The organism is Kitasatospora sp. NPDC001539 (assembly GCF_040298565.1).
Lineage (GTDB): Bacteria > Actinomycetota > Actinomycetes > Streptomycetales > Streptomycetaceae > Kitasatospora.
Genome location: NZ_JBEPAK010000019.1, coordinates 1 through 44,482, shown reverse-complemented (window position 1 = coordinate 44,482; position 44,482 = coordinate 1). Strand labels below are relative to the sequence as shown.

Annotated in this window: 45 protein-coding genes; 7 read left to right on the top strand and 38 right to left on the bottom strand. The window is 73.3% G+C overall.

Translation table 11 applies throughout. The annotated features are described in order from the left end of the window. Positions 1 to 116: 116 nt before the first annotated feature. The 5 genes from ABT247_RS06125 to ABT247_RS06105 are packed head-to-tail and all read right to left on the bottom strand — an operon-like array spanning position 117 to position 5,845. Positions 117 to 1,097, bottom strand: a complete 981-nt coding sequence (locus ABT247_RS06125) for an ABC transporter ATP-binding protein (protein ID WP_350738674.1) — start codon at positions 1,095 to 1,097, stop codon at positions 117 to 119. Next, on the bottom strand, positions 1,094 to 2,095 hold the full coding sequence (locus tag ABT247_RS06120) for an ABC transporter ATP-binding protein (RefSeq protein WP_350738671.1): 1,002 nt from the start codon (positions 2,093 to 2,095) through the stop codon (positions 1,094 to 1,096). The genes ABT247_RS06125 and ABT247_RS06120 overlap by 4 nt, the downstream gene beginning before the upstream one ends. After that, positions 2,095 to 3,081, bottom strand: coding sequence for an ABC transporter permease (locus ABT247_RS06115; protein WP_350738668.1), 987 nt, complete (start codon positions 3,079 to 3,081; stop codon positions 2,095 to 2,097). Before ABT247_RS06115 ends, ABT247_RS06120 begins: the two co-directional genes overlap by 1 nt. Beyond that, positions 3,078 to 4,082 carry an ABC transporter permease gene (locus tag ABT247_RS06110; RefSeq protein WP_502892390.1) on the bottom strand — a complete coding sequence of 335 codons (1,005 nt, stop codon included), beginning with the start codon at positions 4,080 to 4,082 and terminating at the stop codon, positions 3,078 to 3,080. Before ABT247_RS06110 ends, ABT247_RS06115 begins: the two co-directional genes overlap by 4 nt. A gap of 11 nt (positions 4,083 to 4,093) precedes the next feature. Next, positions 4,094 to 5,845, bottom strand: a complete 1,752-nt coding sequence (locus ABT247_RS06105; RefSeq protein WP_350738666.1) for an ABC transporter substrate-binding protein — start codon at positions 5,843 to 5,845, stop codon at positions 4,094 to 4,096. A 154-nt stretch (positions 5,846 to 5,999) separates the two neighbouring features. Here ABT247_RS06105 and ABT247_RS06100 point away from each other — a divergent pair, with 154 nt between their 5' ends. Further along, positions 6,000 to 7,451: an aminopeptidase P family protein gene (locus ABT247_RS06100; RefSeq protein WP_350738663.1), complete on the top strand. Its 1,452-nt coding sequence runs from the start codon at positions 6,000 to 6,002 to the stop codon at positions 7,449 to 7,451. 22 nt (positions 7,452 to 7,473) lie between these two features. Here the strand turns inward: ABT247_RS06100 and ABT247_RS06095 are convergent, their stop codons facing one another. The 5 genes from ABT247_RS06095 to ABT247_RS06075 all read right to left on the bottom strand — a co-directional run bounded on the left by ABT247_RS06095 (position 7,474) and on the right by ABT247_RS06075 (position 11,198). After that, positions 7,474 to 7,803, bottom strand: a complete 330-nt coding sequence (locus tag ABT247_RS06095) for an XRE family transcriptional regulator (RefSeq protein ID WP_350738660.1) — start codon at positions 7,801 to 7,803, stop codon at positions 7,474 to 7,476. Next, positions 7,800 to 8,171 (bottom strand): type II toxin-antitoxin system RelE/ParE family toxin, encoded by a 372-nt coding sequence (locus ABT247_RS06090; RefSeq protein WP_350738658.1) that lies wholly within the window; start codon positions 8,169 to 8,171, stop codon positions 7,800 to 7,802. Before ABT247_RS06090 ends, ABT247_RS06095 begins: the two co-directional genes overlap by 4 nt. Before the next feature lie 100 nt (positions 8,172 to 8,271). Next, on the bottom strand, positions 8,272 to 9,294 hold the full coding sequence (locus ABT247_RS06085) for a nitronate monooxygenase (RefSeq protein WP_350738656.1): 1,023 nt from the start codon (positions 9,292 to 9,294) through the stop codon (positions 8,272 to 8,274). Positions 9,295 to 9,363: 69 nt separating this feature from the next. After that, positions 9,364 to 9,990: a response regulator transcription factor gene (locus ABT247_RS06080; RefSeq protein WP_350738654.1), complete on the bottom strand. Its 627-nt coding sequence runs from the start codon at positions 9,988 to 9,990 to the stop codon at positions 9,364 to 9,366. Continuing rightward, positions 9,987 to 11,198, bottom strand: a complete 1,212-nt coding sequence (locus ABT247_RS06075; RefSeq protein ID WP_350738652.1) for a sensor histidine kinase — start codon at positions 11,196 to 11,198, stop codon at positions 9,987 to 9,989. Before ABT247_RS06075 ends, ABT247_RS06080 begins: the two co-directional genes overlap by 4 nt. Positions 11,199 to 11,363: 165 nt before the next feature. Here ABT247_RS06075 and ABT247_RS06070 point away from each other — a divergent pair, with 165 nt between their 5' ends. Together ABT247_RS06070 and ABT247_RS06065 are read left to right on the top strand one after the other, a co-directional pair. Continuing rightward, entirely contained in the window at positions 11,364 to 12,440 is a 1,077-nt protein-coding gene (locus tag ABT247_RS06070; RefSeq protein ID WP_350738649.1) for an ABC transporter permease, read from the top strand. Next, positions 12,437 to 13,129 (top strand): ABC transporter ATP-binding protein, encoded by a 693-nt coding sequence (locus ABT247_RS06065; RefSeq protein WP_350738646.1) that lies wholly within the window; start codon positions 12,437 to 12,439, stop codon positions 13,127 to 13,129. Before ABT247_RS06070 ends, ABT247_RS06065 begins: the two co-directional genes overlap by 4 nt. A 91-nt stretch (positions 13,130 to 13,220) precedes the next feature. Here the strand turns inward: ABT247_RS06065 and ABT247_RS06060 are convergent, their stop codons facing one another. Together ABT247_RS06060 and ABT247_RS06055 are read right to left on the bottom strand one after the other, a co-directional pair. Beyond that, the gene (locus tag ABT247_RS06060) at positions 13,221 to 13,931 is read right to left on the bottom strand and encodes a GntR family transcriptional regulator (protein WP_350738642.1); all 711 of its coding nucleotides are present in this window, start codon (positions 13,929 to 13,931) and stop codon (positions 13,221 to 13,223) included. 166 nt (positions 13,932 to 14,097) lie between these two features. Then, positions 14,098 to 14,991: an NAD(P)-dependent oxidoreductase gene (locus ABT247_RS06055; protein ID WP_350738639.1), complete on the bottom strand. Its 894-nt coding sequence runs from the start codon at positions 14,989 to 14,991 to the stop codon at positions 14,098 to 14,100. A gap of 106 nt (positions 14,992 to 15,097) precedes the next feature. On the opposite strand from ABT247_RS06055, the gene ABT247_RS06050 reads away from it, so the two are divergent. Next, positions 15,098 to 15,709 (top strand): TetR/AcrR family transcriptional regulator, encoded by a 612-nt coding sequence (locus tag ABT247_RS06050; RefSeq protein ID WP_350738636.1) that lies wholly within the window; start codon positions 15,098 to 15,100, stop codon positions 15,707 to 15,709. Positions 15,710 to 15,793: 84 nt separating this feature from the next. Here the strand turns inward: ABT247_RS06050 and ABT247_RS06045 are convergent, their stop codons facing one another. The 23 genes from ABT247_RS06045 to arc all read right to left on the bottom strand — a co-directional run bounded on the left by ABT247_RS06045 (position 15,794) and on the right by arc (position 39,025). Continuing rightward, positions 15,794 to 16,771: an ornithine cyclodeaminase family protein gene (locus tag ABT247_RS06045; protein WP_502892389.1), complete on the bottom strand. Its 978-nt coding sequence runs from the start codon at positions 16,769 to 16,771 to the stop codon at positions 15,794 to 15,796. Next, on the bottom strand, positions 16,768 to 17,796 hold the full coding sequence (locus tag ABT247_RS06040) for a proline racemase family protein (protein WP_350738633.1): 1,029 nt from the start codon (positions 17,794 to 17,796) through the stop codon (positions 16,768 to 16,770). The genes ABT247_RS06045 and ABT247_RS06040 overlap by 4 nt, the downstream gene beginning before the upstream one ends. After that, the gene (locus ABT247_RS06035; RefSeq protein WP_350738630.1) at positions 17,796 to 19,151 is read right to left on the bottom strand and encodes an aldehyde dehydrogenase family protein; all 1,356 of its coding nucleotides are present in this window, start codon (positions 19,149 to 19,151) and stop codon (positions 17,796 to 17,798) included. The genes ABT247_RS06040 and ABT247_RS06035 overlap by 1 nt, the downstream gene beginning before the upstream one ends. A gap of 40 nt (positions 19,152 to 19,191) precedes the next feature. After that, the gene (locus ABT247_RS06030; RefSeq protein WP_350738628.1) at positions 19,192 to 20,196 is read right to left on the bottom strand and encodes a proline racemase family protein; all 1,005 of its coding nucleotides are present in this window, start codon (positions 20,194 to 20,196) and stop codon (positions 19,192 to 19,194) included. A gap of 76 nt (positions 20,197 to 20,272) precedes the next feature. Continuing rightward, positions 20,273 to 21,136, bottom strand: a complete 864-nt coding sequence (locus ABT247_RS06025) for a dihydrodipicolinate synthase family protein (protein WP_502892391.1) — start codon at positions 21,134 to 21,136, stop codon at positions 20,273 to 20,275. Between the two features lie 176 nt (positions 21,137 to 21,312). Then, on the bottom strand, positions 21,313 to 22,737 hold the full coding sequence (locus ABT247_RS06020) for an FAD-dependent oxidoreductase (protein ID WP_350738623.1): 1,425 nt from the start codon (positions 22,735 to 22,737) through the stop codon (positions 21,313 to 21,315). Then, positions 22,718 to 23,035, bottom strand: coding sequence for a (2Fe-2S)-binding protein (locus tag ABT247_RS06015; RefSeq protein ID WP_350738620.1), 318 nt, complete (start codon positions 23,033 to 23,035; stop codon positions 22,718 to 22,720). The genes ABT247_RS06020 and ABT247_RS06015 overlap by 20 nt, the downstream gene beginning before the upstream one ends. Continuing rightward, complete coding sequence (locus ABT247_RS06010; protein WP_502892388.1) at positions 23,035 to 24,216, bottom strand: NAD(P)/FAD-dependent oxidoreductase; 1,182 nt, start codon at positions 24,214 to 24,216, stop codon at positions 23,035 to 23,037. The genes ABT247_RS06015 and ABT247_RS06010 overlap by 1 nt, the downstream gene beginning before the upstream one ends. Before the next feature lie 184 nt (positions 24,217 to 24,400). Then, entirely contained in the window at positions 24,401 to 25,294 is an 894-nt protein-coding gene (tatC, locus tag ABT247_RS06005; RefSeq protein ID WP_392899323.1) for a twin-arginine translocase subunit TatC, read from the bottom strand. A 211-nt stretch (positions 25,295 to 25,505) separates the two neighbouring features. Further along, positions 25,506 to 25,781 (bottom strand): Sec-independent protein translocase subunit TatA, encoded by a 276-nt coding sequence (gene tatA / locus ABT247_RS06000; protein ID WP_350738677.1) that lies wholly within the window; start codon positions 25,779 to 25,781, stop codon positions 25,506 to 25,508. Between the two features lie 215 nt (positions 25,782 to 25,996). Continuing rightward, positions 25,997 to 26,173: a hypothetical protein gene (locus ABT247_RS05995; protein ID WP_350738614.1), complete on the bottom strand. Its 177-nt coding sequence runs from the start codon at positions 26,171 to 26,173 to the stop codon at positions 25,997 to 25,999. Between the two features lie 27 nt (positions 26,174 to 26,200). Next, positions 26,201 to 26,431, bottom strand: a complete 231-nt coding sequence (locus tag ABT247_RS05990) for a hypothetical protein (RefSeq protein ID WP_350738612.1) — start codon at positions 26,429 to 26,431, stop codon at positions 26,201 to 26,203. 3 nt (positions 26,432 to 26,434) lie between these two features. Then, positions 26,435 to 27,391, bottom strand: a complete 957-nt coding sequence (locus tag ABT247_RS05985; protein WP_350738609.1) for a helix-turn-helix transcriptional regulator — start codon at positions 27,389 to 27,391, stop codon at positions 26,435 to 26,437. After that, positions 27,388 to 28,368: a helix-turn-helix transcriptional regulator gene (locus ABT247_RS05980; protein ID WP_350738606.1), complete on the bottom strand. Its 981-nt coding sequence runs from the start codon at positions 28,366 to 28,368 to the stop codon at positions 27,388 to 27,390. Before ABT247_RS05980 ends, ABT247_RS05985 begins: the two co-directional genes overlap by 4 nt. Before the next feature lie 199 nt (positions 28,369 to 28,567). Then, positions 28,568 to 28,951 carry an FKBP-type peptidyl-prolyl cis-trans isomerase gene (locus tag ABT247_RS05975; RefSeq protein WP_350738603.1) on the bottom strand — a complete coding sequence of 128 codons (384 nt, stop codon included), beginning with the start codon at positions 28,949 to 28,951 and terminating at the stop codon, positions 28,568 to 28,570. Between the two features lie 162 nt (positions 28,952 to 29,113). Next, complete coding sequence (locus ABT247_RS05970; RefSeq protein WP_350738600.1) at positions 29,114 to 30,430, bottom strand: FKBP-type peptidyl-prolyl cis-trans isomerase; 1,317 nt, start codon at positions 30,428 to 30,430, stop codon at positions 29,114 to 29,116. A 296-nt stretch (positions 30,431 to 30,726) separates the two neighbouring features. After that, positions 30,727 to 31,713 carry an FKBP-type peptidyl-prolyl cis-trans isomerase gene (locus ABT247_RS05965; RefSeq protein ID WP_350738598.1) on the bottom strand — a complete coding sequence of 329 codons (987 nt, stop codon included), beginning with the start codon at positions 31,711 to 31,713 and terminating at the stop codon, positions 30,727 to 30,729. A gap of 130 nt (positions 31,714 to 31,843) precedes the next feature. Beyond that, positions 31,844 to 33,205, bottom strand: a complete 1,362-nt coding sequence (gene pafA / locus ABT247_RS05960) for a Pup--protein ligase (RefSeq protein WP_350738595.1) — start codon at positions 33,203 to 33,205, stop codon at positions 31,844 to 31,846. A 120-nt stretch (positions 33,206 to 33,325) separates the two neighbouring features. Further along, on the bottom strand, positions 33,326 to 34,081 hold the full coding sequence (prcA, locus tag ABT247_RS05955; RefSeq protein WP_350738592.1) for a proteasome subunit alpha: 756 nt from the start codon (positions 34,079 to 34,081) through the stop codon (positions 33,326 to 33,328). 31 nt (positions 34,082 to 34,112) lie between these two features. Next, a complete protein-coding gene (gene prcB, locus ABT247_RS05950; RefSeq protein WP_350738589.1) occupies positions 34,113 to 34,955 on the bottom strand; it encodes a proteasome subunit beta in 843 nt (280 codons plus the stop codon). Positions 34,956 to 35,117: 162 nt separating this feature from the next. Beyond that, on the bottom strand, positions 35,118 to 35,336 hold the full coding sequence (locus ABT247_RS05945; protein ID WP_350738587.1) for a ubiquitin-like protein Pup: 219 nt from the start codon (positions 35,334 to 35,336) through the stop codon (positions 35,118 to 35,120). 183 nt (positions 35,337 to 35,519) lie between these two features. Continuing rightward, positions 35,520 to 37,031 (bottom strand): depupylase/deamidase Dop, encoded by a 1,512-nt coding sequence (gene dop / locus ABT247_RS05940; RefSeq protein ID WP_350738584.1) that lies wholly within the window; start codon positions 37,029 to 37,031, stop codon positions 35,520 to 35,522. Positions 37,032 to 37,258: 227 nt separating this feature from the next. Next, a complete protein-coding gene (gene arc / locus ABT247_RS05935) occupies positions 37,259 to 39,025 on the bottom strand; it encodes a proteasome ATPase (RefSeq protein WP_350738581.1) in 1,767 nt (588 codons plus the stop codon). A 285-nt stretch (positions 39,026 to 39,310) separates the two neighbouring features. On the opposite strand from arc, the gene ABT247_RS05930 reads away from it, so the two are divergent. After that, a complete protein-coding gene (locus ABT247_RS05930) occupies positions 39,311 to 39,616 on the top strand; it encodes a ferredoxin (RefSeq protein WP_350738578.1) in 306 nt (101 codons plus the stop codon). Positions 39,617 to 39,641: 25 nt separating this feature from the next. On the opposite strand, the gene ABT247_RS05925 is transcribed toward ABT247_RS05930, so the two are convergent. From ABT247_RS05925 to ABT247_RS05915, 3 genes are all read right to left on the bottom strand, one after another. Continuing rightward, positions 39,642 to 40,304, bottom strand: coding sequence for a hypothetical protein (locus tag ABT247_RS05925; protein WP_350738576.1), 663 nt, complete (start codon positions 40,302 to 40,304; stop codon positions 39,642 to 39,644). Between the two features lie 116 nt (positions 40,305 to 40,420). Further along, a complete protein-coding gene (locus ABT247_RS05920; protein WP_350738573.1) occupies positions 40,421 to 41,380 on the bottom strand; it encodes a tRNA (adenine-N1)-methyltransferase in 960 nt (319 codons plus the stop codon). A gap of 72 nt (positions 41,381 to 41,452) precedes the next feature. Then, the gene (locus tag ABT247_RS05915; protein ID WP_350738570.1) at positions 41,453 to 42,661 is read right to left on the bottom strand and encodes a site-2 protease family protein; all 1,209 of its coding nucleotides are present in this window, start codon (positions 42,659 to 42,661) and stop codon (positions 41,453 to 41,455) included. A 190-nt stretch (positions 42,662 to 42,851) separates the two neighbouring features. Between ABT247_RS05915 and ABT247_RS05910 the strand changes: the two genes are divergently transcribed. Then, positions 42,852 to 43,760 carry a RecB family exonuclease gene (locus tag ABT247_RS05910; RefSeq protein ID WP_350738567.1) on the top strand — a complete coding sequence of 303 codons (909 nt, stop codon included), beginning with the start codon at positions 42,852 to 42,854 and terminating at the stop codon, positions 43,758 to 43,760. Further along, entirely contained in the window at positions 43,760 to 44,431 is a 672-nt protein-coding gene (locus tag ABT247_RS05905; protein WP_238739925.1) for a response regulator, read from the top strand. Before ABT247_RS05910 ends, ABT247_RS05905 begins: the two co-directional genes overlap by 1 nt. Positions 44,432 to 44,482: the final 51 nt, after the last annotated feature.

Below are 44,482 nucleotides of genomic sequence, written 5' to 3'. Positions count from 1 at the left end.
TCCCCGCCGCTGTTCCTTTCGGCGGGGGCGGCGGGCGGGCGCGCGCGGTGGGCACCGGGGTGGCCGGCGCCCCTCGTGAGGTTCCCCGCCGCGTCCGACCGGGGGTCTGTGGCCCCTCAGGCCTCCGGGAAGTGGCAGGCCGCCTCGCGCCCGCCGGTTCCGACCGCCTTCAGCAGCGGCCGTTCCGTCCGGCACAGCTCCTGCGCCTTCGGGCAGCGCGGGTGGAAGCCGCAGCCGGCCGGCGGGTCGGCCGGGCTCGGCGGGTCGCCGAGCAGCACGATCCGTTCCCTGGCCCGCTCCGCCGCCGGGTCGGGCAGCGGTACGGCGGACAGCAGCGCCCTGGTGTACGGGTGCGCCGGGTTGCCGTACACCTCGGCCTTGTCGCCGATCTCGACGATCCGGCCCAGGTACATCACCGCGACCCGGTCGCAGACCCGCTTGACCACCGAGAGGTCGTGCGCGATGAACACGTACGCCAGGCCGAGTTCGCGCTGCAACCGCTCCATCAGGTTGACCACCTGGGCCTGGATGGAGACGTCCAGCGCGGACACCGGTTCGTCGGCGATCACCAGTTTCGGCGAGGTGGCCAGCGAGCGGGCGATGCCGATCCGCTGGGCCTGTCCGCCGGAGAACTCGTGCGGGTAGCGGTCCAGGTGTTCGGGGATCAGCCCGACCAGTTCCATCAGCTCGGCGGCCCGCCTGCGGGCCTCGACGGCGCCCGTGCCCTGGACCAGCAGCGGTTCGGAGATGATCCGGGCCACCGTCTGGCGGGGGTTGAGCGAGGAGTACGGGTCCTGGAAGACCATCTGCACGTGCCGCCGGTGCGGCCGCAGTCGGGCCTGGGAGAGCTCGCCGATCGGGACGCCGTCGAGGGTGACGGTGCCCGAGGTCGGGTCGAGCAGCCGGACGATCATCCGCCCGGTGGTGGACTTGCCGCAGCCGGACTCGCCGACCAGGCCGAGGGTCTCGCCCGCGGCGAGGTCGAAGCTGACCCCGTCGACGGCCCGGACCGGTGCTCCGGCCCGCCCGGTGCGGCTCCGCCGCCCCGGAAAGGTCTTGACCAAGTCCCGTACCGACAGCAGTGGTTGTGCGGTCACAGCACTCCCTCCGGGACCAGCGGCAGGTGGCAGGCGGCCTGGTGGCCGGGGGCGAGCGGGCCGAGCGTCGGGCGCTCGGACAGGCAGCGGGCGTGCTCCTCGGCGGGCGCGGCGGTGGTGCGGGCGCAACGCGGGGCGAAGGAGCAGCCGGGGGCGGGGGAGATCAGCGACGGCGGGCTGCCGGGGATGGCCCGCAGCGGGGCGTCGTCGGTGTCGTCCAGGCGTGGCAGCGAGTCCAGCAGCCCTCGGGTGTAGGGATGCGCGGGGCGCGCGAACAGCGTTTCCACGGGCGCCTGTTCGGCCGCCCGGCCGCCGTACATGACGAGCACCTCGTGGGCGACCCGGGCGACCACGCCGAGGTCGTGGGTGATCATCACCACGCCGAGCCCGCGGTCCTGCTGGATCCGGGCGATCAGGTCGAGGATCTGGGCCTGGACGGTGACGTCGAGGGCCGTGGTCGGCTCGTCGGCGATCAGCAGCTCGGGCTCGCAGGCGAGCGCCATGGCGATCATGACGCGCTGCCGCATGCCGCCGGAGAACTGGTGCGGGTACTCGTCGACCCGGCGGGCCGGCTCCGGGATGCCGACCTCCGCCAGCATCTCGACGGCCCGGGCCCGCCCCGCCTTGCGGCCGGCCTTGAAGTGCAGCCGGTAGTGCTCGGCGATCTGCTCGCCGACGGTGTAGAAGGGGTGCAGGCTGGACAGCGGGTCCTGGAAGATCATCGCGATCCGCCGGCCCCGGACGGTCCCCCACTCCCGCTCCCCCAGGCCGTTCAACTCCCGCCCGTCGAGCCGGATCGAGCCGGTGACGGCGGCGCCGCGGTGCAGGCCCATGACGGCGAGCGAGGTGACGGACTTGCCGCTGCCGGACTCGCCGACCAGGCCGAGGGTGCGCCCGGCCGCGACGGTGAAGGAGATGCCGTCGACGGCCCGCACGGTGCCGCGCGGGGTGGCGAAGGACACCCCGAGGTCCTCGACCTCCAGCAGACCAGGGGACATCAGTACCTCACTCTCGGGTCGACGTACGCGTAGAGCAGGTCGACCAGCAGGTTCGCGGCGACGATGAAGGCGGCCGCGAGCAGGGTGACACCGAGGATGACGGGCTGGTCGGAGCGGACCAGCGCGTCGTAGAAGAGCCGCCCGACCCCGGGCAGTCCGAAGATCGACTCGGTGATGACGGCGCCGGCCAGCAGCCCGCCGAGGTCCATCCCGAAGATGGTCAGGATCGGCGTCATCCCGGAGCGCAGCCCGTGCTTGACCGCGACGGTCCTGGCCGGCAGGCCCTTGGCCCGGGCGGTGCGGATGTACGGCTCGGCCATCGCCTCGATCATCGAGTTGCGGCTCTGCCGGGCGTACATGGCCGCGTAGAGCAGGGCCAGGGCGGTCCACGGCAGCAGCAGGTTGGAGGCCCAGGCGACGGGGTTCTCGGTGAACGCGTGGTACGACGGGTAGGGCAGCAGCCCGGCCGACCTGACGACGCCCCAGATCAGCATGATCGAGGTGAAGTAGACGGGCAGCGACGCGGCCCCGACCGAGAGCACCATCAGCGCCCTGTCGACGGGCCGCCCCTTGCGCAGCGCCGAGGTGACGCCCGCGCCCAGGCCGAGGACCAGCCAGAGCAGGGCCGAGCCGACGGCCAGCGAGACGGAGACCGGCAGCCGGTCGGTGAGCAGGTTCCAGACCGGCAGCGAGTACTCGTAGGAGTAGCCGAGGCAGGGGAAGCCGCAGTGGGTGGCGCTGGGCCCGCTGCCGTAGTCGCGGCCGGCGAAGATGCCGGTCACGTAGGTGGCGAACTGCTCCCAGACCGGTTTGTCGAGTCCCATCGCCGTCTTGACCTCGGCGATCCGCTCCGGGCTGCAGGTCTTGCCGCAGGCGGCCACCGCCGGGTCGGAGGGCAGCAGGTAGAAGATGGTGAAGGTGATCGCGCAGATCGCCAGCAGGATGCCGAGGGCGCCGAGCACCCGGCGGCCGAGGTAGAGGATCACGACCGGCCTCCCCGCGGGTCGAGGATGTCGCGCAGGGCGTCGCCGAGCAGCGTGAAGGCGAGCACGGCCAGGAACAGGAAGGCCGTGGGGATGAGGAAGTACGCCGGGTCGGTCTCGTAGAAGCTGATGCTCTCGGCGATCATCTGGCCCCAGGAGGGCGTCGGCGGGCGCACCCCCACGCCGAGGTAGCTGAGCGCGGCCTCGGTGGCGATCATGCCGGGGACCAGCAGGGTGGTGTAGGCGATGATCGGGCCGGAGACGTTGGGCAGGATCTCGCGGGTGAGGATGCGCCAGGAGCGGGCGCCGCCGACCTTGGCGGCCTCGACGTACTCGCTGTGCTTGAGCGAGAGGGTCTGGCCGCGGACGACCCGGGCGATGCCGGGCCAGGTGAACAGCCCGATCACCAGGGTGATCAGCAGGACCCGGTTGACGTCCTTGGCCACCGACATCATCGAGATCATGAAGATCAGCGAGGGGAAGGACATGGTGAGGTCCATCAGCCGGGACAGCACGGCGTCCGTCCGCCCGCCGAAGTAGCCGGCCGCGATGCCGACCAGGGTGCCGGTCACCACGACCAGCGCGGTGGCGGTGAAGGCGATCAGCAGCGAGACCTGCCCGCCGTGCAGCACCCGGGCGAAGAGGTCGCGCCCGGTGGCGGGTTCGACGCCCAGCCAGTGCCGGGTGCCGATCCCGCCGAAGGCGCCGATCGGCTGTCCGCCCAGGTAGGGGTCGACGGCGCGCTTGTCGAACTCCTCCGGGGTCCAGCCGCCGAGCGCGCTCAGCGGCCCGGCGAGTGCGGCGAGCAGGACCAGCACGGCGACGGTCACCAGGCCGAACCGGGCCGAGGCCCTGGCCCACAGCTGCGCCCGGACCAGCTGCCAGGGGCCGTTGCCGGAACGTTTCTCCAGGCCCGCTCTCATTGCGCCGTCCGCCTTGCCCGTTCCGCCCGGCCCGCCTGTTCCGCCCGCCCCGGCCGGGACGGGCTCCGTGGTGGTACTCATCGGACCGGCCCTCAACCCTGGCCCTTGGCGGGGTCCTTGAGGCCGATCGTGGCGAAGTCCCACTGACCGGTCCACACCGGGTGGCCGAAGGCCCCGGCCACGTTCGTCCCCGCCAGCAGCGGGCGGCGCTGCCACAGCATCGGCACCGTGGGCGCCTTCTTCATCAGGTCCTCGTTGAGCTGCAGCCACGCCTTGTCGGCCTCGGTGACGTCGGTCATCGCGTTGATCTGGTCGATCCGGTCCGAGGTGGCCTGGTCGCGGAACTGCTCGACGTTGCCCTGGTTGCCCTTCTCCTTGATGGTGCGGCCGTCGAAGACCAGCGGCAGGAAGGTGGCGCCGGAGGGGTAGTCCGGACACCAGCCGAGGATGGCCAGGTCGGGCGCGTTCTTGGTGTCACCGATGGTGTCGTAGTAGACAGACGGGTCGGCCGTGGTGATGGTGACCTGGATGCCCACCTTGGCGAGCGACTGCTGCAACGCCTCCGCCCGGGTCTTGTCCCCGGAGGAGACGGTCAGCGACACCTTGAGGTCGGACTTGCCGGCCTCCTTGAGCAGTTGCTTGGCCTTCTCCGGGTCGCCGGTGGCCGGGATCCTCAGCGGGTCCTGCTTCGTCCCGCCGGACAGCGCGGGCGGCAGGTAGGAGGTGGCGACGTCCGCCATGGCCGGCCCGCCGTTCGCGGTGACCTGGGCGTCCCGGTCCACCGCGTACATCAGGGCCTCGCGGACCTTGGGGTCGTCGAACGGCGCCTTGGAGGTGTTGGGGTAGAGCATGTCGGTGCAGCCCTGCTGCTCGGCGATCAGCCGGGACTTCACGTCCGGCTTGGGCAGCACCTTGGCGACGGACTCGGGCCGCAGGTTCATCCACTCGATCGCGGACGCGTCCGCGCCCTCGCTCGCGATGATCCGGTCGTCGACCTGACCGCCCTTCAGGCCCTCGGTGACCACGATCCGGTCCGGGTAGGCCTTGCGGACCGGGTCGGTGGACGGGTCCCAGTTGCCGTTGCGGACCAGGACGAGCTGCTTGCCGCGGTCGTAGGTCTCGATCTTGTACGGGCCGGAGGAGAACGGCCGCAGGTCGTACTGGGTGCCCTTGTCCTGGGACTGCGGCACCGGGGCGAAGGTCGGCAGGGTCGCGGTGTACGAGAACTCGGCGACGGGGCGCTTGAGGTGGAAGACGATCGTCCGGTCGTCGGGGGTCTCGATGCTCGGCAGGTGCTCGCCGTTCAGCGGGCCCCGGTAGTTCTCGCCGCCGGCCAGGTACTGCTGGGCGTAGTCGGGGCCGCCGGTGAGGTCCGGCGCGAAGGAGCGCTCGACGTTGTACTTGACGTCGGCGGACCTGATCGGCGTGCCGTCCTCGTACTTGAGGCCCTCCTTGAGGGTGAACGTCCAGGTCCTGCCGCCGTCCGTGGGCCGGCCGAGGTCGGTGGCGAGGTCGGGGACGATCTCGCTGCCGGCGGCGCCGGGCTCGGCCTTGAAGGTGACCAGGGTGCGGTAGAGCAGCCGGATGCCGAAGTCCATGTTCGGCATGGTCCAGTTGCGGGCCGGGTCGAGGTGGGCGAAGTCCTGGTTGGACAGCACCGTCAGGGTGCCGCCCTTGACCGGGGTGCCCCCGACGATCGTGCCGGACGCGGCGCCGGGCGCCTTGGTGCTGCCGGCCGTGGCGCCGTCGCCGCTGTCGCTCTTGTCGTTCTTGCAGGCCCCGAGGCCGAGGGTGAGGGTCGCCGCGAGGGCCGCCGCGAGGAGGGCATGGGTGCGCCTGGTCATGTGCAACTCCGCTGTGGGGGGCCGTGCTCTGGCCGCGCCGCCGTGTGACCCGTAACATAGTAATGTGAAATTGCACTGCACAAGAGGTGACGCCCTCCGTTACCCAGCTGTGTCCGTGCACCCCCACCTCCCCAGCCGCGCCTAGGAGTTACCGGTGACCCACGCCCGGACCGGCCTCAACACCGGGAGCCACGACCTCCCGGTCTCCCCCGCCCTGGACGCCTTCATGGGCACCCACTGGGCCGCCACCCCGCTCCCCGCCGACCAGCGCGTCCCCGGCCACGACCGCTTCCCCGGACGACGGGCCCGGCTCTCCGCCGCCTTCCCCGGCGACCGGCTGATCGTCCCGGCCGGACGGCTCAAGGTCCGCTGCAACGACCTGGACCACCGCTTCCGTCCGCACAGCGCCTACGCCTGGCTCACCGGGCTCACCGGCGAGGACCAGGCCGACCACGTCCTCGTCCTCGAACCCACCGGGCCCGAAGGCCACGAGCCGGTGCTCTACCTGCGCCCGCGCTCACCGCGCAGCGGCGGCGAGTTCTACCGCGACCGCCGCTACGGCGAGTTCTGGGTCGGCCGCCGCCCCGACCTCGCCGAGGCCGCGGCCCTCACCGGACTGCGCACCGAACACCTCGACGACCTCGGCAAGGTGCTCACCGGACCGCAGCCGCCCACCCGGGTCCTGGCCGGCACCGACGCCCTGGTCGACGCGGCCACCGGGCGGCCCCGCGCCGACCGGCGCGACGGCGAACTCGCCGCCGTCCTCGCCGAGTTGCGGCTGGTCAAGGACGAGTGGGAGATCGGACAGCTGCAGCTCGCCGTGGACCACACCGTCACCGGGTTCCAGGACGTCGTCCGCGCCCTGCCCACCGCACTGCGCCACCCCCGCGGCGAACGCTGGATCGAGGGCGTCTTCGACCTGCGCGCCCGTGCCGAGGGCAACGGCACCAGCTACACCACCATCGCCGCCTCCGGCGCCCACGCCTGCGTGCTGCACTGGATCCGCAACGACGGCGCCCTCGACCCGGGTTCACTCCTCCTGCTGGACGCCGGCGTCGAGACCGACACCCTCTACGCCGCCGACATCACCCGCACCCTGCCGCTCAGCGGCACCTTCAGCCGCGTCCAGCGCCAGGCCTACGACCTCGTCCTCGCCGCCCAGACGGCCGGCATCGCCGCCCTGCGCCCCGGCGCCCGCTTCCGCGACTTCCACCACGCCGCGATGCGCGTCATCGCCGAAGGCCTCGCCGACTGGGGCGTCCTGCGCATCCCCGCCGAGCAGGCCCTCGCCGAGGACAGCGGCCTCCACCGCCGCTACACCCTCTGCGGCAGCGGCCACATGCTCGGCCTCGACTACCACGACTGCGCCCAGGCCCGCGCCGACCGCTACCTCGACGCCACCCTCGAGGAGGGCATGGTCCTCACCGTCGAACCCGGCCTCTACCTCCAGCCCGACGACGAGACCCTCCCCCTCGAACTCCGCGGCATCGGCATCCGCATCGAGGACGACCTCGTGATCACCTCGGAGGGCGCCCACCTGCTCTCCGGCGCCCTGCCGAGGACGGCCGAAGCCGTCGAGTCCTGGATGGCGGACCTGCTGAGCTGAACGAAGCTGCGGCGGCGGACGGTCAGGCCACCTTGACCGTCCACTCCCCCTGCCGGACGGTCACCTCGACCTCCCCACCGATCGCGGCGGCGTACGCCCGCAGGTTGTCCAGGCTGTCCACCTGCCCGTGCTCGATCTGCGACACCCGCGCCTGGCTCACTGCCATCAGCCGGGCCACCTCCTTCTGGGTCAGCCCGGCCGCCTTCCTCAGCTCGGCGAGCTCGTGACCGCGAATCCGAGCCAGCGTCTCCTGCCGGATCCGGGCCCGGTCCGTCTCCGCTTCCGGCGAGGCCAACCACGGGTTGGTCCGCTGCGCCTCGGCCCACACCTCGGTCCAACTGCGACCCTTCATGCGCGCGCTCCCTTGTCCTTGTCACTGATGTACTGCTGGTACCGGGCCTCGGCCAGGGGGATGTTGTTCTCGTACCACCGGGACCAGTCCCCGTTCTTGTCCCCCGCGACCAGGAAGATGGCCTCTCGCTCGACGTCGAAGACGAAGAGCATCCGAATCTCCGAGCGCCCGGCTGAGCCCGGTCGAAGCTCCTTGAGGTTGTGCAGTCCGCTGCCGTGGATCCGGTCCACCATCGGGCGCCCGAGCAGCGGCCCCCTCCTTTCCAGCAACATGATCGCGTCGGCGATCTGGTTAGCGGTATCCGGATCCTTTACACAGATGTCCAGGAACCAGTCGTTCACCGGACCAACAAGGGTGATTTCCCACATGGGCAGAATTTAAGTCAGGCCTAATACGCTACCCCGCAGTCTGCCGCCCAATCCACCCGTGCGAGCGACAACACGCCGCGCCCAGCGCGCGCTGGGCGCACTACCCCCGCGCGCTCCCCCACAGCTCCGCGATGATGCGCTCCGCCGCGCCCGGGCGGGCCAGGCGGTGGGCGGTGCCGGCCCAGAGGTGCATGGCGTCGGTGTCGCCCCGGCGGGCGGCGGCGGCGCGCAAGGGAGCGGTGAGGTGGTGGACCTCGGGGTAGGCGGGCGGGGCGTACGGGCCGTGGCGGTCGATGAAGGCGTTGCGCAGGCCGCGGGCCGGGCGGCCGGTGAAGGCGCGGGTGACGACCGTCTCCGGTCGTTCGGTGAGCGCGGCCCGGTGGGCCGCCGAGGTGCCGGACTCGTCGGCGCGCAGCAGGGCCGTGCCCAGCTGCACGGCCGCGGCCCCGGCCCGCAGCGCCGCCGCGATGGCCGGGCCGTCGCCCAGCCCGCCCGCCGCGATCAGCGGCAGTGCCGTCACCGCCCGGACGGCGGGGAGCAGGTGCAGCAGTGGCAGCTCGCCGGGGGTGTCCGAGATGCGGTGGGTGCCGCGGTGCCCGCCGGCCTCCGGGCCCTGCACGCACAGGGCGTCCATCCCGGCGGCCTCCGCCGCCAGCGCCTCCTCGGGCGTGGTCACGGTGCCGACCTGCAGCGTCCCCGCCGCCCGCAGCGCGGCCGCCTCCGCCGCCGTCGGCAGCCCGAAGGTGTAGGAGACCACCGGCACCGGGTCCGCGAGCAGCGCGGCGAGCTTGGCCTCCCAGTCGTCCCGGTCCGGCCCGATCTCCTCGGGCAGGGCCACGCCCCACCGCTCGGCCTCCGGCCGCAGCCGCTCCCGGTAGCCGGCGACGGCCGCCCGGTCCCCGGGCGGCCCCGGTACGAAGAGGTTGACCCCGTACGGCCGGTCGGTCGACTTCCTCAGCTCGGCGATCTGGTCGGCCATCGCGTCGGCGCTCCGGTAGCCCGCCGCCAGGAACCCCAGTCCTCCGGCCCGGTTCACCGCCGCCGCCAGTGCGGGCGTCGAGGGGCCGCCCGCCATCGGGGCGCCGATCACCGGGACGGCGAGCTCATCGAGTCGGAAGGGCATCACACGCTCCTCTTGCCACGGGCACGGACCGCTCCCACGCTACGCCCGGCGGATCGGCCTCACCCGCCTTCAGCGGATCAGCCCCCGACCGCGCGCCTCGCGCACCGCCGCCGTACGCGAGTCGACCCCCAACTTGGTGTAGATGTGCACCAGATGGGACTTCACGGTGGCCTGGCTCAGGTGCAGCCGCTGGCTGATCCGCTGGTTGGTCAGCCCGTCCGCGACCAGCCCGAGCACCTCGGTCTCCCGTGCGCTGAGCGCCGCAGCGGGCGAGCGCATCCGCTCCAGCAGCCGGTCCGCCACGCTCGGCGCCAGCGCGCTGCGTCCGGCCGCGGCGGCCCGGACCGCCTGGGCGAGCTCCTCGGGGGGCGCGTCCTTCAGCAGGTATCCGGTCGCTCCGGCCTCCAGCGCGGGCAGGGTGTCCGCGTCGCTGTCGTAGGTGGTGACCACCAGCACGCGCGGCGCGCCCGGCCGGGCGGTGATCTCGGCGGTGGCCCGGGCGCCGTTCATCGCCGAGCCCGGTCCGAACTGCAGGTCCATCAGCACCACGTCCACGCCCGGCTCGGCCGCCAGCTCGACGGCCCGCTCCGCGGTGGCGGCCTCCGCCACGATGGCGAAGTCGGGTTCGCTCTCCAGCACCGCCCGCAGCCCGGCCCGCACCACCGGATGGTCGTCGGCGATCAGCAGCCGGATCACGCGCCGGCCTCCGCGGTCACCGGCAGCTGCACCGCGAGCGCCGTGCCCTCCCCCGGCGCCGACTCCACCGTGAAGCTGCCGCCGAGCGCCCGGGCCCGCGCCCGCATCGTGGGCAGGCCGAATCCGCCCCCGGCGTCCCCGCCGCTGCGGCCGGCGACCGCCGCCGGATCGAAGCCGGCCCCGTCGTCGTACACGTCCAACGCCACCTCGCCCTCCATGTAGCTGAGTGTCACCTCGGCCCGCGAGGCCTTCGCGTGCCGCACGGTGTTGCCGAGCGCCGACTGCGCGATCCGCAGCAGCGCCACCTCCTGCGCGGCCGGCAGCCGGACCGGGCTCCCCGAGAGGTGCAGGTGGACGGGCAGCCCGCTGTGCGCCGTGGTGGTCGCGCACAGGCGCTCCAGTGCGACCGGCAGCTGGTCGCCGTCGAGCGCCGGCGGGGTGAGCGCCCGGACGAAGCGCCGGGCCTCGTCCAGGTTGTCCTGCGCCGCCTGCCGCGCCTGCTCCACGTACCCGGCGGCGGCCTCGGTGCGCTCGGGCAGCGCCCGCTGGGCGGCCCGCAGCAGCAGTTGGATGGAGCTGAGGCTCTGTGCCAGCGTGTCGTGGATCTCCCGGGCCAGCCGCTCGCGCTCGGCCAGCACCCCCGCGGTGTGGTGGGCGGCGGCGAGGTCGGCGCGGGCGGCGGTGAGCTCGTCGATCAGCCGGCGCCGCTCCTCGCTCTCCCGGTACAGCGCCTGGTAGCCCAGCACGGTGGCGGTGGCGACGGCCGCGCCGAGCACGGGGCCGATCGAGGCGGCGAGGCTGAAGCTCTGCTGGTGCCAGGACCAGGCGGCGATCGCCGCGACGGCGGTCAGCCCGACGGCCACCGGCCCGCCGCGCCGCCCGAGCAGGTGCAGTTCCAGGAAGTACAGCGGGAACGCCAGCCACACCCCGTCCTGGGTGGCGACCAACAGCCCTGTCCAGGTCGCCCCGAGCAGCACCAGCCAGAGCGCGGCGGCCCGCCGGGAGGTGCGGACGGCGGCGAGCCGCGGCCCGACGGCGTAGCCGGCGGCCATCGCGGAGGCCGCGGCGGCGACGGCGGCCGGATCGCCGCCCCGGTCGGCGAACGCGGAGCGGGCCACGACGAGCACCAGCAGGCCCGCCACGAGCAGGTGCAGGCAGGTCCGCAGGACGCGGGCGACGGGAGTGGGTCTGGATCGTTCGGTCGCCATCCTCCCAGCCTAAGTTCGACACCCGGAGCCCGGCATCAATCAAAAGGTTGAACTCCGTTTCTGCCTTTCGATGCTCAGGAAGCAAACCCCGGCGCGATGCCGCGAGGGGCCCTCACGGCCGATCGTGACGAGGGAAGAAACCCGCCGTTCGAGGAAAGGCCCGCCGTGTTCGTCGCCTGGAGGGACCTGAGGTTCGCCAAGGGGCGGTTCGCCCTGATGGGAACCGTCATCGTGCTGATCACCGTGCTGGTCGGCCTGCTGTCCGGACTCACCGCCGGGCTCGGCCGGCAGAACACCTCCGCGATCACCGGCCTGCCCGCCGACCACCTGGCCTTCGGGAAGCCCGCCGACGGGCAGAAGGTCTCCTTCACCGACTCCCAGGTCGGCCCCGAGCAATGGCAGGGGTGGGCCCACGAGCCCGGTGTCACCTCCGCCCAGCCGCTCGGCATCACCACCACCAAGGCCACCGCCGGGCAGCGCACCGCCGCGCTCTCCGCCTTCGGCGTCCCGGACGGCTCCGGCCTGGCCCCGCAGGGCGACCGGATCGCCCCCGGCCACGCCGTACTCTCCCGGACCGCCGCCGAGAACCTGGGCGGCCTCGGCCCCGGCGCCGAGCTCACCCTCGCCGGCCACCGGCTGCAGGTCGCCGCCGTCGACGGCGACGCCGCGTACAGCCACACCCCGGTGATCTGGACCAGCCTCACCGACTGGCAGCAGTACGCCCCCGGCGGCGCCGGCCACGCCACCGTCATCGCCCTCGGCACCACCGGGGGCGCCGACCTCGCCGCCGCCGACGGCCGGCACGGCACCGAGACCCGCAGCCGGGACGGCGCCCTGGCCGCGATCGGCTCGTACACCTCGGAGAACGGCTCCCTCCAGCTGATGCGGGGCTTCCTGTTCGCCATCTCGGCGCTGGTGATCGGCGCCTTCTTCACCGTCTGGACGATCCAGCGCAGCGGCGACGTCGCCGTCCTCAAGGCGCTCGGCGCCTCCACCCGCTACCTGCTGCGCGACGCCCTCGGCCAGGCGTTGCTGCTGCTGGTGCTCGGCACGGCGACCGGCACCGCGCTCGCCCTCGGCGCCGGTTCACTGATCGGCTCCGCCGTCCCCTTCGTCCTGGACGCGCCGACCCTGCTGCTGCCCGCCGCCGTGATGATCGCCCTCGGCGCGGTCGGCGCGGCCCTGTCCATCCGCCGGATCACCTCCGTCGACCCGCTGACCGCCCTGGGGAGCGCCCGATGAGCCTGGAACTCGACCGCATCACCCTCACCTACCCGGACGGCGACGGTCGGCTGACCGCCCTGGACGACGTCTCGCTGACCGTCCCCGAGGGCTCGGTCACCGCCGTGGTCGGCCCCTCCGGCTCCGGCAAGTCCAGCCTGCTGGCCGTGGCGGCCACCCTGATCACCCCGGACTCCGGCCGGGTCGTCGTGGACGGCACGGACACCACGGGCCTCGGCCGCGCCGAACTCACCGCACTGCGCCGCACCAGGATCGGCATCGTCTTCCAGCAGGCCAACCTGCTGGCCTCGCTCACCGCCGTGGAACAGCTCCAGGTGATGGCCCACCTCGACGGCCGTTCCCCGCGTTCCGCCCTCCCCCGCGCCCTGGAGCTGCTGGACGCCGTGGGGCTCCGCGATCACGCACAGCGCCGTCCGCACCAGCTGTCCGGCGGACAGCGCCAACGGATCAACATCGCCCGCGCCCTGATGAACGACCCCACGGTGCTGCTGGTGGACGAACCCACCAGCGCCCTCGACCACGAACGGGGCGCGGCCGTGCTCGACCTGATCACCGAGCTCACCCACCGCCGCGCGACGGCCACCGTGCTGGTCACCCACGACCGCACCCACCTGACGGCCGTCGACCAGGTCGCCGAGGTCCGCGACGGGCGACTGGTGGCGCCGACGGCGGCCCGCGCTACTTCTTGACGGCGAGCACGTCCACCGACAGCGTCACCGACGCCCCGATCGACTCCGGCAGGGTGAAGGTCCGTCCTCACCCGAACCAGTGGTTCCGCGGCTACCGGGCCCGCAGCTGCAGCGCCGGCCGCTCGGGCTCCGTCGCCTCGTCCTGGCCCGCCCACAGCGAGCGCACATGGCTGAGGTGCCGGGTCATGCAGGCCTCGGCGGCCTCCGCGTCACCGGAGATCATCAGGTCCAGCAGCTCCAGGTGCTCCTGGGCCGAGGAGACCAGCTCGCCCTTCTCGTCCAGCCTGGTCAGCCCGTAGAGCCGCGAGCGCTTGCGCAGGTCGCCGACGACGTCGACCAGCCGGGCGTTGCCCGCCAGCCCCAGCAGGTCGAGGTGGAACTGCCGGTCCGCCTCCAGGTAGCCGATCAGGTCGTGCTTGCGGGCGGCCGCGACGATCGCCTCGGCCTGCGGGCGCAGTCGCTCCAGCTGGTCCTTGCCCGCGGTGCGGGTGACCCGGCCGACGGTGGGGACCTCGATCAGGGCGCGGATCTCGGTGTAGTCGTCGAGGTCGCGCTCGGTGAGTTCGGTGACCCGGAAGCCCTTGTTGCGGACGGCCTCGACCAGCCCCTCCCGGGCGAGATCGAGCATGGCCTCGCGGACCGGGGTGGCGGAGACGCCGAAGTCGGCGGCGAGGGCGGGAGCGGAGTAGACGACGCCGGGGCGCAGTTCACCGGAGATCAGGGCGGCCCGGAGCGCGTGGGCGACCTGGTCGCGGAGCCGCTCCTGCACGGAGATCAGGGTGCGGGATTTCAGGTCGGCCATGGTGTTCCTCCGGGTGGGTGCAGAACACCAGCGTACAATGTCACGTTACGTTGAGTGTGCAACAGTCCGGCAACCGAACGTCCCGCCGGGCCCCTCCGAGTCATGGTGGCAGCGGCCGCCGGCCGTGACAACGGCCGGCGGCGTCCGATCCACGAGCTGTCCCGCCCTACGCCCGGCGGAACCGCCCCACCAGTGCGGTCAGGCTCGCCGCGCCGTCACCGGCCTCGACGCCGCGCCGGAACGCCTCCGCGAGGACGGCGGGGAGCGCGCCGTCCACCCCGGAGGCCTCGGCGGTGTGCCGGACGTGCTCGATGCTGGCGAGGGCCATCGTCAGCCGGTCGACGTCGCCGGCGTGGTTCCCGGCCGCGATCCGCGGCGCGTAGAACGCCTGGAAACCCGGCATCGAGGCGGCCGTCGAGGACAGGTAGGGCAGGAACGCCTCGGCCGAGATGCCGTTGGCCTCGGCGATCGCGGTGGCGTGCAGGTAGCCGACCATGGAGGTCCAGAACAGGTCCATCTGGATCTGGTAGTAGAGCTGCGCCAGCCCCGGGTCGTCGCCCCGGTAGTCGGCTCCGGTCAGCACCTCAAGCGCGGCCCGGTGCCGCTGGAACAGCTCGACCGGCCCGCTGTAGAAGGTGGACGACTCCGGGCTGCCGATGCCGGACGGCGGCGTCTGCACCCCGCCGGTCAGGTGCCCGGCCCCGCGCTCGGCGAGCCAGCGCGCCGCCTCGCGGGCCCGCTCGGGGGTGTCCGAGCTGAGGTTGACGATCACCTTCCCGGCCACCAGCCGCTCCACCGACTCCAGCACGGCGAACACCGCGTCGTAGTCGGTGAGGCTGAGCACCACCAGCTCGTTGGCCGCCACCGCGGCCTCCGCGCTGGGCGCCGACTCGGCTCCCCGGGCGACGAGTTCGTCCGCCCGCGCGGCCGTCCGGTTCCACACCGTGACGGCGTGGCCGGCGTCCAGGAACGCCCCGGCCATGGCCTGCCCCATCGGGCCGAGCCCGATCACCGTCACGGACGCCTTGCCCTGCTGCACCGCGGGAAGCTCGACGGACATACGGATACCCCTCCTCTAGAACGAACGCTCTATCCAGCGCCGGGCGACGACGCTAGCACAGCTCTGGAACGAACGCTCTATTCAGCGCATCGGCTAGGCTGGCCCCGTGAAGACCGCCCAGAGCACCGCCGAGAAGTCCAGCAGCGTCGGCACCCGCGAGCGCATCGTCCGGGCCACCTCCCGGCTGCTGCAGCGCCAGGGCTACGAGGGCACCGGGATCAAACAGATCTCCCGCGAGGCCGAGGCCACCCTCGGCTCCGTCTACCACTTCTTCCCGGGCGGGAAGCAGGAGTTGGCGGCCGAGGCGATCCGGCACGGCGACCAGGAGTTCGCCGTGATCCTGCGCGCCGGGCTCGGCTCCTCCGAGGACCTGGCCGAGGCCGTCACCACCTGCACCACGCTGCTCGCCCGCGAACTGCGCGCCTCCGACTGGCAGGACGGCTGCCCCATCACCACCACCGCCCTGGAGACGGTCGGCCGCGCCCCGGTGATCGAGCAGGCGGTGGCCGAGGCCTTCGCCCACTGGCGGGCCATCGTGGAGGAACGCCTGCGCGCCGCCGGCATCGGCGGCGAGGACGCCCGCGAACTGGCCGGCACCGTCATCAACACCCTGGAGGGCGCCGAACTCTCCGCCCAGGTCGCCCGCAGCGAGGACCCGCTGCACACCGCCGGCCGCCACCTGGCCCGACTGCTCGCCACCTACCGCCCGAGCGCGTAGCAGAAGGAGCCGGCGCGGTGGGGGATCCCTTCCCACCGCGCCGGCTCCGGCTCCGACACCCCGACCCGGCGGTCGGCCGGCCCGCTAGGGTGACCGGCGGCCCGCCGCCCGGTACACCTCCGCCGCCACGGCCAGGTCCTCCCAGGCCATCCCGACGCTCTTGAAGAAGCGCGGCCGCCCGCTCGGCACCAGGGCGTCGCCGCGCACCAGCTCGGCCAGGTTCCACAGCTGGCGGCCGACCACCCCGGCCATCACCAGGTCCCCGGCCTCGCGCCCCGCGACGGCGCGGGCCTCCACGTACAGTTCGGCCCGCCGGACGAGCACGTCGTCCACCTCCCTGGCGTCCGGCTCGTGCGAGCCGACCGCCGCCACGACGGCGTGCTCGGGCACCAGCGCGCCGTCGAACAGCGGCGTGCGCGCGGTGGTGCAGCAGACCACGAGGTCCGCCCGCCCGACCTCCTCGGGCCCGCCGACGGCGGCCGACAGCCCGAGCCCGCGCCCGTACGCCGCCAGCGCCTCGGCCCGCCCGGGATCGCGCGCCACCACCGTCACCCGCCGCAGCGGCCGGACGGCCAGCAGGGCGTCCAGGTGCCCGTACGCCTGCGGGCCGGAGCCGAACACGACCAGGTGTCCGGCCTCCGGCACCGCGAGCCGCGCCAGCGCCGCCGCCGTCACGGCGGGCGTGCGCAGAGCCGTGAGGGCGGCGCCGTCGAGCACCGCCAGCGGCTGCAGGGTCGGCCCGTCCAGCAGCAGGTAGCTGCCGGTGATCCGGGGGAGGCCGCGGGCCGGGTTGCCCGGCGCCACCCCGGCGATCTTCACGCCGGCGTACGGCCCGGCGGCGGCCGGCATCAACAGCAGTTCCCCGGCCGGCACCGGGACGGCCGACCGGGCGGGTGCCGCCTCGGGGTCGTACCCCTCGAGCAGCACCCGCTCGATCGCCCCCACCGCCCCGGCGGGCCCGACCCCGCCGGTGCCCCGCACGGTGTACTGGAGCGGCTCAGTCACCGCGCCGGGCAGCTCGGGCCGGGCGGACTCCCCACCGGTCACGTCGCCGGCGGTCACAGCAGGAACCCCGTCCCCAGCTCGTCCCCGGGCTCCAGCACGAACCGGTGCTCACCGGTCCGGTAGGCCGTCCCGCCGACCTCGGTGACGACGCCCGCCCCCAGCGGGTCGCCCCCGGCGAGCACCCGCCCGGTGAAGACCGTGCCGACGACCGACTCGTGCCGCAACTCCTGCCCCGGCGCGATCCGCCCTTCGGCCGCGAGGACGGCGAGCCGGGCGGAGGTGCCGGAGCCGCAGGGCGAGCGGTCGACCTGCCCGTCCGCGAAGACGGTGACGTTGCGCTGGGCCGGTCCCCCGCCCTCCGACGGCAGTTCGTCGTACAGCACCACCCCGTAGACGCCGGACAACCGCCGGTCCGTGGGGTGCGCCACCGCGTCCAGCCCGGCCAGCAGGGCCCTGATCTCCCGCCCCGCGGCGACGAGTTCGGGCAGCAGGCCGGGCTCCACCGAGAGCCCGAGGGCCGCCGCCGGCACCGAGGCGTAGCAGGCCCCGGCGTGTGCCACCGCGACCTCCACCACCCCGCGCGAGGTGGCCACCGGCAGCTTCAGGGCGCTGACCCGGCTGGGCACGTTGCGAAAGGTCACCCCGGTGGTCCGGCCGCCGGTCCGGTGCACCAGGGCGGTGACCCGCCCGGAGGGCACGTCGATCCGCACCTGCGCCACGCCGTCGTCGGGAGCCGGGACCAGCCCGGTGTCCACCGCCCAGGCGCCGAGCGCGATGGTGCCGTGTCCGCAGGCCGTCGAGTAGCCGTCCTTGTGCCAGAACAGCACGCCCAGGTGCGCCCCGTCGTCGTCCGGCGGCACCAGGAACCCGCCGTACATCCCGGCGTGCCCGCGCGGCTCCCGGACGAGCAGCTGCCGGACGGCGTCCAGCGCACTGGGCCGGGGCGCGGTGGCGCCGCCGCCCGCGCCGAGCGCGACGGCCCGGCGCTCGGCGACGCTGTCGCCGGGGACGGGCGGCGCGCCGTCCAGCACGATCCGGAACGGCTCGCCGGCCGCGTGGTAGTCGACGGTGCGGACGTCCATCAGGCGCCGCCGCCGGGCAGCACGCTGACCGTCCGGCTCACCGTGTAGAAGTCCAGTGCGGCCCGGCCCTGTTCGCGGTCCCCGTGGCTCGCGCCCTTCGTCCCGCCGAAGGGCAGGTGGAAGTCGACGCCGCTGGACGGCGCGTTGACCCGGATCATGCCCGCGTCCAGCCGGTCGGCGGCGGCCAGCGCCACGTCGAGGCTGCGGGTGTGCACCGAGGTGGCGAGGCTGTGCGGGGTGTCGTTCGCGAGCGCGATCGCCTCGTCCAGGTCGGCCGCCGCGTGCAGCACCGCGACCGGCCCGAAGAACTCCTCGCGCGCCAGCGGGTGTTCGGCGGGTACGTCGGCGAGCAGGGTCGGCTCGAGGTACCAGCCGGTCCGCTCGGGCACCCGCCCACCGGTGAGCACGCTCGCCCCCGCCGCCACGGCGGAGGAGACCGCCTCGGTCACCCGGTCCCGCGCGGCGGCGCTGATCACCGGCCCGCAGACCGCGTCGTCCACCGCCGCCAGCGCCTTGACCAGCGCCTCGCGCAGCGGCTCGTGCGCCGCGCCCACCGCGATCACCCGGCTGGTGGCGGTGCACTTCTGCCCGGCGTAGCCGGCGACGGCGGCCGCGATGTGGGCGGCGGCCGACTCGATGTCCGCGTCCGGCAGCACCAACGCGGCGTTCAGCCCGCCGAGTTCGGCCTGCACCGGCACGCCGCGCCCGGTGGCCGCGCGCACCACCGCCCGGCCGACGCCGGTCGAGCCGGTGAAGGACACCACGTCCGCCGCGTCGACCAGGGCCGCGCCCTCCTCCGCGCCGCCGGGCAGCACGGTGAACACGTCGGCGGGCAGCCCGGCCAGCTCCGCCAGCCGCAGCGCGCAGGCCGTCGCTTCCGGCGCAGGCTTCAGGACGGCGGTGTTGCCGACCGCCAGGGCCGGCGCGGCCTTCCAACTGGGGATCGCCAGCGGGAAGTTCCACGGCGCGATCAGCCCGGCCACCCCGTACGGGCGGCGCCGGGTGAGCAGCAGCCCGGGCCCGGCGGCGGTCTCGTGCACCGCCCCCGACGGCTCGTACGGCGCCTGCGCGTAGTACCGCCAGATCGCGGCCGTGCGGGCGACCTCGCCGCGCGCCTCGGCGAGCGGCTTGCCCACCTCGCGCACGATCAGCGCGGCCAGTTCCTCCGCGTTCGCCTCGACCGCCTCGGCGATCCGCCCCAGCGCGGCCGACCGGGCGCCCGCCCCGGCGCCGAGCCAGCCGGGCTGCGCGGCCCGGGCGCGCCCGACGGCGGCCCGCACGGCCTCGGCACCGGGGGCCTCGACGGCCACCACCAGGTCGTCCGGATCGGCGGGGTTGTACGAGGAGACGGTCACGACTACCAGCCCTTCAGTGCGAGTTCACGTGCGAGGTGGGTCAGAGCAGGAAGCCCGCCGGGAACGGGTCCTCCGGGTCGAGGAAGTACTGGGCGGTGCCGGTGATCCAGGCCCGCCCGGTGACGGTGGGCACCACGGCGGGCCGCCCGGCCACCTCGGTCTCCTCGACCAGCCGCCCGGTGAAGGTCGTCCCGATGAAGGAGTCGTTGCGGAAGTCCCGCCCCAGCGGCAGTTCGCCGCGCGCGTGCAGCTGTGCCATCCGCGCCGAGGTGCCGGTGCCGCAGGGCGAGCGGTCGAACCAGCCGGGGTGGATGGCCATCGCGTGCCGGGAGTGCTCGGCGGTGGAGCCGGGGGCGAGCAGCTGGACGTGGTGGCAGCCGTGGATGGACGGGTCCTCCGGGTGCACCGGCCGGTCGGGGCCGGCGTTGACGGCGGCCATCAGCGCGAGGCCGGCCTCGAGGATGTCCTGCTTGCGCCCGCGTTCGAAGGGCAGTCCGAACTCGGCGAGCGGCAGGATGGCGTAGAAGTTGCCGCCGTACGCGAGGTCGTAGCCGATCGTGCCGTACCCGGGCACCTCGATCTTGCGGTCCAGCGCCACCGCGTAGGAGGCCACGTTGCGGATGGTCACCGCCTTGGCGGCGCCGTTCTCGACCCGCACCTCGGCGACGACCAGCCCCGCGGGCGTGTCCAGCCGCACGGTGGTGACCGGCTCGACCACCGGCACCATCCCGGTCTCGACCAGGACGGTGGCCACCCCGATGGTGCCGTGCCCGCACATCGGCAGCAGTCCCGAGACCTCGATGTAGAGCACCCCGAAGTCGGCGTCCGGCCTGGTCGGCGGCTGGAGGACGGCGCCGCTCATCGCGGCGTGCCCGCGCGGTTCGTACATCAGCAGCGTCCGGAAGTGGTCCAGGTGCTGCTGGAAGTGCACCCGGCGCTCGGCCATGGTGGCCCCGGGGATGACACCGAAACCGCCGGTGATCACCCGGGTCGGCATGCCCTCGGTGTGCGAGTCGACGGCGTGGAACACGTGACGGCTGCGCATGGCAGACAACTCCCGTGGAGTGAGGGTTCGGGGCCGGCTGCCGCCGCAGCCGGCCGGACGGCCGGGCGCTCGAAGGTCAGGCGAGTCCCTCGGCGAGCGCCTTCTCGGTGGCCGCGCGCACGGCGGCCTCGGTCTCCGGTGGCAGCGGCCGGCGCGGCGCCCGGACGGGGCCGCCGGGGCGGCCGGCGAGGTCCATGGACAGCTTGATGGCCTGGACGAACTCGGTCTTGGAGTCCCACCGCAGCAGCGGGTGCAGCGACTTGTAGAGCGGGAGCGCCGTGCCGAGGTCGTGCTGGACGGCCGCGTCGTAGAGCGCGACCGAGGCCTCCGGCAGGGCGTTGGGGTAGCCGGCGATCCAGCCGACCGCGCCGGCCAGCGCCAGCTCCAGCAGCACGTCGTCGGCGCCGATCAGCAGGTCCAGCCCGGGGGCCAGCTCGGCCAGCTCGTACGCCCGGCGGACGTCCCCGCTGAACTCCTTGACCGCCACGATCGACCCCTCGGCGTGCAGCCGGGCCAGCAGCGCGGGCACCAGGTCGACCTTGGTGTCGATCGGGTTGTTGTAGGCGACGATCGGCAGCCCGGCCTTGGCGACCTCCGCGTAGTGCGCGCTCACCGAGTCGTCGTCGGCCCGGTAGGCGTTCGGGGGCAGCAGCAGGACGGAGCCCGCTCCGGCCTCGGCGGCCTGCTCGGCCCAGCGGCGGGACTCGGCGCTGCCGTACGCGGCGACCCCGGGCATCACCCGGGAGCCGTCGCCGGCCGCCTCGACCGCGACCTCGACGACGCGGACGCGCTCCTCGGCGGTGAGCGTCTGGTACTCGCCCAGCGAGCCGTTGGGGACGACGCCGTCGCAGCCGGAGTCGATCAGCCAGCGGACGTGCTCGGCGTAGGCGTCGTAGTCGACGGAGCGGTCCGGGCGCAGCGGGATCGTGGTGGCGACCATGATGCCGCGCCAGGGGCGGGTGGTGTCACGGGGGGTGATGGACACGTTGGACTCCTTGGTGAGGTGTGACATTTTATAAGCGGGAGGGGTTCGGGACAAGAGCCCTCCACCCGCGTGTTCCCACGGTCGGCCGGCCCCGGCCGGCACCCCTGCCGCCGGGGCGGCCGACCGGCCGGCTATCCGCCCGGGGCCCGCACCGGCCCGTCAGCCGGCTCCGGACCGGCCCCCGCCGCCAGCTGGGACAGCGGCACCGGGCAGGCCAGCGGCCGCCGGTCGGGCCCCGACCCCGCGCCACCGGACAGCCGGGCCACCGCCGGGCCGCACATCCGCCCCTGGCACCAGCCCATCCCCGCCCGGGTGAGCAGCTTGACGGTCCGGGAGTCGCCCGCGCCCAGTTCCTCCACGGCCTCCCGGATCCGCGCCGCCGGCACCTCCTCGCACCGGCACACGTCGGTGTCCGGCCGCAGCCACCCCGTCCAGCCGGCCCCCGGCCGGTGGGCACCCGCCATCAGCTCCGCGAAGGCCCGCAGCCGCGCCCGGCGGCGCAGCAGCCCGGGCTTCGGCGCCGCCCCGGCGACCGCGTACGCGGCCAGCTCCCCCTCGACCAGCGCGAGGTCCGCGCCGCCGACCCCGTTGGTCTCCCCCGCGGACCACAGGCCCGGCACGGAGGTGCGCAGCCCGTCGTCCACCCGCAGGGCGACCGCCCCGTCCGGCCCGGTCAGGGTGTCGGCGCCCAGCTCGGTGGCCAGGTCGATCTGCGGCAGCAGCCCGTGCCCGACGGCCAGGGCGTCGCAGTCGATCCGCCGCTCGGTGCCGGGCCGCGGCCGCCAGTCGGCGTCCAGCCGGGCCACCGTGACCCCGGTGACCCGTTCCGTCCCGTGCACCTCCACGACGGCGCTGCGCCGGCGCAGCCGGACCCGGTGGCGCAGCAGCGCCGTGCCGTGCCCGGCGCCCTCGACCAGCTTGCCGGGGACGGCCGCCAGCACGCCCGGGCGGCGGGCGTACCCGAGGTAGTCGCCCGCCTCGACCACGGCCGGGACCTGCGCCCCGGCGCTGACCAGCGAGGAGGCCGCGGCGAGCAGCAGCGGGCCGCTGCCGGCCACCACGATCCGCCGCCCGGGCAGCACCAGCCCGGCCTTGAGCATCGCCTGGGCTCCGCCGGCGGTGACCACCCCGGGCAGGGTCCAGCCCGGGAAGGGCAGCTGCCGCTCGTACGCCCCGGTGGCGAGCAGCACCGACCGGGCCCGGAGGGTGGCCCGGTCGGCGGCCCCCGGCCCGCGGCTGACGTGCACCGCGAAGCCCTCGCCGGTGCGCTCCAGCGCCCAGACCTGGTGGCCGCCCCGGAACTCGGCCCGCTCGGCGGCCTCGAGCCGCCCGGCGAGCGCCGTGTAGGCCGACCACCGGTGGTGCAGCCGGTCCGGACGGGCGGCGCCCAGGCCGGGCGCCGGGTGCCGGTAGTACTGCCCGCCGGTGGCCGGTCCGCCGTCCAGCAGGACGCAGCGCAGCCCGAGGTCGGCGCCGGTGACGGCGGCGGCCAGCCCGGCCGGGCCGGCCCCGACCACCGCGAGGTCGTACAGCGGGTCAGACTGCGAGGTCGGCACGGCCGTGGCCCTCCTGGGTGGTGACGACGGTGCCCGGCTCGGCGGGCACCAGGCAGGTGCGCTGGTTGGGCCGGCCGTCGACGGTGGCCAGGCAGTCGAAGCAGGCGCCGATCCCGCAGAACGCCCCGCGCGGCCGCCCGCCGACCCGCGTGGTGCGCCACGCCAGCACGCCGTCGGCCCAGAGCGCGGCGGCGATCGACTGCCCGGGCAGGGCGGGGACGGGCCGCCCGTCGAACTCGATGTGATGGACGGGCCCCGGCCGGGCCTCGACCAGGGCGGCGGGGGTGCGACGGCGCATCACGGCTCCTCCGAGGAATCTGGTGCGCCCGGGAACCGGTCCGCACGGAACGGCGCGAGGTCCAGCTCCGGCCGTTTCCCGGTCAGCTGCTCGCTGATCAGCAGCCCGGTGGCCGGGGCCAGCCCGATCCCGGCCCCCTCGTGCCCGCAGGCGTGGTAGAGCCCCGGCACCCGGGGATCCGCCCCGACGGCGGGCAGGTGGTCCGGCAGGTACGGGCGGAAGCCCCGGTAGACGCGCATCACGGCGACGTCCGCGAGCACCGGGAACAGCGCGGCGGCCTGCCCGGCGAGGCGGCGCAGCACCTCCTGGGAGAGGGTGCGGTCGAAGCCGACGCGCTCCCGGCTGGCGCCGATCAGCACCGGCCCGCCGGGCGTGCCCTCGACCACGGCGGAGGTCTGCAGTTCGGCCGAGCCGCTGGCGACGTCGGCCACGTAGTCGGCGGCGTACACCTTGTGCCGCACGATCCGCGGCAGCGGCTCGGTGACCAGCACGAAGCCGCGCCGGGGCAGCACCGGCAGGTGCACTCCGGCCAGCGCGGCCAGTTCGCCGCCCCAGGTGCCGGCCGCGTTGACCACCGCCGGGGCGAGCAGCCGGCGCCGGTCGGTCCGCACGCCGCGCACCGCGCCGTCCGGGCCGCGGTCCAGCGCCGTCACGTTCTCCCCGGTGATCAGCTCGGCGCCCATCCGGCGCGCCTCGCGCAGCAGGTGGGCGGCGGCCAGGGCGGGCTGGACCTGGGCGTCCTGCGGGTAGTGGAAGCCCCCGGCGAGCCCGGGGGCGAGGTGGGGCTCCAGTTCGCGCAGCCGCTCGGCCGGCACCTCCTCGGCGGCCACCCCGGCCGCGGTCTGCCCGGCGGCGAAGGCGCGCAGCGCCTGCTGCCCGGCCGCCGTCGAGGCGACCACCACGCCGCCCTTGGGCTCGTACTCGACGGCCAGGCCGAGGTCCTCGGCGAGCCGGCGCCACAGCCGGCTGCTGAGCAGCGCGAGGTCGAGCTCGGGGCCGGGCTCCTTGTCGGAGACGAGCACGTTGCCCTCGCCCGCCCCGGTGGTGCCGCCGGCCACCGGCCCGCGGTCGACGACGGCGACGGCGAGCCCGGCGAGGGCGGCGTAGTAGGCGCAGGCGGCGCCGACGACTCCGGCGCCGACCACGACGGCGTCCAGGGGAGGTCTCCGGGTGTTCAGCACGCCAGTAATATGTCACATGCCATCAACTCTGCCAAGAGCACGCAAAGCCCTCGCTACGTAAAGGTCGCGGAAGCCCCCGGCGGGCGAAGCCCTCAGCAGCCGCCCGGCGGGCGAAGCCCCCGTACGCGGAAAGCCCCGGCCCACCGCGGAAGCGGCGGACCGGGGCTCAGCGAGGCCCGTCGGCTCAGGTGATGTCGTCCATCTGCTCGTGCCGCGCGGCCGGGACCGGCGCCGCACCGGCCGTCGGCGCCGCCGAGGCGGTCACCGACTCGGCGCCCTCGACCTCCTGCACCGAGAGGTCCAGGTGCGAGGCCTCCTCGTCGTCCAGGTCGGCGTCCGGGTTGTTGCGCCGCTTGCGCCGGTCGTTGAGCAGCGCGACGGCCACCGCCAGGAAGTACAGCGCCCAGATCGGGGCCGACAGCAGCAGCATGCTGACCGGGTCGGCGCCCGGGGTGGCGAACGCGGCGAACACCGTGATCGCCATGACCATCCCGCGCCACCAGCTGAGCAGCCGCCTGCCGGTCACGATGCCGACCATGTTGAGCATCACCAGCAGCAGCGGGAACTCGAAGGCGAAGCCGAAGACCAGCACCATCCGGGTGGCGATGTCGAAGTAGTCCTCGGGCGGCAGGATCGGCACCGTCTCGCTCGGGGTGAACGAGATCAGCATCTCGACCATGGTCGGCATCACCATGATGGCGCAGGCCACACCCGCCAGGAACAGCGGGGCACCGCAGGCCATGAAGACGATCGCGTACTTCTTCTCGTGCTTGTGCAGGCCCGGAGCCACGAAGGCCCACACCTGGTACAGCCAGACCGGGACGGCCGCCACCACGCCCGCGGTCAGCGCGACCTTCAGCATCCAGTTGAAGCCGGCGGTGAGGCCGATGTTGGACACCTGGGCGCAGCGCCCGTGGTAGTCCCCCGAGTTCGCCCGGTCGCACTGGGGCAGCGGCTGGAGCAGGAAGTGCTCGATCTGCTTGTGGTAGACCGCCGCGACGGCGGCGAACAGCACGATCGCCAGGACCGACTTGACCACGCGGTTGCGCAGTTCCCGCAGGTGGTCGGCTAGGGCCATCCGCCCCTCAGGATCCTTGGGCGCCTTCTGCGACGCCTTGGAGAGCTTGCTCAACCCCGGTCCTCAACTCGTGCGTCGAGGCCCGCCGGTCGACGGGCCTCCCTGGTCGCGTGCAGTGCGCGGCTCAGCTGCGCCGCCCGCCCCGCGTCCGTCCCGCGGGCCGCGCGCGTCGCGTGCGTCGCGTGGGTCACAGGCATTCCGTGCGCCGCGCTCAGTGCGGCCGGTCGCCGTCGGGCCCGGCCACCGGACGGGCCGTGGCCGACGCCCCGGGGGCCGCCTGGATGGTCCTGGCCGACGACCGCGCCGGACCGTCGACCGGCGGCGCCGCCGCCGGCACCTTCGCGCCCGACTCTCCGTCCGAGCGCATCGCCTTCGCCTCGCTCTTCAGGATCCGCATCGACTGCCCCAGCGAACGCGCCAGCTCGGGGAGCCTCTTGGCACCGAACAGCACGATGGCGAGAACCACGATCACCACGATCCCGGTCATCGAGATGCGCACGCGCGACCACCTTCACTCACGGCGGGCCGACGGGCCGCCCGCCGCGGATGGTAACCGCTGCGGATGACGCCCCGACGACGGCCGCCCGAACAGGACAGCGGCCCCCGGTTCGCAGTTCAGGAGCCACCTGAGAGCGTAACCCGCCCTCACCTCCGCGCAGCAGCCCCCGTACCGCCGACGGCCCCGGGCGGGCTCCGCCCGGGCTACCGGCCGGGCACCGCCGAGGCCAGGTCCCCCGCCGCCTCGGCCAGCGCCCGCGAGGCCGCGTCGACCCCCTTGGCCAGCGCCCGCACGTCCGCCCAGAGCCGGATCGCGAGGATCCCGAGGACCAGTAGGCCCGCGGTGGCGAGCAGGACGGCGGCGACGAGCATCCAGGACATGCGGCCCACCCTACCGCCGGCTGCCGGTCACCCCTCCGCGGGGACGAGCCGCATGGTGCGGACCCCCGCCCCGGTGAGCGCCTCGACGATCTTCTCGCCGGCCGGCTTGCGCACCGCCGCCCCGCAGAGCGGGCAGCCGAAGCTGTAGTGCGCCTGGGCCGGCGTCCGTCCGAGGGTGAGCCGGAACTCCTCGGCCGGGAGTTCCACCTTCTCCCGGCACTGCGAGCAGTACACCTTGAATCTGGTCCCGGGCTCCACCGCTCAGACCTGCCCCTCCCCGTAGGCGGCCAGCGCCGCCCGCGCGGCCGAGCGCGCCTGCTCGGCCAGCTCGGGCGGCGAGACGATCCGGCCGTCCCGGCCCAGCCGCAGCGCCAGCGGGCGCAGCTGGGAGGGGTCGGCACTGCGCAGGGTGATCCGCAGCCCGCCGTCGGGCAGTTCCTCGGCACGGTCGTGGGTGTAGTACTCGGCCACCCAGCGCCCGCCGGAGGAGACCTCCACCACCACCTCGGGGTCGTCCGCCGCCGGGTTGACCAGCCCGCCGCTCAGGTCGCGCGGCTCGCGCCGGGGCGGGTCGGCCGGGACGTCCAGGACGCGGATCTCGGCGACCCGGTCCAGCCGGAACATCCGGTGGTCCTCGGAGGTGCGGCACCACGCCTCGAGGTAGGTGTGGCCCTCGGTGAGCAGCCGGATCGGGTCGACCTCGCGCTCGGTCATCCCGCCGCGCCCGTGCGAGTAGTAGCGCAGCCAGAGCCTGCGGCCCTCGCTGAGCGCGCGGTCGATGTCGGCGAAGACGTGGCTCTCCGCCTCGAAGGTCACCCCGACCCGGGCGCTGCCCTCGGCGCTCTCCCCCGCGGCGTTCTCGATCTTGGCGACCGCCCGGGTGAGCGCCTCCCGGTCCCCGGCCCGCAGGCCCGGCAGTCCGGCCACCGCGCGGGCGGCCACCAGCAGCGCGGTGGCCTCGTCGGCGGCCAGCCGCAGCGGCTGGGCCACGTCGTCCACGTTGTGCCACCAGATCCGCTCGCCGTCGGTGTCGATGTCGAGCAGGTCGCCGCCGCGGAAGCTGGTGCCGCACATCGGCAGCACGTTGAGGTCCCCGATCAGCTCGCGCTCGCTGATCCCGAAGGCCCGGGCCACCTCGGCGACCTCGGCCCCCGGCCGCTCGCGCAGGTAGGTGACCAGCGACAGCATCCGTCGCGTCTGGTCGATCGCATTGCTCATGCCCGTACGTCCTCCGAGTCCAGCCCAGCGACCGCCCGCAGCCGGTCGACCACATCCGCCCGCAGCTCCTCCGGCCCGAGCACCAGCACGTCCGGCCCGAACTCCGCGAGGTCGGCGCCCAGCCCGTTGCCGTACGGGATCTCCAGCTCGTCCCAGCCCTCGTCCACCCGGGTGCAGCTCAGCGCCTTGGTGCGCAGCGGGAAGCCCGCGCCGCGGCGGACCCGGACGGTCGCGGTGGCGGTGGCGCCCTCGCCGGCGAACTTGGCCACGGTGGCCCGGACGTCCACGTGCTCGGGCACCGTCCCGAGGAAGGCCCCAACCTTGGCCTTCACCTTGCCGGTGATCCGACTGAGCCGGAACACCCGGGCGTCGCCGCGGTCCCGGTCGTACCCGGCCAGGTACCAGTGGCCGCGCCAGCACTCCAGTGCCCACGGCTCGACGCTGCGCTGCTCGACGGCGGCGGCCCCGGCCTTGCGGTACTCGAAGGTGACCGGGCGGCGGTCCCGGGCGGCGGTGAGCAGCGGCTCGAACGCGGCCTCCCGGGCCGGGATGCGCGGCTCCAGGGCGGTGCGGCCCTCGGCCTCGCCGAACGGCACCCCCGCGGCGCGCAGCTTCTGCAGCGCGCCGCTGGCTGCGCCGGACATCTTGGCCTGCTGCCAGACCCGGGCGGCCAGGGTCAGCGCGGCGGCCTCCTCGGCGTCCAGCGCGATCTCCGGCAGCCGGTTGCGGTCGGCGCGGGCCAGGTAGCCGAGCTCCCCGTCCAGGGCGCTCTCGTCGACGTCGATCACCAGGCCGAGCTCGCGCAGGTCGTCCTTGTCCCGCTCGAACATCCGGTTGAAGGCGTCCTCGCTGCTGTTCTGCCAGGCCTCGCGGTACGCCTCGATGGATTCCCGCAGCTCCTTCTTGGAGAGCGGCCGTCTGGTGTTCATCAGGCACAGGGCGAGATTCATCAGCCGCTCTGCCTTGGCGATCGCCATCGCTGACCCTTCCGGTGTGCCGCGCCGCGCGCGGGGTGCGCCAACCGGGCGATCCCCGCCCGGCGGGACCGACCGTACCGGTAGCGGTACGCACTGCAAAAGCCGCGTCCCACGCCTGGTCGTCCCCGCGCGCCCACCGGGCCCGGAGACGGCCTCGGGCCGGGCCCCCGGAGGGGTCCGGCCCGAGGGTGGAGCAGGCTCAGACGCCCAGCAGGTCGACCACGAAGATCAGGGTCGAGTGCGGCGGGATGGCCGGGGTCGGCGACTGGGCACCGTAGGCCAGGTGCGAGGGGATGGTCAGCTCGCGGCGGCCGCCGACCTTCATGCCGACGACACCCTGGTCCCAGCCCTTGATGACGCGGCCGGCGCCCAGCGGGAAGCGGAACTCGTTGGGGCTCCGGTTCCAGCTGGCGTCGAACTCCTCGCCCGTCTCGAAGGTCACGCCGACGTAGCGCACGGTGACGACCTGGCCCGGCTTGGCCTCGGCGCCGTCGCCCACCACGAGGTCGCGGATCTGCAGCTCCGTCGGGGCGTCGCCGACCGGGAAGTCGATCTCGGGCTTCTCGTTGAGGTTGACGCTCACAGTTCCTCTTCTCACGTTCGCAATTTCCCTACACGACCAAGCGGCGGGCGCCCGCATCGCGGTCCGTTCCGGACCACGGTACGGGCGCCCGCCGCCCGTGGGGCACCGGCCACGCGGCCGCACCCCGAGGTCACACGTCGACCATTGTCACCCGAAAGTGGATCAGCCCTGACCGGCGTCGAGGATGTCGACCACGAACACCAGGGTCGCGCCGGGCGGGATGTCGCCCTGGCCCTTGTCCCCGTAGCCCAGCGAGGCCGGGATCACCAGCTCGACCCGGCTGCCGACGGTCTGGCCCACCAGGCCCTGGTCCCAGCCCTGGATGACCTGGCCGCCACCGACCGGGAAGGAGAACGCCTGGCCCTTGCTGAGCGAGGAGTCGAAGACCTTGCCGTCCTTGAACAGCGCACCGGTGTACTGGACGACGACCTTCTCGCCCTTCTCCACCGCCGGCCCGCTGCCCTTGATCAGGACGTGGGTCTTCAGCTCGGTCGGGTCCTTGGCCCCGGCCACCGGCGTGATGTCGGCCGGCTTCTTGCCGTTGTCCTTGACCTGCGGGAAGTCCGCCGGCGGCGGGGTGACGGTACCGCTCACCACGGCGTCGGGCGCGTTGGTGTTGCGGATGTCGATCACGAAGATCAGGTCGTCCTTGGCGCCGATCGACATGTCCGGCTTGCCCTGCGCGCCGAAGGCGGCGGCCGGCGGGGCCACCACCAGCAGCCGGCTGCCGGCCTTCTTCCCCACCACGGCCTGGTCCAGCGCCGGGATCAGCGAGTCGGTGCCGGCCTGGAAGATCTGCGGCTTGCCCTTGTCGTCGTACGAGCTCGGGATGTCCTTGCCGGTGTTCCAGTCCTTGGCGGTGTAGTCCACCGAGGTCCAGGAGTTCTTCTCGACCTTGGCGCCGCTGCCCTCGGACAGCACCTTCACCACGAAGGAGCCGTCGGACTTGTCGCCCGGCACCTGGATGTCGGCCTTCTTGCCGAAGTCACCGGTGACGGTCGGCAGCACCTTGGCGCTGTCCTTGATCGGCGGCACCGGTTCGGCGCTCGGCGTGGGCGGCGCGGTCGTGGCCGCGTCCGGCTTGGCGGCCGAGGTGCTGTCCTTGGAGTCGTCCTTGTTCACCATGTACAGCGTGACGCCGCTGCCGACCAGCAGGACGGCGAGCACCGTGCCGAGGATCACGCCGAGCTTGCCCACTCCCGGCGGGTTCTCGTCGTACCCGGCCTCGGAGGTCTCGGCCTTGCGCACGCTGCTGGCGAAGATCTGCGGGGCGTCGTCCGACGAGCTGCCGCCCGCGACGCGCGGCTTCTCGCCGGGCTGCACCCAGCCCGCCTGGTGCGCCAGGATCGACGGGGGGACGACGATCGATTCGCGATCCCCCGCGACCGGCCCGCCGGGACGAGAGGCGGCCGGGTCACCCGCAGAGCTGTCGTTCGCCGCGGTGCCGGCCCCGCCCGGGCTCGGCGTCTTCTCAGTCATGACTCCCCATCCATCTCGCCACGAGGTCTTCCAGGTCTGCGCCCGGCGTGGTGACCGCCGGCCTGCCGCCGCACCGCCCGCCCGGACCTCGGCGCCGGGCGGCGCCTGCCACAGTGCGAGGGGCAGTATGACAGCTCAGGATGAGGGCGGACGCTTCGTTGTACGAGCGTCCGCCCAAGCGTACGGAATCCTCCGGGTCACTTCCTAGCGCGTGCCCGACAATTCCCGCCGGGCGCCCGGCGCGTACCGTCGGACGGACCCCGGAGCGCCCGCTGGACCGCTGGACCGCCGAACGACTAGACCGCCTCGAGGATGTCGATCACGAACACCAGCGTGGAGTTCGCCGGCACCGCCCCCTGCGGCTGGTCCTTGTAGCCGAGCGCCGGCGGGACCACCAGCAGCACCCTGCTGCCCACGTTCTGCCCGACCAGACCCTTGTCCCAGCCCTCGATCACGCTCCCGGTGCCGATCTGCACCGCCTGCGCGCCTCCGTGCGACCAGGAGGCGTCGAACTGCTGCCCGTTGCTCCACAGCACGCCGGTGTACTGGACGATCAGGGTCTGCCCGCTCTTGACCTGCTTGCCCTCGCCCTTGATCAGCACCGCCTGCTGGAGCTCGGCGGGCGCGGCCTGCCCCTCCGGGATGGTGATCGTCACCGGCGCCTTGCCGTTGTCCTTGACCTGCGGCAGCGTCGCGGGGGGCTCGGTCATGGTGCCGGTCAGGGTGGAGTCCGGCGGCAGGCTCTCCATGATGTCCAGCACGAACACCACGGTGTCCCCCGGGCCCACGCCCAGTTGGCCGGAGCCCTTGTCCGCGAAGGCCGCCGCCGGCGGGGCCACCACCAGCAGCCGGCTGCCCACCTTCTTGCCGATCACGCTCTGGTCCAGCGCCGGCACCAACTGCCCGCTGCCGGCCTGGTAGAGCTGCGGCTTGCCGTTCTGGTCGTACGAGCTGGCCAGGTCCTTGCCGGTGCTCCAGTCCTTCGCCGTGTAGTTGACGGTCACCCAGTCGCCCTTGTTGACCGTCGACCGCTCGCCGTCGACCACCGTGTTCACCACGAACTGGCCGCTCGGCTGCCCCTCGGGCAGGTTGATGGTGGGTTTGCTGCCGAAACCGCCACCCGACACCGTGGGCATCGGCGAGGCCTCGCTGACGGGCGAGGGCACCGTCGGAGCGGCGGTCGCGGCGGACGGCGTCGCCTGGCCGGCCGGCTTGGACGAACTGCTGCAGGCGACCGCGAACAGCAGCGGCAGGGCGAGAAGCAAACCGGCGGTGCGGCGCACGGTGGTCCTAACTGTCGATCGAAGTCGGCTCTCCTGACTCGACGGACAGCGTATGCCGAGCATGCGTCCGGCCCCGGTAGACACCACCGGGGCCGGACGGCGCGTGATCACGGCGCCCCGATCACGGGCCCTACATCCCCGCGATGAGCTTCTCCACCCGCTCGTCGACCGAGCGGAACGGGTCCTTGCACAGCACCGTGCGCTGCGCCTGGTCGTTCAGCTTCAGGTGCACCCAGTCCACCGTGAAGTCCCGGCGCTGCTCCTGCGCCCGCCGGATGAAGTCCCCGCGCAGCCGGGCCCGGGTGGTCTGCGGCGGGATCGACTTGGCCTCGAAGGTCTTGAGGTCGGTCGTCACCCGCTGCGCCTGGCCCTTGCCCTGGAGCAGGTAGAACAGGCCGCGGCGGCGGTGGATGTCGTGGTAGGCGAGGTCGATCTGGGCGACCCGTGGGTTGGACATGCTCATCTGGTGCTTCTCGCGGTAGCGCTCGATGAGCTTGTACTTCATGATCCAGTCGATCTCGGTGGCCACGCCGTCCAGCTGCTCGGTGCGCACGGCCTCCAGGGTGCGGCCCCACAGGTCGAGCACCCGGGCGACGGTGCCGGTGTTGATGCCCTTGCGGTCGGCGAACTCCAGGGCCTTGGAGTAGTACTCCTCCTGGATGTCCAGCGCGCTGGCCTCCCGGCCGTTGGCCAGGCGCACCTGGTGGGTGCCGGTGAGGTCGTGGCTGACCTCGCGGATCGCCCGGATCGGGTTCTCCAGGGTGAGGTCGCGCATCACCACGCCCGCCTCGATCAGCCGCAGCACCAGGTCGGTGGCGCCGACCTTGAGCAGCGTGGTGGTCTCGGACATGTTGGAGTCGCCGACGATCACGTGCAGCCGGCGGTAGCGTTCGGCGTCCGCGTGCGGCTCGTCCCGGGTGTTGATGATCGGACGGGAGCGGGTGGTCGCCGAGCTGACGCCCTCCCAGATGTGCTCGGCCCGCTGGCTGACGCAGTACACCGCCCCGCGCGGGGTCTGCAGCACCTTGCCGGCGCCGCAGATGAGCTGCCGGGTCACCAGGAACGGGATGAGCACGTCGGCCAGCCGGGAGAACTCGCCGTGCCGTGCCACCAGGTAGTTCTCGTGGCAGCCGTAGGAGTTGCCGGCCGAGTCGGTGTTGTTCTTGAAGAGGTAGACGTCCCCCGCGATGCCCTCCTCGTGCAGCCGCCGCTCGGCGTCCACCAGGAGCCCTTCGAGGATGCGCTCGCCGGCCTTGTCGTGCGTCACCAGCTCGACCACGTCGTCGCACTCGGGGGTGGCGTACTCGGGGTGGGAGCCGACGTCGAGGTAGAGGCGGGCGCCGTTGCGCAGGAAGACGTTGCTGCTGCGGCCCCAGGAGACGACCCGGCGGAACAGGTACCGCGCCACCTCGTCCGGCGACAGCCGCCGCTGCCCGCGGAACGTGCAGGTCACGCCGTACTCGTTCTCCAGCCCGAAAATCCGGCGGTCCATGAGCACTCCATTCTGGTCGGAGCTGTCCGAAACCGCCTCCACGACGACTGGGCCGCCGCAGGGGCACCGGAGTCCCGCACGACGGCGGTCCGGCCGCCGTACGGGACTCCGCAGGCACTGCTACTCCGGCGTGGTGTCCGCCGGGTTCTCCTCGTCGTCCGCCTCGGCGGACTGGTCGCCGTCGAGCAGCCGGCTGAGCTGGTTGCCGAGGATCCGCTTGAACTTGCGCTGCTGGAACCGCTGGCGGTCGAGGACCGCGACCTCCAGTTGTTCCGGGGTGAGGGTGCGCGGGCTGCCGCCGTTGGGGTCGCGGGCGAGCGAGTCCACGGCCACCTTGACGGCCTCGGTCAGGCTCAGGCCGGCGCGGTGGCGCTGGCCCAGGTAGTTGCCGATCGAGTCGGCGTTGCCGCCGACCACCACGTAGTTCTTCTCGTCGACGACCGAGCCGTCCGGGGTGAGCCGGTAGATCTGGTCGTGGTCGGCGGTGCGGCCCACCTCGGCCACGATCAGCTCGACCTCGTACGGCTTCTCCCCGACCGAGGAGAAGATGGTGCCCAGGGTCTGGGCGTACACGTTGGCCAGCCCCCGGGCGGTGACGTCGGCCCGGTCGTAGGAGTATCCGCGCAGGTCGGCGTAGCGGACGCCGCCGATGCGCAGGTTCTCGAACTCGTTGTAGCGGCCGACCGCCGCGAAGGCGATCTTGTCGTAGATCTCGGAGACCTTGTGGAGCGCTCGGGAGGTGTTCTCCGCGACGAAGACGATGCCGTCGGCGTAGGTGAGCACGACCACGCTGCGGCCGCGCGCGATGCCCTTGCGGGCGTACTCCGCGCGGTCCGCCATGGCCTGCTGGGGCGAGACGTAGAACGGTGTCGACACCGGCGGTCGTCCCTTTCCTGTGAGGTGATGGCTAGATCAGCGGGGCCTGCGGACCGTTCGGGCGGGTCAGGCGCTCGTCGGTGATGGCGACGGCGACCTGGGTGACCTCCGCCTCGGTGAGGCGGCGGAAGCCGTCCTCGGTGATCAGCGAGACGATCGGGAAGATCTTCCGGGCGAGGTCCGGGCCGCCGGTCGCGGAGTCGTCGTCCGCGGCGTCGTAGAGCGCCTGGACGACCAGGGTGACGGCCTGGTCGGCGGTGAGGTCGTCGCGGTAGAGCTTCTTCATCGAGCCGCGGGCGAACACCGAGCCCGAGCCGGTGGCGGCGAATCCGCGTTCCTCGGAGCGGCCGCCGGTGACGTCGTAGTTGAAGATCCGGCCACGGCCGAGCTCCAGGTCGTAACCGGCGAAGATCGGCACGACCGCCAGGCCCTGCATCGCCATGCCCAGGTTGCCCCGGATCATGGTGGTCAGCCGGTTGGCCTTGCCCTCCAGGGAGAGCGTGGTGCCCTCGATCTTCTCGTAGTGCTCCAGCTCCAGCTGGAACAACCGGACCATCTCGACCGCGAGGCCCGCGGTGCCGGCGATGCCGACCGCGCTGTACTCGTCGGCCGGGAAGACCTTCTCTATGTCGCGCTGGGCGATGACGTTGCCCATGGTCGCCCGGCGGTCACCCGCGATCACCACGCCGCCGTCGAAGACCGCGGCCACGATCGTGGTCCCGTGCGGGGCCTCGACCGCGGCTCCCTCGGGCAGCCCCCGGTGGCTGGGGACCAGCTCCGGCTTGTGCTCGGCGAGGAAGTCGAGGAACGACGAGGACCCCGGGGTCAGGAAGGCAGCCGGTAGACGCCCGGTGCCACGAGTGTTGGCTTCCACACGATTCCTTCCAGGTAGCTTGAAGCGCGCAATGCCCGCACCCTACCCGCCGACGATCACTGTCCACGCGTGGAGGGGCCGGTGCCGGGCGGCCGGGCGGCCGACGCCGCCCGACCGCCCGGGACGGTCGCGACCGTGAAATTGCCGATTACCGGGGAAGGGCTATTGCCCGCCCTTCTGGACGAATCCCCGCACGAAATCCTCGGCGTTGGATTCGAGGACCTCGTCGATTTCGTCCAGTACCGCGTCGACGTCGTCGCTCAGCTTTTCCTGGCGCTCCTTGAGGTCGTCGGAATCCTGAGTTTCCGCGACCTCCTCCGAGACCTCCTCGGAGGAGCGGTTTGCCCGCTGCTGGCCGCCGCCGGTGTCCTTGCTCGCCATTTCCCTCACCCCGCTCGATTCGTCTGGCACGGTTTGGTCGGTCGGTCGTTGCCCGTTGGCACCGACCCTATACACAAGGTGCGACTGCCGCTCCCGGTTTGCCGGTGGCGCCTCCTGTCCAACACCCGCTGCCACCCCGGATGATTCCCATTCGGCGGACGTTCACCCGTGGTGATCGAAAAGTTACCCGCCGGACAGTACACGAAGCAGGTCCTCGGCCGTCCGGCAGCGGTCCAGCAGTTCCTTGACGTGGTTGCGGGTGCCGCGCAGCGGCTCCAGCGTCGGTACCCGCTGCAGCGAGTCACGGCCCGGCAGGTCGAAGATCACCGAGTCCCAGGAGGCCGCCGCGACGTGGTCCGCGTACTGCTCCAGGCAGCGCCCCCGGAAGTACGCCCTGGTGTCCTCCGGCGGCTTGGAGACGGCCCGTTCGACCTCCTCCTCGGTCAGCAGCCGCTCGAACCGGCCGCGGGCCACCAGGCGGTTGTAGAGGCCCTTCTCGGGTCGGACGTCGCTGTACTGGAGGTCGACCAGGTGCAGCCGAGGGTTGTCCCACTCCAGGGCGTCCCGGCTGCGGTAGCCCTCCAGGATCTCCCGCTTGGCGATCCAGTCGAGCTGCCGGGAGAGCGACATCGGATCGCGTTCCAGCTTCCCGAGCGCGTCCTCCCAGCGCGCCAGCACGTCCACGGTCTGCTCGTCGGCGTCGGTGCCGAAGCGGTCCTCCACGTACTTGCGGGCCAGCTCGAAGTACTCCAGCTGGAGCTGGACGGCGGTGAGCTTGCGGCCGTTGCGCAGGGTGATCAGGTGCTTGAGGGAGGGGTCGTGGGAGACCCGGTGCAGGGTGCGCACCGGCTGGTCGACGGCCAGGTCGGAGGCGATGAAGGCGTCCTCGATCATCGACAGGACCAGTGAGGTGGTGCCCAGCTTGAGGTAGGTGGAGATCTCGGAGAGGTTGGCGTCCCCGATGATCACGTGCAGCCGGCGGTACTTCTCGGCGTCGGCGTGCGGCTCGTCGCGGGTGTTGATGATCGGCCGCTTGAGGGTGGTCTCCAGGCCGACCTCGACCTCGAAGTAGTCCGCCCGCTGGCTGATCTGGAAGCCGTGCGCCGAGCCGTCCTGGCCGATGCCGACCCGGCCGGCGCCGGTGACCACCTGGCGGGAGACGAAGAAGGGGGTGAGGTGGCGGACGATGTCGGCGAACGGCGTCGCCCGCTTCATCAGGTAGTTCTCGTGGGTGCCGTAGGAGGCGCCCTTGTTGTCGGTGTTGTTCTTGTAGAGGTGGATGGTCTGCCCGTTGGGCAGTTCCAGCGCGCGTTGCGCGGCGGCCGCCATGATCCGCTCGCCCGCCTTGTCCCACAGCACGGCGTCGCGCGGGTTGGTCACCTCGGGCGAGCTGTACTCGGGGTGGGCGTGGTCCACGTAGAACCGGGCCCCGTTGGTGAGGATCACGTTGGCCAGGCCGATGTCCTCGTCGGTCAGCTGGCTCGCGTCGGCCACCTCGCGCGCGAGGTCGAAGCCCCGCGCGTCACGCAGCGGGTTCTCCTCCTCGAAGTCCCAGCGGGCCCGCCGCGCCCGGTGCATCGCCGCCGCGTAGGCGTTGACGATCTGGGACGAGGTGAGCATGGCGTTGGCGTTGGGGTGGCCGGGCACGGAGATCCCGTACTCGGTCTCGATGCCCATCACGCGCCGTACGGTCATGCGGCCCTCCTTGCCCGGTGCGCCGCCCCCGGCGGGCGGAACACACTGACGTACCGCTGAACAACACCGACGCCGGCGATCTGCCCGCGGCGGTGGATCGAGCCTAGAACCCGGCGCCGACCGGCCGGCCCCGAGACGCGCCGTCCGGCTGCGGGGCCGCGAGGCGCCACAGCCGGACGGTGTGCGTACAGCTCCGGGGACCGCTGCCGGCCCGGGTAACCGCGTGCTTACAGGTACTGCCCCGTGTTGGCGACAGTGTCGATGGAGCGGCCGGACTCGGCGCCCTGCTTGCCGGTGACCAGGGTGCGGATGAAGACGATCCGCTCGCCCTTCTTGCCGGAGATGCGGGCCCAGTCGTCCGGGTTGGTGGTGTTGGGCAGGTCCTCGTTCTCCTTGAACTCGTCCACGCAGGCGGCGAGCAGGTGGGAGACGCGCAGGCCGCGCTGGCCGTGGTCCAGGTAGTCCTTGATGGCCATCTTCTTCGCGCGGTCGACGATGTTCTGGATCATCGCCCCGGAGTTGAAGTCCTTGAAGTACAGGACCTCCTTGTCACCGTTCGCGTAGGTGACCTCCAGGAAGCGGTTCTCCTCCGTCTCGGAGTACATCCGCTCCACCACCGACTGGATCATCGCGGCCACCGTGGCCTCGACGGAGCCGTCGTGCTCCTTGAGGTCGTCCGGGTGGAACGGCAGCGAGTCCTTGAGGTACTTGGAGAAGATGTCCTTGGCCGCCTCGGCGTCCGGGCGCTCGATCTTGATCTTGACGTCCAGGCGGCCGGGCCGCAGGATCGCCGGGTCGATCATGTCCTCGCGGTTCGAGGCGCCGATGACGATGACGTTCTCCAGGCCCTCCACGCCGTCGATCTCGGCGAGCAGCTGCGGGACGATGGTGTTCTCCACGTCCGAGCTGACGCCGGAACCGCGGGTGCGGAACAGCGACTCCATCTCGTCGAAGAAGACGATGACGGGCGTGCCCTCGCTCGCCTTCTCCCGGGCCCGCTGGAAGACCAGGCGGATCTGCCGCTCGGTCTCGCCCACGTACTTGTTGAGCAGCTCGGGGCCCTTGATGTTGAGGAAGTAGCTCTTCCCCTGGGGGCGGCCGGTGACCTCGGCGACCTTCTTGGCCAGCGAGTTGGCGACGGCCTTGGCGATCAGCGTCTTGCCGCAGCCGGGCGGGCCGTAGAGCAGGACGCCCTTCGGCGGGCGCAGCTCGTACTCCTTGAAGAGGTCGGCGTGCAGGTAGGGCAGCTCGACCGCGTCGCGGATCAGCTCGATCTGGTTGCTCAGGCCGCCGATCTGGCGGTAGTCGATGTCCGGGACCTCCTCGAGGACCAGCTCCTCGACCTCGGCCTTCGGCACGACCTCGTACACGTAGCCGGAGCGGGGCTCCAGCAGCAGGGCGTCCCCCGCCCGGACGGTGGCCCCGCGCAGCGGTTCGGCGAGGCGCACCACCCGCTCCTCGTCGGTGTGGCCGAGGACCAGGGCCCGCTCGCCGTCCTCCAGGATCTCCTTGAGGGTGACGATCTCGCCGATGTTCTCGAAGGCCATCGCGTCCACGATGTTGAGGGCCTCGTTGAGCATCACTTCCTGGCCGCGCCGCAGCTCGTCCAGGGCGACGTTCGGGCTGACGTTGACACGGAGCTTGCGCCCGCCGGTGAAGATGTCGGCGGTGCCGTCCTCGTTCGCTTCGAGGAAGGTGCCGAAGCCGGCCGGGGGCTGTGCCAGCCGGTCCACTTCCTCCTTGAGGGCCACGATCTGGTCGCGGGCCTCGCGCAGGGTGGAGGCGAGCCGTTCGTTCTGGGCGGTCACGCCGGCCAGGTTGGTCTGGAGCTCGACGATGCGCTCTTCGAGGACTCTCGAATTGCGCGGCGAGTCGGCGAGCTTGCGGCGCAGCACGGCGATCTCCTGCTCAAGGTACGAGACCTGAGCGGCCTCGTCGGAACCACGAGCGGGCCTGCCGGTGCTGCGGTTGTAGTCGTCATCGTGGGCTGCCACGGTCCTCACCTCCTCCGGGGAGCTGGACGCTTCCAGACCCTACCTGGGACCAGGGGTCCGTAAACCCCTAGATCAAGAAAGATGGAACGGGCGTGTCCGATCTTCGCCCCAGCGTGCTTCCCCTCTGCTAAGGGGATACCCACCGCACACCTCCCAAAGCGGACCGGATGTATCGTCGGGCGAAGTGATATCCGATCGCGACCCCCGTGCGGGGTGCGATCGTTGTACGAATGGCGGGATTGCCCCAGGAAAGCGGGCGACCCGGGACAGAAACGGCAGGGGACCATGTCGGTGACCGAGCAGACCGCGGCGGCGACCGAGGAGCTGGAGGTGTGGATCGACCAGGATCTGTGCACCGGCGACGGCATCTGCGCGCAGTACGCGCCCGAGGTCTTCGAGCTGGACATCGACGGACTGGCGTACGTGAAGGGCCCGGACGACGAGTTGCGCCAGCAGCCCGGGCAGACCGCCCCGGTGCCGCTGACGCTCCTTCAGGACGTCGTCGACTCGGCGAAGGAGTGCCCCGGCGACTGCATCCACGTGCGCCGGGTCGCCGACCGGGTCGAGGTGTACGGTCCGGACGCCGAGTGAGCGCGGTGAGTTGAGCGGCCGGGCCTCAGGCCTGGCCGGCCGGGGCGGCGGTCTGGGAGCGTTCCCAGCCGCCGCCCTTGCGCGTCCAGGTGAGGTCCAGTGAGACGTCGGGGCGGAAGCGCGGCACGTCCTCGCTCGAATACCCCTGCGCGCGCCCGGTGATGGCACCGTCGGAGCGCACCGCGAGCCGGCTCAGGGTGAGGTTCTCGCGCTCGGTCAGCAGGGTGGCGACCACCGCGGGCCGCTGGTCGGTGCCGAAGCCGAGCAGGTAGACGGAGTCCGGCGGGGTGCCGGTGTCGGTGGCGCAGTGCGCGACGACGACCGTGCCCGGCTGTCCGTCAGCGAGCCGGGCGGACACGCTGAGGACCGTCTTGACCGGGAACGGGCCGCAGTCCAGCGGCAGTTGGGCCTTGGCCGGATCGGGGGCGGCGGTCGCGGCGAGCGTCTCAGGGGCTTTGCCGCGGGCCGGCACGGGGCTGCCGGTCGCCGGGGAGGCGGCGAGGGCGGCGGCCACCACCGCGCCGCAGCCGGCCAGGGCGACGGCCCAGTGCCAGGGAGCGGTTCGCGCGTGCCCGGGCCGGGTGCGGCCCCGGGATGTCTGCTGTCCAGCCGTCGCCGTCGTTCCGACCGCGGTCTCCACCAGGCGTCCCCTCCAGAGCTCCAGGAGCTGGTCTGCGTGCGCGAGCATCGTCCCACACCGTGCCCGGGGGCCGTCCGCCGGGGAGCCGGGGGCACGCGGGCGGCAAGAAGGAAGGGGTGGCGCGAGCTCCACGCTCGCACCACCCCTTCTCCGAGGGTGTGGGCTCAGCCCAGGTCGGGCTGCCGGCCCTCGTCGGCGCGGGCGGCCTTGCGGGCCGCGGCGCGCTCCTGGAGGGTGGGCTCGGGCGCCCCGCTGTCGTAGTCCTCGCCGTACGCGCCCTTGGCCGGGCGGCGGCGGCGCAGCGGCGGCTCGACGCCGTCCGCCAGGCGGCGGGCGGTGAGCAGGAAGCCGGTGTGGCCGATCATCCGGTGGTCCGGGCGGACGGCCAGGCCCTCGAGGTGCCAGGTGCGGACCATGGTCTCCCAGGCCTGCGGCTCGGTGAAGGTGCCGTGCTCGCGCAGCGCCTCGACGGTCCGCGACATCTGCGTGGTGGTGGCCACGTAGCAGCAGATGAGGCCGCCGGGGACGAGCGCCTTGGAGGCGACGTCCAGGCACTCCCAGGGGGCCAGCATGTCCAGGATGATCCGGTCGACGTCGGTCTCGGCCAGGTTGTCCTGGAGGTCGCCGACGGTGAGCTTCCACGCCGGGTGCGGGCCGCCGAAGTAGCGCTCGACGTTGCCCCGGGCGATGTCCGCGAAGTCCTGGCGGCGCTCGTAGGAGGCCAGCATGCCCTGCTCGCCGACGGCACGCAGCAGGTACGTGCTGAGCGCGCCGGAGCCGACGCCGGCCTCGACGACGCGGGCGCCCGCGAAGATGTCGGCCATCGCGAGGATCTGCCCCGCGTCCTTGGGGTAGATCACGGCGGCGCCGCGCGGCATGGACAGGACGTAGTCGGGGAGCAGGGGACGCAGCGCGAGGTACGGGACGTTCCCCGTGGTGCGCACGACCGTGCCCTCGGGGGCGCCGATCAGCTCGTCGTGGGGGAACGCACCCTTGTGGGTGTGGAACTGGTTCCCGGCCTGGAGCGTGAACGTGTAGTGGCGACCCTTGGGGTCGGTCAGCTGGACCTGGTCCCCGACCTGGAAGGGCCCGCGTCGGCGGGCGGCACCGGTCGGTTCGGACATGCGGCCAATCCTAAGGGACCGCGGCCCGCCGCCCGACCACGCCCGGAGCGGCGCCGCCGCGGCCGCCCCGGGTCACCGGCCGGCGACCGCCGCGGTCAACCGCTGCTCGATGTCGGTGAGCGCGGCCACGCCGTACATCCGGCCGTCCGCCTCGACCACCAGGTACTCCCCCGCCGGGGTGGTCTGGATGGCCCGCAGCAGCGCCTCGCCGCTCAGCTCCGCGTCCAGCCGCAGGCCGGGTTCGAGGTCCCGGGCGAGCGGGCCGACGGCCACCCAGGGGCGGCGGTGCTCGGGTACGGCCCGGACGGCGGACTCGCGCACGATGGCGATCGGCTCGCCCCGGCCGTCCACCACGACGACCGCGCCGGCCTGGGCCTCGCGGGCCCGGCGCATCGCCTCGCCGAGCGGGGTGTCGGCGGTGACCTCGACGGCCCGGCGGGCGAAGTCGCGCAGCCGCAGCCCGGGCAGCACCTCCTTGAGCCGGGCGTTGCGCAGGCTGCCGGTGGCGCCGTTCCAGATGATCGCGGCGAGGACGGCGGCGAGCACCGCGTCCACCAGGGTGTCGGTGGTGCCGCGCTCGACCCCGCGGGAGGCGCTGACCAGCGGCAGGCCGAACAGCACCACGACCGCCAGTGCCCGGCCGACCCAGGCGGCGGCGACCGTGCCGGTCATCGCCCGCCCGCTGACCGCCCAGACCAGGGCGCGCAGCATCCGGCCGCCGTCCAGCGGCAGGCCCGGCAGCAGGTTGAAGGCGGCGACGACCAGGTTGGAGACCATCAGGCCGGTGAGCAGCACCCCGGGCACGGTGGACAGCTCCACGGCGCGCAGCGCCAGGTAGCAGATCCCGCCGAGGACGAGGGAGAGCAGCGGGCCGACGAAGGCCAGCCAGAACTCGCGCCACGGGGTCTCGGCCTCGTTCTCGATCTCGGAGACGCCGCCGAAGAACTGCAGCTGGATCCGCCGCACCCCGAGCTTGTAACGCAGCGCGACCAGGGTGTGGGCCAGCTCGTGCACCAGGACGGAGGCGTAGAAGGCGACGGCGAAGAAGAACGCGACCAGGTAGCGGGTGCCGCCCAGCTCGGGCAGGACGTCGCCGAGCTGCCCGCCGAACACCCAGGTGATCAGGGCGGCGATGACGAACCAGGATGGGGTGACGTAGACCGGCACCCCGAAGGGGCGCCCCATCAGGAGGCCGCCGCCGCGCTCCGGCGGCCGCCCGCCCGGGCGCCCACCGTCCTTCGGCGGCTGGTCGGAGGTCTGCTGCCCCCTGGTGTCGCTCACCGTGATCCCTTCGGTCGTGCCACCGTCGTGCCCCCGGTGCGCCCACGCTACGTGATCGCGGCCCTGCGGCGCCGCGCGCCCCTCTGTCACCCCTCATACCCACTGGACGGCGCCCGGACCGGGCCGGGACCGACGGGTGTGCCAGCACGGTGGCAGCGGGATGACAGCGAAGGGCAATAGGGTCTTGGGCATGCAGCAGACCGACACCAGCAGCGCCGTCGACGCCCCGGCGCGCCCGGCGGCGCCCCCGACCGGGCTGTCCCCGTCCCGCGCGGGGGACTTCCTGACCTGTCCCCTGCTGTACCGGCTGCGGGTGATCGACCGGCTGCCCGAGCCGCCGAGCCCGGCGGCGACCAGGGGCACGCTGGTGCACGCGGTGCTGGAGCGGCTGTTCGACAGCCCGGCGGCCGAGCGGACGCCGGAGCGGGCGCTGGGCCTGCTGCGCCCGCAGTGGGAGCGGCTGCTGGGCGAGCGCCCGGAGCTGGGCGGGCTGTTCCCGGACGATCCGGACGGCGCGGCGCTCACCCGCTGGCTGGCGGACGCCGAGAAGCTGGTCGGCCAGTGGTTCCGGCTGGAGGACCCGACCCGGCTGTACCCGGTGGAGCGCGAGCTCTACGTGGAGACGGCGCTGGAGTCGGGGCTGCTGCTGCGCGGCTACATCGACCGCGTGGACGTCGCCCCGACCGGTGAGGTCCGGCTGGTGGACTACAAGACCGGCCGGGCGCCCTCGCGGGACTTCGAGGGCAAGGCGATGTTCCAGATGAAGTTCTACGCGCTGGTGGTGTGGCGGTGGAAGGGTGTGATCCCCAAGCGCCTCCAGCTGGTCTACCTGGGCGGCGGCGGGGACGTGGTCAGCTACGACCCGGACGAGGCCGACCTGCTCGCGGTGGAGCGCAAGCTGCAGGCGCTGTGGGAGCGGATCAGCCACGCGGTGGCCACCGGGGACTTCCCGGCCACCCGCAACCGCCTCTGCGACTGGTGCGACCACCGGGCCAGCTGCCCGGAGTTCGGCGGCACCCCGCCGCCGTACCCGCTGCCGCTGGCCCGTACATCGGATGAGAGCGATCCCACGGGGGATCCGATGAGCAAGGAGTCCTAGTGACGATCCGAGTGCTGCTGGTCGACGACCAGCCGCTGCTGCGCACCGGTTTCCGGATGATCCTGGAGGCCGAGTCCGACCTGGTGGTGGTCGGGGAGGCCGGCGACGGTCAGCAGGCGCTGGACCAGGTGCGGGCGCTGCAGCCCGACGTGGTGCTGATGGACATCCGGATGCCGCGGATGGACGGCGTCGAGGCGACCCGCCGGATCGCCGGCCCCGGGCGGGACGGCCCGGCCAAGGTGCTGGTGCTGACCACCTTCGACCTGGACGAGTACGTGGTGGAGGCGCTGCGGGCGGGCGCCAGCGGCTTCCTGCTGAAGGACGTCCCGGCGGAGGAGCTGGTGCAGGCGATCCGGGTGGTCGCGGACGGCGCGGCGATGCTGGCTCCGAGCATCACCCGCCGACTGCTGGACATGTACGCCACCAAGCTGCCCTCGGGGGACGAGGCGCCGCCGCAGGCGCTGAACGCGCTGACCGAGCGGGAGCTGGAGGTGCTGAAGCTGGTGGCGCGCGGACTGTCGAACGCGGAGATCGCGGCCGAGCTGTTCGTCAGCGAGACCACCGTGAAGACCCACGTCGGCCACGTGCTGACCAAGCTCCAGCTGCGCGACCGGGTGCAGGCGGCGGTGTACGCCTACGAGAGCGGACTGGTGCGGCCCGGCACGCTGTGACGGCCGTCCGCGGTCGGGCGGAGACGACGGCGGCCCGTCCGCTGCCCCGGG

Bases quoted from the DNA above. Each gene is read 5' to 3' on its own strand.
- ABT247_RS06120 (WP_350738671.1), bottom strand. From the start codon at position 2,095: ATGTCCCCTGGTCTGCTGGAGGTCGAGGACCTCGGGGTGTCCTTCGCC.
- ABT247_RS06110 (WP_502892390.1), bottom strand. From the start codon at position 4,082: ATGAGTACCACCACGGAGCCCGTCCCGGCCGGGGCGGGCGGAACAGGC.
- ABT247_RS06105 (WP_350738666.1), bottom strand. From the start codon at position 5,845: ATGACCAGGCGCACCCATGCCCTCCTCGCGGCGGCCCTCGCGGCGACC.
- ABT247_RS06095 (WP_350738660.1), bottom strand. From the start codon at position 7,803: ATGAAGGGTCGCAGTTGGACCGAGGTGTGGGCCGAGGCGCAGCGGACC.
- ABT247_RS06090 (WP_350738658.1), bottom strand. From the start codon at position 8,171: ATGTGGGAAATCACCCTTGTTGGTCCGGTGAACGACTGGTTCCTGGAC.
- ABT247_RS06085 (WP_350738656.1), bottom strand. From the start codon at position 9,294: ATGCCCTTCCGACTCGATGAGCTCGCCGTCCCGGTGATCGGCGCCCCG.
- ABT247_RS06075 (WP_350738652.1), bottom strand. From the start codon at position 11,198: ATGGCGACCGAACGATCCAGACCCACTCCCGTCGCCCGCGTCCTGCGG.
- ABT247_RS06065 (WP_350738646.1), top strand. From the start codon at position 12,437: ATGAGCCTGGAACTCGACCGCATCACCCTCACCTACCCGGACGGCGAC.
- ABT247_RS06060 (WP_350738642.1), bottom strand. From the start codon at position 13,931: ATGGCCGACCTGAAATCCCGCACCCTGATCTCCGTGCAGGAGCGGCTC.
- ABT247_RS06055 (WP_350738639.1), bottom strand. From the start codon at position 14,991: ATGTCCGTCGAGCTTCCCGCGGTGCAGCAGGGCAAGGCGTCCGTGACG.
- ABT247_RS06040 (WP_350738633.1), bottom strand. From the start codon at position 17,796: ATGGACGTCCGCACCGTCGACTACCACGCGGCCGGCGAGCCGTTCCGG.
- ABT247_RS06030 (WP_350738628.1), bottom strand. From the start codon at position 20,196: ATGCGCAGCCGTCACGTGTTCCACGCCGTCGACTCGCACACCGAGGGC.
- ABT247_RS06025 (WP_502892391.1), bottom strand. From the start codon at position 21,136: ATGGTCGCCACCACGATCCCGCTGCGCCCGGACCGCTCCGTCGACTAC.
- ABT247_RS06015 (WP_350738620.1), bottom strand. From the start codon at position 23,035: ATGCGCCGTCGCACCCCCGCCGCCCTGGTCGAGGCCCGGCCGGGGCCC.
- tatC (WP_392899323.1), bottom strand. From the start codon at position 25,294: ATGGCCCTAGCCGACCACCTGCGGGAACTGCGCAACCGCGTGGTCAAG.
- tatA (WP_350738677.1), bottom strand. From the start codon at position 25,781: ATGACCGGGATCGTGGTGATCGTGGTTCTCGCCATCGTGCTGTTCGGT.
- ABT247_RS05995 (WP_350738614.1), bottom strand. From the start codon at position 26,173: ATGTCCTGGATGCTCGTCGCCGCCGTCCTGCTCGCCACCGCGGGCCTA.
- ABT247_RS05985 (WP_350738609.1), bottom strand. From the start codon at position 27,391: ATGAGCAATGCGATCGACCAGACGCGACGGATGCTGTCGCTGGTCACC.
- ABT247_RS05980 (WP_350738606.1), bottom strand. From the start codon at position 28,368: ATGGCGATCGCCAAGGCAGAGCGGCTGATGAATCTCGCCCTGTGCCTG.
- ABT247_RS05970 (WP_350738600.1), bottom strand. From the start codon at position 30,430: ATGACTGAGAAGACGCCGAGCCCGGGCGGGGCCGGCACCGCGGCGAAC.
- pafA (WP_350738595.1), bottom strand. From the start codon at position 33,205: ATGGACCGCCGGATTTTCGGGCTGGAGAACGAGTACGGCGTGACCTGC.
- ABT247_RS05945 (WP_350738587.1), bottom strand. From the start codon at position 35,336: ATGGCGAGCAAGGACACCGGCGGCGGCCAGCAGCGGGCAAACCGCTCC.
- dop (WP_350738584.1), bottom strand. From the start codon at position 37,031: ATGACCGTACGGCGCGTGATGGGCATCGAGACCGAGTACGGGATCTCC.
- ABT247_RS05930 (WP_350738578.1), top strand. From the start codon at position 39,311: ATGTCGGTGACCGAGCAGACCGCGGCGGCGACCGAGGAGCTGGAGGTG.
- ABT247_RS05925 (WP_350738576.1), bottom strand. From the start codon at position 40,304: ATGCTCGCGCACGCAGACCAGCTCCTGGAGCTCTGGAGGGGACGCCTG.
- ABT247_RS05920 (WP_350738573.1), bottom strand. From the start codon at position 41,380: ATGTCCGAACCGACCGGTGCCGCCCGCCGACGCGGGCCCTTCCAGGTC.
- ABT247_RS05910 (WP_350738567.1), top strand. From the start codon at position 42,852: ATGCAGCAGACCGACACCAGCAGCGCCGTCGACGCCCCGGCGCGCCCG.